50 protein-coding genes (2 of these 50 only partly in view) are annotated in these 57671 nt (G+C 60.0%); 27 read left to right on the top strand and 23 right to left on the bottom strand.

The window, feature by feature from the left end:
• From HBH25_RS11265 to ampE, 3 genes are all read left to right on the top strand, one after another.
• Positions 1-1505: the 3' portion of a DUF1631 domain-containing protein gene (locus tag HBH25_RS11265; protein WP_168084010.1), read on the top strand. 718 nt of this gene lie to the left of the window's left edge; 1505 of the gene's 2223 nt are visible here — the last part of the coding sequence; the start codon falls outside the window, past its left edge; it ends in the stop codon at positions 1503-1505.
• A gap of 72 nt (positions 1506-1577) precedes the next feature.
• A complete protein-coding gene (gene ampD / locus HBH25_RS11260; protein WP_168084009.1) occupies positions 1578-2159 on the top strand; it encodes a 1,6-anhydro-N-acetylmuramyl-L-alanine amidase AmpD in 582 nt (193 codons plus the stop codon).
• Entirely contained in the window at positions 2156-2992 is an 837-nt protein-coding gene (gene ampE, locus HBH25_RS11255; protein WP_168084008.1) for a regulatory signaling modulator protein AmpE, read from the top strand. The genes ampD and ampE overlap by 4 nt, the downstream gene beginning before the upstream one ends.
• A gap of 27 nt (positions 2993-3019) precedes the next feature.
• Here ampE and HBH25_RS11250 read toward each other — a convergent pair whose 3' ends face one another.
• Together HBH25_RS11250 and cra are read right to left on the bottom strand one after the other, a co-directional pair.
• Positions 3020-3811 carry a TatD family hydrolase gene (locus HBH25_RS11250; RefSeq protein WP_168084007.1) on the bottom strand — a complete coding sequence of 264 codons (792 nt, stop codon included), beginning with the start codon at positions 3809-3811 and terminating at the stop codon, positions 3020-3022.
• Entirely contained in the window at positions 3808-4809 is a 1002-nt protein-coding gene (gene cra / locus HBH25_RS11245) for a catabolite repressor/activator (protein ID WP_168084006.1), read from the bottom strand. Before cra ends, HBH25_RS11250 begins: the two co-directional genes overlap by 4 nt.
• 334 nt (positions 4810-5143) lie before the next feature.
• Between cra and ptsP the strand changes: the two genes are divergently transcribed.
• From ptsP to HBH25_RS11225, 4 genes are all read left to right on the top strand, one after another.
• Positions 5144-8008 carry a phosphoenolpyruvate--protein phosphotransferase gene (ptsP, locus tag HBH25_RS11240; protein ID WP_168084005.1) on the top strand — a complete coding sequence of 955 codons (2865 nt, stop codon included), beginning with the start codon at positions 5144-5146 and terminating at the stop codon, positions 8006-8008.
• Positions 8008-8964 (top strand): 1-phosphofructokinase, encoded by a 957-nt coding sequence (pfkB, locus tag HBH25_RS11235; protein ID WP_168084132.1) that lies wholly within the window; start codon positions 8008-8010, stop codon positions 8962-8964. Before ptsP ends, pfkB begins: the two co-directional genes overlap by 1 nt.
• Positions 8961-10691 carry a PTS fructose-like transporter subunit IIB gene (locus HBH25_RS11230; RefSeq protein WP_168084004.1) on the top strand — a complete coding sequence of 577 codons (1731 nt, stop codon included), beginning with the start codon at positions 8961-8963 and terminating at the stop codon, positions 10689-10691. Before pfkB ends, HBH25_RS11230 begins: the two co-directional genes overlap by 4 nt.
• An 821-nt stretch (positions 10692-11512) precedes the next feature.
• Positions 11513-13066: an alkaline phosphatase D family protein gene (locus tag HBH25_RS11225; RefSeq protein WP_168084003.1), complete on the top strand. Its 1554-nt coding sequence runs from the start codon at positions 11513-11515 to the stop codon at positions 13064-13066.
• A 5-nt stretch (positions 13067-13071) separates the two neighbouring features.
• Here HBH25_RS11225 and HBH25_RS11220 read toward each other — a convergent pair whose 3' ends face one another.
• On the bottom strand, positions 13072-15405 hold the full coding sequence (locus HBH25_RS11220; RefSeq protein WP_168084002.1) for a PepSY domain-containing protein: 2334 nt from the start codon (positions 15403-15405) through the stop codon (positions 13072-13074).
• A gap of 87 nt (positions 15406-15492) precedes the next feature.
• Positions 15493-17754, bottom strand: coding sequence for a TonB-dependent receptor (locus tag HBH25_RS11215; protein ID WP_168084001.1), 2262 nt, complete (start codon positions 17752-17754; stop codon positions 15493-15495).
• A 198-nt stretch (positions 17755-17952) separates the two neighbouring features.
• Between HBH25_RS11215 and HBH25_RS11210 the strand changes: the two genes are divergently transcribed.
• From HBH25_RS11210 to HBH25_RS11200, 3 genes are all read left to right on the top strand, one after another.
• Positions 17953-18633, top strand: a complete 681-nt coding sequence (locus tag HBH25_RS11210; RefSeq protein ID WP_168084000.1) for a Fe2+-dependent dioxygenase — start codon at positions 17953-17955, stop codon at positions 18631-18633.
• A complete protein-coding gene (locus tag HBH25_RS11205) occupies positions 18630-19385 on the top strand; it encodes a tetratricopeptide repeat protein (protein ID WP_168083999.1) in 756 nt (251 codons plus the stop codon). Before HBH25_RS11210 ends, HBH25_RS11205 begins: the two co-directional genes overlap by 4 nt.
• A 77-nt stretch (positions 19386-19462) precedes the next feature.
• The gene (locus tag HBH25_RS11200) at positions 19463-20029 is read left to right on the top strand and encodes a hypothetical protein (RefSeq protein ID WP_168083998.1); all 567 of its coding nucleotides are present in this window, start codon (positions 19463-19465) and stop codon (positions 20027-20029) included.
• Between the two features lie 55 nt (positions 20030-20084).
• Here the strand turns inward: HBH25_RS11200 and HBH25_RS11195 are convergent, their stop codons facing one another.
• The 5 genes from HBH25_RS11195 to HBH25_RS11175 form a co-directional block, all read right to left on the bottom strand.
• A complete protein-coding gene (locus HBH25_RS11195) occupies positions 20085-21248 on the bottom strand; it encodes a type III PLP-dependent enzyme (protein WP_168083997.1) in 1164 nt (387 codons plus the stop codon).
• Positions 21249-21616: 368 nt separating this feature from the next.
• Positions 21617-22774, bottom strand: coding sequence for an osmoprotectant ABC transporter ATP-binding protein OsmV (locus HBH25_RS11190; RefSeq protein WP_168083996.1), 1158 nt, complete (start codon positions 22772-22774; stop codon positions 21617-21619).
• Positions 22771-23424 carry an ABC transporter permease gene (locus HBH25_RS11185; RefSeq protein ID WP_168083995.1) on the bottom strand — a complete coding sequence of 218 codons (654 nt, stop codon included), beginning with the start codon at positions 23422-23424 and terminating at the stop codon, positions 22771-22773. The genes HBH25_RS11190 and HBH25_RS11185 overlap by 4 nt, the downstream gene beginning before the upstream one ends.
• Complete coding sequence (locus HBH25_RS11180; protein WP_168083994.1) at positions 23421-24329, bottom strand: glycine betaine ABC transporter substrate-binding protein; 909 nt, start codon at positions 24327-24329, stop codon at positions 23421-23423. The genes HBH25_RS11185 and HBH25_RS11180 overlap by 4 nt, the downstream gene beginning before the upstream one ends.
• Before the next feature lie 15 nt (positions 24330-24344).
• Positions 24345-25064 (bottom strand): ABC transporter permease, encoded by a 720-nt coding sequence (locus HBH25_RS11175; RefSeq protein ID WP_168083993.1) that lies wholly within the window; start codon positions 25062-25064, stop codon positions 24345-24347.
• Between the two features lie 409 nt (positions 25065-25473).
• Between HBH25_RS11175 and HBH25_RS11170 the strand changes: the two genes are divergently transcribed.
• From HBH25_RS11170 to HBH25_RS11150, 5 genes are all read left to right on the top strand, one after another.
• Positions 25474-25845, top strand: coding sequence for a type II toxin-antitoxin system RelE/ParE family toxin (locus HBH25_RS11170; protein WP_324616888.1), 372 nt, complete (start codon positions 25474-25476; stop codon positions 25843-25845).
• On the top strand, positions 25838-26170 hold the full coding sequence (locus tag HBH25_RS11165; protein WP_168083992.1) for a helix-turn-helix domain-containing protein: 333 nt from the start codon (positions 25838-25840) through the stop codon (positions 26168-26170). Before HBH25_RS11170 ends, HBH25_RS11165 begins: the two co-directional genes overlap by 8 nt.
• A gap of 142 nt (positions 26171-26312) precedes the next feature.
• Entirely contained in the window at positions 26313-27902 is a 1590-nt protein-coding gene (locus HBH25_RS11160) for a peptide chain release factor 3 (protein WP_168083991.1), read from the top strand.
• 57 nt (positions 27903-27959) lie between these two features.
• Positions 27960-28286, top strand: a complete 327-nt coding sequence (locus HBH25_RS11155; protein ID WP_168083990.1) for an EthD family reductase — start codon at positions 27960-27962, stop codon at positions 28284-28286.
• Positions 28287-28513: 227 nt separating this feature from the next.
• Positions 28514-29452, top strand: a complete 939-nt coding sequence (locus HBH25_RS11150) for a hypothetical protein (RefSeq protein WP_168083989.1) — start codon at positions 28514-28516, stop codon at positions 29450-29452.
• A gap of 645 nt (positions 29453-30097) precedes the next feature.
• On the opposite strand, the gene HBH25_RS11145 is transcribed toward HBH25_RS11150, so the two are convergent.
• From HBH25_RS11145 to HBH25_RS11105, 9 genes are all read right to left on the bottom strand, one after another.
• Complete coding sequence (locus tag HBH25_RS11145; RefSeq protein ID WP_168083988.1) at positions 30098-30940, bottom strand: MBL fold metallo-hydrolase; 843 nt, start codon at positions 30938-30940, stop codon at positions 30098-30100.
• 80 nt (positions 30941-31020) lie between these two features.
• Positions 31021-31992 (bottom strand): peptide ABC transporter ATP-binding protein, encoded by a 972-nt coding sequence (locus tag HBH25_RS11140; protein WP_168083987.1) that lies wholly within the window; start codon positions 31990-31992, stop codon positions 31021-31023.
• The gene (locus tag HBH25_RS11135; RefSeq protein ID WP_168083986.1) at positions 31992-32960 is read right to left on the bottom strand and encodes an ABC transporter ATP-binding protein; all 969 of its coding nucleotides are present in this window, start codon (positions 32958-32960) and stop codon (positions 31992-31994) included. The genes HBH25_RS11140 and HBH25_RS11135 overlap by 1 nt, the downstream gene beginning before the upstream one ends.
• 10 nt (positions 32961-32970) lie before the next feature.
• Positions 32971-33882 carry an ABC transporter permease subunit gene (locus HBH25_RS11130; protein WP_168083985.1) on the bottom strand — a complete coding sequence of 304 codons (912 nt, stop codon included), beginning with the start codon at positions 33880-33882 and terminating at the stop codon, positions 32971-32973.
• Positions 33883-33892: 10 nt separating this feature from the next.
• The gene (locus tag HBH25_RS11125; protein ID WP_168083984.1) at positions 33893-34903 is read right to left on the bottom strand and encodes an ABC transporter permease subunit; all 1011 of its coding nucleotides are present in this window, start codon (positions 34901-34903) and stop codon (positions 33893-33895) included.
• A 106-nt stretch (positions 34904-35009) separates the two neighbouring features.
• Positions 35010-36605: an ABC transporter substrate-binding protein gene (locus HBH25_RS11120; protein WP_168083983.1), complete on the bottom strand. Its 1596-nt coding sequence runs from the start codon at positions 36603-36605 to the stop codon at positions 35010-35012.
• A 75-nt stretch (positions 36606-36680) separates the two neighbouring features.
• Positions 36681-38063, bottom strand: coding sequence for an OprD family porin (locus HBH25_RS11115; RefSeq protein WP_168083982.1), 1383 nt, complete (start codon positions 38061-38063; stop codon positions 36681-36683).
• A gap of 299 nt (positions 38064-38362) precedes the next feature.
• Positions 38363-39964, bottom strand: a complete 1602-nt coding sequence (locus tag HBH25_RS11110; protein WP_168083981.1) for an ABC transporter substrate-binding protein — start codon at positions 39962-39964, stop codon at positions 38363-38365.
• Positions 39965-40233: 269 nt separating this feature from the next.
• Positions 40234-40935: an SIMPL domain-containing protein gene (locus HBH25_RS11105; protein ID WP_168083980.1), complete on the bottom strand. Its 702-nt coding sequence runs from the start codon at positions 40933-40935 to the stop codon at positions 40234-40236.
• A 217-nt stretch (positions 40936-41152) separates the two neighbouring features.
• Here HBH25_RS11105 and HBH25_RS11100 point away from each other — a divergent pair, with 217 nt between their 5' ends.
• The 6 genes from HBH25_RS11100 (at position 41153) to HBH25_RS11075 (ending at position 47762) form a co-directional block, all read left to right on the top strand.
• On the top strand, positions 41153-42415 hold the full coding sequence (locus tag HBH25_RS11100) for an ATP-binding protein (RefSeq protein WP_168083979.1): 1263 nt from the start codon (positions 41153-41155) through the stop codon (positions 42413-42415).
• Entirely contained in the window at positions 42408-42971 is a 564-nt protein-coding gene (locus HBH25_RS11095) for a response regulator transcription factor (RefSeq protein WP_168083978.1), read from the top strand. Before HBH25_RS11100 ends, HBH25_RS11095 begins: the two co-directional genes overlap by 8 nt.
• A gap of 74 nt (positions 42972-43045) precedes the next feature.
• The gene (locus HBH25_RS11090; RefSeq protein ID WP_168083977.1) at positions 43046-44779 is read left to right on the top strand and encodes an ABC transporter ATP-binding protein/permease; all 1734 of its coding nucleotides are present in this window, start codon (positions 43046-43048) and stop codon (positions 44777-44779) included.
• 60 nt (positions 44780-44839) lie between these two features.
• Positions 44840-45586, top strand: a complete 747-nt coding sequence (locus HBH25_RS11085; RefSeq protein ID WP_168083976.1) for a FadR/GntR family transcriptional regulator — start codon at positions 44840-44842, stop codon at positions 45584-45586.
• Between the two features lie 227 nt (positions 45587-45813).
• Entirely contained in the window at positions 45814-46725 is a 912-nt protein-coding gene (gene kdgD, locus HBH25_RS11080; RefSeq protein WP_168083975.1) for a 5-dehydro-4-deoxyglucarate dehydratase, read from the top strand.
• A gap of 95 nt (positions 46726-46820) precedes the next feature.
• The gene (locus HBH25_RS11075; RefSeq protein WP_168083974.1) at positions 46821-47762 is read left to right on the top strand and encodes an AEC family transporter; all 942 of its coding nucleotides are present in this window, start codon (positions 46821-46823) and stop codon (positions 47760-47762) included.
• Here the strand turns inward: HBH25_RS11075 and HBH25_RS11070 are convergent.
• The 5 genes from HBH25_RS11070 to gatC form a co-directional block, all read right to left on the bottom strand.
• On the bottom strand, positions 47759-48805 hold the full coding sequence (locus HBH25_RS11070; RefSeq protein ID WP_420708473.1) for a calcium/sodium antiporter: 1047 nt from the start codon (positions 48803-48805) through the stop codon (positions 47759-47761). The genes HBH25_RS11075 and HBH25_RS11070 overlap by 4 nt on opposite strands.
• Positions 48806-48848: 43 nt before the next feature.
• Positions 48849-49220 carry a septal ring lytic transglycosylase RlpA family protein gene (locus tag HBH25_RS11065; protein WP_168083973.1) on the bottom strand — a complete coding sequence of 124 codons (372 nt, stop codon included), beginning with the start codon at positions 49218-49220 and terminating at the stop codon, positions 48849-48851.
• A 65-nt stretch (positions 49221-49285) separates the two neighbouring features.
• Positions 49286-50731, bottom strand: a complete 1446-nt coding sequence (gatB, locus tag HBH25_RS11060) for an Asp-tRNA(Asn)/Glu-tRNA(Gln) amidotransferase subunit GatB (protein WP_168083972.1) — start codon at positions 50729-50731, stop codon at positions 49286-49288.
• Between the two features lie 12 nt (positions 50732-50743).
• On the bottom strand, positions 50744-52195 hold the full coding sequence (gene gatA / locus HBH25_RS11055; protein WP_168083971.1) for an Asp-tRNA(Asn)/Glu-tRNA(Gln) amidotransferase subunit GatA: 1452 nt from the start codon (positions 52193-52195) through the stop codon (positions 50744-50746).
• Positions 52196-52211: 16 nt separating this feature from the next.
• A complete protein-coding gene (gene gatC, locus HBH25_RS11050) occupies positions 52212-52499 on the bottom strand; it encodes an Asp-tRNA(Asn)/Glu-tRNA(Gln) amidotransferase subunit GatC (RefSeq protein ID WP_168083970.1) in 288 nt (95 codons plus the stop codon).
• A 202-nt stretch (positions 52500-52701) separates the two neighbouring features.
• Between gatC and mreB the strand changes: the two genes are divergently transcribed.
• The 6 genes from mreB to HBH25_RS11020 form a co-directional block, all read left to right on the top strand.
• Complete coding sequence (gene mreB, locus HBH25_RS11045; RefSeq protein WP_168083969.1) at positions 52702-53739, top strand: rod shape-determining protein MreB; 1038 nt, start codon at positions 52702-52704, stop codon at positions 53737-53739.
• 166 nt (positions 53740-53905) lie between these two features.
• The gene (gene mreC / locus HBH25_RS11040; RefSeq protein ID WP_229631893.1) at positions 53906-54997 is read left to right on the top strand and encodes a rod shape-determining protein MreC; all 1092 of its coding nucleotides are present in this window, start codon (positions 53906-53908) and stop codon (positions 54995-54997) included.
• Positions 54997-55485 carry a rod shape-determining protein MreD gene (gene mreD / locus HBH25_RS11035; RefSeq protein ID WP_168083968.1) on the top strand — a complete coding sequence of 163 codons (489 nt, stop codon included), beginning with the start codon at positions 54997-54999 and terminating at the stop codon, positions 55483-55485. The genes mreC and mreD overlap by 1 nt, the downstream gene beginning before the upstream one ends.
• Before the next feature lie 24 nt (positions 55486-55509).
• Entirely contained in the window at positions 55510-56112 is a 603-nt protein-coding gene (locus tag HBH25_RS11030) for a Maf family protein (protein ID WP_168083967.1), read from the top strand.
• A 69-nt stretch (positions 56113-56181) separates the two neighbouring features.
• Entirely contained in the window at positions 56182-57639 is a 1458-nt protein-coding gene (gene rng / locus HBH25_RS11025; protein WP_168083966.1) for a ribonuclease G, read from the top strand.
• Between the two features lie 31 nt (positions 57640-57670).
• Position 57671, top strand: a 1-nt sliver of a protein-coding gene (locus tag HBH25_RS11020; RefSeq protein ID WP_168083965.1) for a YhdP family protein. 3842 nt of this gene lie beyond the right edge of the window; just 1 of its 3843 coding nucleotides falls inside the window; its start codon straddles the right edge of the window (only 1 of its three bases is visible, at position 57671); its stop codon lies beyond the right edge, outside the window.

Here is a 57671-nt window from a genome sequence, read left to right as displayed (position 1 = left end):
CCACCGCCCGAAAGCGGGAGGAACTGAGCCAGAATGCTACGGCGCTGCAGCAACCTTCGGCCCAGGCGCCGCTGGATGAAAGCGTACGGGAAGTGTTTTCCGCCCTGCAGGAGTTGCTGCATACCGTACGGGGGACCGTTGCGCCTAAGCTGGAACACCCTGTCGAAGCCCAGCCTATCTCAACCAACGACCTGCTAAGGCTGTTGTCGCACTTGCAGCAATACGTGCCGACTCACCCTACCAGCCACGAAGACTATGACCTGCGTTACCAGCTTGAACAGCTGCTTACGCGCGTCAGCGTAAAAAGCGGCAAATTCCGTGTGGTCGGTGGCGTGGATGAAGATGTGATCAACCTGGTCGCCATGTTGTTCGAGTTCATCCTCGATGACCGTAACCTGCCAGATTCCCTGAAGGTATTGATCGGCCGGCTGCAAATCCCGATGTTGAAAATGGCCGTGCTGGACAAGAGCTTCTTCAGCCGGGGCACCCACCCCGCCCGCAGGCTGCTCAATGAAATCGCCAGCGCGGCCATGGGCTGGAGCAACCGTGGCGAGTCCGAGCGGGATGCGCTGCATGCACGTATCGAGCAGATCGTTCAGCGCTTGCTTAACGACTTCGTAGACGACCCTGCGCTGTTTTCAGAGTTGTTGGTGGACTTCCTGGCGTTTACAGGCGAAGAGCGCCGTCGCAGTGAGCTGCTGGAACAGCGTACCCGGGATGCGGAAGAGGGGCGTGCACGTGCGGAAATGGCGCGAGCCCAGGTGCAGCATGAGCTGAACCGCCGGTTAGTGGGCAAGACGTTGCCACAGGTTGTGGTGCGCCTGCTGGAAGAAGCGTGGAGCAAGTTTATGCTGCTGACCTGGCTTAAGCATGGGGCGCACTCGGACGAGTGGAGAGCCGGGCTGGAAACCATGGACCAGCTGATCTGGAGCGTGGCGCCTCACGATGATTCACAAAGCCGCCTGCGGCTACTTGAGTTGGTGCCAGGCTTGCTTAAGTCGCTACGAGAGGGGCTGACCAGCTCGGCCTTCGACCCGTTCGCCACCAGCCAGTTTTTCAGCCAGTTGGAGAGCCTCCATGTGCAGGCCTTCCAGCGCGAGTCCTTGGGCGCCAGCCTGCCAGACCCAGCCAACGACCCTGGCATGGTCCAGGTACTGGACGAAATTGTGCTGGCCGGCAGCGAACCGCCTTCAACACGTGAGGCTGCGCCGCGTCTGCCCGAAGGCGACCCCTCCCTTCAACAGGTCGACCGCCTGCGCCCTGGCATGTGGGTGGAGCTGGATGAAGACAGCGAAACTCGCCTGCGTTGCAAGCTCACGGCCATCATCGAAAGCACGGGCAAGTACGTATTCGTAAACCGTACTGGCATGAAGGTGCTGGAGAAGTCTCGCATGGGGTTGGCCGCAGAGTTTCAGCAAGGCAGCATTCGCATTCTGGATGACAACCTGCTGTTCGACCGTGCCCTGGATGCCGTGGTAGGTAAACTGCGTCAACTCAAGGCGTGATGTGTCGACGCTGCGCAGGCTGACGGAACAAGGCATACTGCGCGCTTGATCGACGCTTCACAAGGAACTCCTATGCACCTTGATGAGGTCCGCCTGGATCCCGTCTCCGGCTGGTGCCATGGCGTGCGCCATTGCCCTTCGCCCAACTTCAACACGCGCCCTGGTGATGACGTTTCACTGCTGGTGATCCATAACATCAGCCTGCCACCGGGCGAGTTCGGGACAGGCAAAGTGGTGGAATTCTTCCAGAACCGCCTGGACCCTGCCGAGCATCCCTATTTCCAGAGCATTTCCAGCCTAACGGTGTCTGCCCACTTCATGATCGAACGAGAAGGCGACATCATTCAGTTCGTGTCCTGCAGGGATCGCGCCTGGCATGCCGGGGTGTCGACGTTCGAGGGGCGGGCCGGCTGCAATGACTTTTCTATTGGCATCGAGCTTGAGGGAACGGACGACCTGCCCTATACAGAGGCGCAATACCGTAGCCTGGCCCGGCTGGCTGAACAGCTTCAAAGCCTGTATCCCGCCATCGCCCCCTCAACGGTTCAGGGGCATTGCCACATCGCTCCAGGCCGCAAAACCGACCCTGGGCCAGCCTTTGACTGGGACCGTTTCCGTTCCACCCTCGCACCCGGCAAGGAGGGCAATGCGTGAGTTTTCTGGTGCTGTTGGCCGTTGTATGGATCGAAAAATTTTCAGCCTGGCGCTTGCGCATTCAGCGCGACCGCTGGTTTTTGAACGCCTTGCACGCGCGTGAAACCCAAGCCGGGTTCTCAAGCCAGCCTTGGCTGCTGTTGGTTTTACTGATTGGCCTGCCTGTGATGGGAGTGGCCGTGGTGCTGTGGCTGCTGGCGACGGTCGCTTATGGCTGGCTGGCCCTGCCGGTGCACCTGCTGGTATTGCTGTACAGCCTGGGCAGGGGTGAACCCAAAGTGGCCATGGGGCCTTTGCGCGATGCCTGGCGCCGAGGGGATGCCTCGGCGGCAGCGCATGTGGCGGCAAGGGACCTAGGCGTCGCCGCAGACAGCCCTGGGGCGCTTATAGAGCAGGTGCAGGGGTGGCTGCTATGGCAGGCCTTCCAGAGCTTCTTTGCCGTTGTATTCTGGTACAGCCTGCTTGGCCCTGCGCTGGCCTTGGCGTATCGCTTGCTTGCCATTACTGCCGAGCACAGCCAGCACCCTGAGGTGAGGGAGCAGGCCCGTGTGCTTCGCCACGCTTTGAACTGGTTGCCTGCGCGCTTGCTGGGAGCCAGTTTCGCACTGGTGGGAAACTTCGTGGCGGTGTGCCGTTGGATGCTGCGTGAGCTGCTGGACTGGCACGGCAGTGCAGCACGTTTTGTTGCCCACACCGGGTGCCTCGCTGCGGACCTCTCGGCATCGGCTAGCGACACGGCGCCTGTGGCAGGCATCGATGCGCTGTGGGCCTTGCTGCAACGGGCGGCTGTGCTGTGGTATGCCCTATTCGCCGTGTGGGCGTTGCTGTATTAACGCGTGTAGCGTGGCCAAGGCCCGCGTTTACAGGGCGGTTTCGCTCCAACCAAACAGCTCAAAGGCATTGCGGCGGCTGGCCTCGGCCAGTACCTGAGGTGCCACGCCCATCAGCGCAGCCAGGGCCTGGCAGATGGCGGGCAGGTGCACCGGGCTATTACGCAGGCCGGGGTACATGCTGGGTGCCATGTCAGGCGAATCGGTTTCCAGCACCACACTCTCCAAGGGCAACTGCGGTATCACCTTGCGCAGCCGCAAAGCCTGTGGCCAGGTAGGGGCGCCGCCAAGGCCCAGCTTGAACCCCAGCTTGAGGTATTCCCGCGCCTCCTCCCAACTGCCTGCGAAGGCATGGATCACCCCGCGCCGGGGAACCTTGTAGCGCTTGAGGGTGGCAATCGCGGCCGCGTGGCTGTGGCGCACATGCAGCAGAACAGGCAGCGAAAAATCCACTGCCAGTTGTAGCTGCGCTTCGAACAGCCACTGCTGGCGCGTGCGGTCCAGGTGCTTGAGGTAGTAGTCCAGGCCAAATTCGCCCAAGGCGCACAGCCTGCTATTGCCGTTCAGGCGTTCCAGCCAGCTGCGCAGGTCATCTACGTGGGCCTGGGTATGCTCATCCAGGAACACCGGGTGTAGGCCCAAAGCCGCATACACGCGCTTGTCCTGCTCAGCCAGCTGCCATACCCGTGCCCAATTGGCGCGATGAACACCCAACACTACGGTTCGCTCCACACCGGCGGCTTGGGCAGCGTCCAACAAGGCGCTGCGGTCGGCGTCAAAGTCTGGAAAGTCCAGGTGTGTATGGGTGTCAATCAGCCTCACACCAGGTGCTCGTCGATGCGCTGCTTGAAGGTCCGAGGGATGGCATACACACCGGGTTGGTAGTGTTTTTCTTCCAAGGCTGTGAGGGCGATATCCAGCGCCCGACTCGCAATCAGCTCGTGCTGCTGGGCCATGGCATTGATGGGCAAGGGAAGAAAGTCCAGCAGCTGAGTATCGCCAAACGTGCCCAGGCGCAGGGTTCGGTCAGCAGCGGCACGGCTTTGCAATACGTCAAACACGCCTTGCAGCAGCACGTAGGAGGTGGTAACCAAGGCATCGGGCAGGCCACCCAGTTCAGCAATCAGTTCTTCCATCAGCCGCTGGCCCCACTCTCGGCTGAAGGCGGCGCCCTCACGCACCAGTACCGTGCCTGAGAAGTCTGCCAAGGCAGCCGCAAAGCCACCTGTTCGCGCCTTGCTGATGCTCAGTTCAGGCCGTGCGCCAATCAGCGCCATATGCCGGGGCGAAGGGGCCAGCAGGCTGGCCGTGAGCAACCGGGCCGCTTCCTGGTCATCGCTGACTACCGAGCAAAATAGATGAGGGTCCATTTGCCGGTCTATGGCAATGACCGGGGTGCCACGGCTCTGGATTTCGCGATAGCAGCTATCATTGCCAGGCAGGCAGCTGGCTACGAACAACGCATCGCAGCGCCGGGCGCGAAACAGTTGCTGCAACTGGCGTTCGCTGTCTGGCTCGTCGTCCGAGCTGGCAATCAACAGTTGGTAGCCGCGCGCCCGGGCTTGTTGCTCCAGGATCTTGGCAATGCGTGCATAGCTGGGGTTTTCAAGGTCGGGAAGAATAAACCCTAAGGTGCGCGTTCGCTGGCTGCGTAGGCCCGCTGCCTGGGGGTTGGGGGTGAAGCCATGGGCGTCCACCACAGCGCGTACCCGGGCAACAGTCGCGGGGCTGATACGCTGCTGCGTGGCCTTCCCATTGATGACGTAACTGGCGGTGGTGACCGAGACCCCGGCAAGCCGAGCGATATCGCTGAGTTTCAAACAAAGGTTCCTTGTATGACCCTAGGTACGGCATGCGCCCAAGTGGGCGGCAGGTGCATTGTCGCCTATCTGCCCTGCAGGCGCAGGCTCACTTTCTCACCCTTCGCCCGACGGCAGGCTTTCCCTTGTTGAACGAATTCGAGTAACGTTCGCGGTTGGATAGATTAAACGTTTCAGCTTGATGCACCACGAGAAAAACAGGCCCTTCTCCGGTCTCATATTCAATGGCAACCCAAGCGCACTGCCTGCGCTGCACTTCAGGATAGCTCTGGCGAGCTGAAACACTCACAACAATACCTGAGCGACCGCTTCAACGGCGCGATAAGGAGTCAGCATGCTCGAGCTCACCTCTGAGCAGATTTCCATGGGCCAGGCCGCTGCGGATAAGCCCGCTGCATTGCGCCTGATGGCTGATCGGCTGGTAGCCGATGGCTTGGTTGCCGAAGGTTATCTGCAAGGCCTGCAAGACCGCGAAGCCCAAGGGTCTACCTACCTGGGCCAGGGCATCGCAATTCCCCACGGCACGCCCGCAACCCGTGACCAGGTTTTTACCACCGGTGTGCGCCTGCTGCAGTTCCCCGAAGGGGTAGACTGGGGCGACGGCCAACGGGTGTACCTGGCCATCGGTATCGCGGCCAAGTCCGACGAGCACTTGCGGCTGCTGCAGTTACTCACCCGAGCCTTGGGTGAAACCGACCTGGGCGAAGCCCTGCGCCGGGCCAGCACGCCGGATGCCTTGCTCAAGTTGTTGCAAGGCGCGCCACAGGCCTTGGCGCTGGACGCCCAGATGGTCAGCCTCAGCCTGCCCGTGGACGACTTCGAAGAGCTGGTATGGCGGGGTGCACGCCTGTTGCGCCAAGCCGAATGCGTGGGTAGCGGTTTCGCTGGCCAATTGCAGCAGATGGCGCCACTCCCCCTAGGCGAAGGCCTATGGTGGTTGCACAGCGAGCAAGGTGTTGGCCGCCCTGGCCTGGCCTTTGTGACGCCGGAGCGGCCACTGACCTACCAGGACCAGGCTGTGAACGGCCTGTTCTGCCTGGCCAGCCTCGGCGAGGCCCATGAGGCCCTGTTGGAGCGCCTGTGTGCGCTGTTGATTGCCGGCCGTGGCGAGGAACTGTTCCATGCCGCGAACAGCCGGGCCGTGCTTGAGGTACTGGGCGGTGACATTCCGCCAGACTGGCCCAGTGCGCAGGTCACCCTAGCCAACGCTCACGGCCTGCATGCACGCCCAGCCAAGGAGCTGGCGCAACTGGCCAAAGGGTTTGATGGTGAAGTGCAGGTTCGCGTGCTGGGAAGTGGCGAGGCCCCGGTGTCCGCCAAAAGCCTTAGCCGTTTGCTCAGCCTGGGCGCGCGCCGAGGCCAGGTGCTGGAAGTGGCCGCCGAACCCACGATCGCTGAACAGGCGCTGCCCGCCTTGATCGCCGCCATCGAGCAGGGGCTTGGTGAAGAGGTGGAACCGCTGCCTCTGGTTACGCCCGAGCAACTGGCCAGCGTCCCCAGTACGCCTGTTCAGGTAGAGGCCCCCGCGGCCGGTACCACCTTGCGGGCTGTGGCAGCCGCCCCTGGCATTGCCATCGGCCCGGCCCATGTGGAAGGGCCCCAGCAGTTCGATTACCCCGCCAAAGGCGAGTCGGCAGCCGCTGAGCGGCAACACTTGGAAGCTGCCATTGGCGCTATCCGTATCGACATCCAGCAACTGGTGGAGCGCGGCGCGGCCCAGTCCATCCGCGATATCTTCATCACCCACCTGGAAATGCTGGACGACCCTGCATTGATCGATGAAGTGTCACTGCGCCTGCGCCAGGGTGACAGTGCTGCCGCGGCTTGGGTTGCCGTGATCGAGTCGGCCGCCCAGCGCCAGGAGGCCCTCCATGATGCCTTGCTGGCCGAGCGTGCAGCCGACCTGCGCGATATCGGCCGTCGTGTGCTGGCACAGCTTTGCGGTGTAGAAGCCAGCCGAGCGCCGGACGAGCCCTATGTGTTGGTGATGGATGAGGTGGGCCCTTCAGATGTGGCTCGGCTTGACCCGGCACGCGTGGCCGGCATTCTCACTGCACGAGGTGGTGCCACGGCCCACAGCGCTATCGTCGCCCGCGCCTTGGGCATTCCTGCTGTAGTCGGTGCTGGTGAAGCCGTGCTGCGCATAGCGTCGGGTACTGTGCTGCTGCTGGACGGGCAGCGCGGCCAGGCTACCGTAGCACCTACCCAGGAGGCCTTGGCGCGTGCGCGTACCGAGCGCGACCAACGCGCCGCACGCCTGGCCGCTGCCGCTGAGCGCCGCCATGAGCCTGCGGTAACGCTGGACGGCCATGCTGTGGAAGTATGCGCCAACATTGGCGAAGCAGCAGCCGTGGCCAAGGCCGTGGAGCAGGGGGCAGAAGGCGTCGGTTTGCTGCGCACCGAGCTGATTTTCATGGCCCACCCACAAGCGCCAGACCAAGCGACCCAGCGCGCTGAATACCAGCGGGTGCTCGACGGCCTCGAAGGCCGGCCACTGGTGGTTCGTACCCTGGACGTGGGCGGCGACAAGCCCCTGCCGTACTGGCCGATCGCGGCTGAAGAAAACCCCTTCCTGGGCGTGCGCGGCATTCGCTTGACCCTGCAACGGCCAGACGTGATGGAAACCCAATTGCGTGCGCTGCTCCAGGCCGGGCAAGGGCACCCCTTGCGCATCATGTTCCCCATGGTCGCGACCGTCGAGGAATGGCGCCTGGGCCGTGACATGGTCCAGCGCTTGCGCTTGGAGCATCCGGTAGATGACTTGCAAGTGGGCATCATGATCGAGGTGCCGTCTGCAGCGTTGCTGGCGCCGGTGCTGGCCGCTGAAGTGGACTTTTTCAGCATCGGCACCAATGACCTGACCCAGTACACCCTGGCCATGGACCGTGGCCATCCCACGCTGTCGGCTCAGGCGGATGGCTTGCACCCGGCGGTATTGCAGTTGATCGACATCACCGTGCGTGCGGCCCATGCCCATGGCAAGTGGGTAGGGGTGTGTGGTGAGTTGGCGGCTGACCCTCTGGCCGTACCCGTGCTGGTAGGCCTGGGCGTAGATGAACTGAGTGTGTCGGCGCGCAGCATCGCCGAAGTGAAGGCCGGCGTGCGCGCCCTTACCCTGAGCAATGCCCAGGCCCTGGCCAGGCAGGCGCTGGTGTCGGCAAGCGCAGGCGATGTACGGGCTTTGGTGGAGAACGCATGATGGCAAGGATTCTGACAATTACCCTTAACCCGGCGCTGGACCTCACCGTTGAGTTGCCAAGCTTGCGCGTTGGCGAAGTCAACCGTGGCGAGGCGTTGCATGTGCATGCCGCAGGTAAAGGCCTCAACGTGGCGCAGGTGCTGGCAGACTTGGGCCATGAGCTGACCGTGAGCGGTTTTCTGGGCGACGCCAACAGCGACCGTTTCGAAACCCTGTTCCAGCAGCGTGGTTTTACCGATGCCTTCATCCGCATACCGGGAGAAACCCGTCGCAATATCAAGCTGGCCGAGCGCGATGGCCGTGTGACCGACGTGAACGGCACAGGCCCCGATGTACCGGAGCACTTGCAGGCGGCGCTGTTGGAAAAGCTCGCTAGCCTGGCCCCAGGCTTTGACGTGGCGGTCGTGGCTGGCAGCTTGCCCAAAGGGGTGAGCCCACAATGGTTCCAGACACTGCTCGAAACCCTCCGTAGTGTGGGCGTGCGTGTGGCGCTGGACAGCAGTGGAGCCGCCTTGCGTGCCGGCCTGGCCTGCCAGCCCTGGCTGGTCAAGCCCAATACCGAGGAGTTGGCGCAAGTGTTGGATGAGCCGGTCGAAGACCTGCAGAGCCAGGCCCGCGCGGCCCAGGCGCTACATGCTCGTGGCATCGAGCATGTGGTGATTTCCCAGGGGGCGCAGGGGGTGAGCTGGTTGACCCCAAGCCAGGGGCTGCATGCGCAGCCACCTACCGTGGCCGTCGCCAGTACCGTAGGGGCCGGCGACTCGCTGCTGGCTGGGATGGTACACGGCCTGCTGAGCGAAGCGTCACCAGAAAGCACCCTTCGTACCGCCACGGCCATTGCCGCCATGGCTGTAACCCAGATCGGCTTTGGCATCCCAGACCGCGCCGCGCTGGCCCAGCTTGAAAGCGGCGTGAGCGTACGCCCCCTGTCGACCTCCCAGGAGGTGTCGAAATGAAACTGGCCATTATCACGGCTTGCCCCAGTGGCAAGATCTCCAGCGTACTCAGTGCGCGCCTGCTCGATGGCGCAGCACAGCGCCGCGGCTGGAGCACGTGCGTAGAGATCCATGACCCGCAGCACCCGGAACGCCATCTGTCGCCGCTGAATATCGAAGAGGCGGATTGGGTATTGGTGGTCAATACCGGCCCGGTAGACCTCGCCCGGCTGCAAGGCAAACGCGTGTTCCAGAGCACACCTGCTGAAGCACTGGGTAACGTGGATGCGTTCCTGGACCGCGCCATGGCCGAAGCTCAGCCCTACGAGGCCAGCACTTCGGCTGCAGCGCCTGCTGCCAGCCAACAGCCACGGCTGGTGGCCATTACCGCTTGCCCAACGGGTGTGGCCCATACCTTTATGGCTGCTGAGGCCTTGCAACAGGCCGCGACCCAGCTGGGTTATGCCCTGAAGGTGGAAACCCAGGGTTCTGTTGGCGCACGCAACCCCCTGACGGCTGAGGACATTGCGGCAGCCGATGTGGTGTTGCTGGCGTGCGATATTGAGGTGGCCACCGAACGGTTCGCAGGCAAGCGGATCTTCCGCTGCGGCACCGGGATCGCGCTCAAGCAAGCCAAAGCCATGCTGGACAAGGCCCTGGCCGAGGGGCAGGTGGAAGGGGCTGCGGCAGAAGGAGGCGCCGCGCCAGCACGCCAGGAAAAGCGGGGTGTGTACAAGCACCTGCTCACGGGGGTGTCCTTCATGCTGCCCATGGTGGTTGCAGGGGGCCTGCTGATCGCGTTGTCGTTTGTGTTCGGTATCGAAGCGTTCAAGCAGCCGGGCACACTACCGGCCGCGCTCAAGCAAATCGGTGATGCAGCCTTTACCTTGATGGTGCCCTTGCTGGCGGGGTACATCGCCTGGTCTATCGCTGACCGACCGGGCCTGGCGCCCGGCATGATCGGCGGGCTATTGGCAAGCACCCTGGGGGCCGGGTTCATTGGTGGCATTCTGGCGGGGTTTATCGCCGGTTATGGCGCCAAGGGCATCAGCAAAGCTGCGCGCTTACCGGCCAGTATCGAGTCGCTCAAGCCCATCCTGATCATCCCTTTGCTGGCCAGCTTGTTTACCGGGTTGGTGATGATCTACGTGGTAGGCGGCCCTGTGGCTGGCATGCTGCACGCACTCACGGACTTCCTTAACAGCATGGGCACCACCAACGCAGTACTGTTGGGGATTCTGCTGGGCGGCATGATGTGTGTGGACCTCGGTGGGCCGATCAACAAGGCGGCCTATGCATTCTCCGTTGGGTTGCTGGCAGGCCAGACCACAGGGCCCATGGCTGCGACCATGGCCGCTGGCATGGTGCCCCCAATCGGCCTGGGCCTTGCCAGCCTGCTGGCACGGCGCAAGTTTGCCCAAACCGAACGCGAAGCGGGCAAGGCCGCTGTGATCCTGGGGCTGTGCTTTATCTCCGAAGGTGCCATCCCGTTCGCGGCCAAGGACCCACTGCGTGTGATTCCGGCGTCCATGGTGGGCGGCGCGTTGACAGGGGCTCTGTCCATGTACTTTGGCTGCAAGCTGGTAGCGCCCCACGGTGGGCTGTTTGTGCTGCTGATCCCTAACGCGATCAACCATGCCTTGCTTTACCTGATCGCCATCCTCGCGGGTAGCCTAGTCACTGCCTTGGTGTATGCCGTGCTGAAAAAGGCCGAGTCTGCGCAACTGGTGGTACCTGAAGCGGCCTGAGAAAACGCCCGGCCTGGCACTCAAAACAGGCCGTCCGTTCGCCCGCTGCGCTAGCGCTCCGCAAGCTCCTACACGGTGGCATGCAGGCTGCTGCCGTCCGTGTAGGAGCGGGTGACCACCCGCGAAGGGGCCAGGCCAGGCACTCAAAAGGCCCCTCTGTTCGCCCGCTGTGCAAGCGCCTACACGGTGGTATACAGGCTGCTGCCGTGCGTGTAGGAGCGGGTGACCACCCGCGAAGAGGCCAGACCAGGCACTCAAAAAAATCCCTCCGTCCGCCCGCTGCGCAAGCGCCTACACGGTGGCATACAGGCTGCTGCCGTCGCGTAGGAGCGGGTGACCACCCGCGAAGGGGCCAGGCCAGGCACTCAAAAAAATCCCTCTGTTCGCCCGCTGTGCAAGCGCCTACACGGTGGCATACAGGCTGCTGCCGTCGTGTAGGAGCGGGTGACCACCCGCGAAGTGGCCAGGCCAGGTACTCAAAAGGCCCCTCTGTTCGCCCGCTGTGCAAGCGCCTACACGGTGGTATACAGGCTGCTGCCGTCCGTGTAGGAGCGGGTGACCACCCGCGAAGGGGCCAGGCCAGGCACTCAAAAGGCCCCCTCTGTTCGCCCGCTGCGCAAGCGCCTACACGGTGGTATACAGGCAGCTGCCGTCCGTGTAGGAGCGGGTGACCACCTGCGAAGTGGCCAGGGCAGGCACTCAAAAAGATCTCTCTGTTCGCCCGCTGCACAAGCGCTGTGCCTGCGCCCACAAGGGCCGTACATGTTGCTGTCATCTTGATGTAGTTGATTAGCCCTTCACTCACGCTGAAGGAGCTGTTCATGAGCCAATTCCCCATTGCCCGCCGCCGTTTGCTCCAGAGCGTTGGCGCAGGCCTGTTGATGCCTGGCCTGGCGCCTGCAGTGCTGGCATCGGTGAAGGATCGCCCTCAGCTGACCGACGGCGTACAGGCCGGTGACCCGTTCGGAGACCGGGCCATGGTATGGAGCCGCTGTGATCGGCCTGCAAAGCTGGTGGTGGAATGGGACACACAAAGCATGTTCGCTCAGCCACGGCGAGTAACGTCTGCACTGGTCACCGCCGCCAGCGATTTCACCGGTAGGGTAGAGCTTACCGGCCTGCCCGCCGGCCAAGCCATTTTCTACCGTGCCTGGTTCGAAGACGGCAACACCGGTGTAGCCAGTGAGCCCTGGTTTGGGCACCTGCGCAGCGTGCCAGCCCAGGCACGGGACATCCGGTTCGTGTGGAGTGGGGACACCGTAGGCCAGGGCTTCGGCATCAACCCAGACATCGGCGGTATGCGCATCTACGAAGCCATGCGCCTGCGCCTGCCGGATTTCTTTATCCACAGTGGTGACACCATCTATGCCGATGGCGTTGTACCTGCCCAGCTCACCACCGAAAACGGACGGGTGTGGCGCAACCTCACCACGGAGGCCAAAAGTAAGGTGGCTGAAACCCTTGGGGACTATCGAGGCAACTACCGCTACAACCTGATGGATGAGAACGTACGCCGCTTCAACGCTGAGGTGCCGCAGATCTGGCAATGGGACGACCATGAGGTGACCAATAACTGGTCCCCTAGCAAGCAGTTGGACGAGCGCTACCATACCCGGGACATCCAGCAACTGGTGGCGCCAGCTCGCCAGGCCTGGCTGGAGTATTCGCCCATGCGCCCGCAGGCCGGCGACACGGGCCGGCGTGTCTACCGTCGTATTCCGTATGGGCCTACCTTGGATATCTTCGTGCTGGACATGCGCAGCTACCGGGATGGCAATGATGCCAACCTGAGCGACAAGATGGACGCCAACAGCGCTTTCATGGGGCGTGCGCAGCTGGATTGGCTCAAGGCTGAGCTGGCGGCCTCAACGGCGCAGTGGAAGGTGATTGCAGCCGATATGCCCATCGGCCTGGGTGTTCCCGATGGCGAAGTCAGCCCTGGAGTAGGGCGCTGGGAAGCCATTGCCAATGGCGACAATGGGCCTGCCAAGGGGCGCGAACTGGAAGTGGCTGAACTGCTGGGGCACCTGCGCCAGCAGCAGGTGAAGAACACGGTGTGGCTCACGGCAGACGTGCACTATTGCGCCGCGCACCACTACCACCCCGACCGTGCCGCGTTTCAGGATTTCGACCCCTTCTGGGAATTCGTTGCCGGCCCGTTGAATGCCGGCAGTTTCGGCCCCAACCCGCTGGACATGACGTTCGGCCCGGAATTGGTTTTCCAGAAGGCGCCACCTGCACAGAACACATCACCCTTTGCTGGTTTTCAGTTTTTCGGTGAAGTGAACATCGAGGCCCGAAGCGGCGAGCTGACTGTTACCCTGCGCGATCTGGATGGCGTGGCGGTGTACGAAAAGAAGCTGGCGCCGGTGTAGGGCGTTCAATACACATCCCGGCGATAACGCCCGCTTGCTATCAACCGTTCTACCAGCGCATCGCCTGCCACCTGGCGCAGGGCGTCATCCACACCCTGCGCCATGCCCTCAAGGCTGCCGCATACATAAAGGGCGGCGCCCTCTGCCAGCCACTGCGTGAGCACAGGTGCCGCTTCGCGTATCACATCCTGCACATAGCGCTTTTCGGCCTGGTCTCGGGAAAAGGCCGTGTCCAGGCGTGCCAAGCCGCCCTCAGCCAGCCAGGCAGTTATTTCGCGTTCATAAAGGAAATCCGTTGCGCGGTTGCGTTCCCCAAAGATCAACCAGTTACGTACCTGCCCGGCAGCCATGCGTGCCTTGAGCAGGCTGAGCAAGCCCGCCAGGCCGCTGCCATTGCCGATCAGTATGAGTGGGCAGTCCCCCTCGGGCAGGTGGAAATTGCTGTTGCGCCGCAGGCGCGCCTCTACCGGCTCGCCCATTTCAGCCTGTGCAGTCAGCCAGCCCGAACACAAGCCTTGTGGATGTTGCCGTACCAGCAGCCGCAGGTAACCTTCGCTGGGCAACGAGGCAATGGAGTACGCACGAGGGCGTGTGGCCAGTGCCTGGCCAGGTGGCATGATTTCCAGCAGGTCACCTGCCTGCCATTGGCACCCGTCGGGAATGGCCAGGTCTACCGCAAACAGGGAAGCGCCTGCACTTCCAGGATTGAGCAGGCGACGGTGGGCCAGTGGCCATGGCTGCAGCGGGGCAGGGCCAGCCTGCCCTGAACCTGCAACGCCAATGGAGGCCAGCGCACGGTCCCAATGCTGGAGGTCTCCGGCATTGGCATTGTCGACTTCCACGGGTGGAAACAACGGCTGTGCGCCTTGGCTGTCGAGCCAGCTGGACAGTCGCCGCCCGAAGCCGCAGAAGTGGGTATAGCTGCGGTCCCCCAATGCCAGCAAGGCATAGTGCAGCTGGGGCAGTGGCCATTGCCGGGCTGCCAGTTGCTTCTCGAACAGCCGGGCTGTGTCTGGCGCTTCGCCGTCGCCAAAGGTGCTGACCACGAACACGGCTTGCCGCGCGCCTTTCAAGTCGCTCTCGCTAACAGCGCTCAGGTTGACCACGCGTGCGCCCTGGCCGCTGGCCTGGAGCTGTGCTGCGGTGTGCCAGGCCAGTTGTTCGGCAAGGCCGCTTTGGCTGGCAAACGCCACCAGCCAGCCTTCAGCGGTGCCGTCCACACCCTGCTGGCTGAGGCGAATATGGCGCTGCTTGCGGCGGCGGTCCAGGTACAGGCACCAGCCCGTGATAAAGAACAGCGGCATGCACACGCTGGCGGCTGCCATCAGTACCCGGCCTGGCAACCCGAAAAAGCTGCCGGTATGAACGGCATAGTTGCTGACGAACAACTGCTCACCCAGTGGCTTGTCCGCGTAGCGTTCATGGGAGAGTACGGCACCGGTCACCGGGTTGAGCTCCAATGCGTTAAGCGCACGGTCATGGGGGGAACTGTCCAGCAGGTAGAACGCTGTGGCGGGTTGGCGAGGCTGCGCTGGCAGGCGAAGGGTAAAGCTGCTCATGTGGGGGCCGGCGGCGTTCTGTACGGCCTGCCACAACGCCGCCCAATCGGCCTGTGGAACGGCATCCTTTGATTTGCCACGGCGTTCTCCACCGCGGGGCTTTGGGGTATTGCCGGTCAGTATGTTCGAGGCTCCCTCGCGATACCAATCGTAGGACCACATCAGGCCTGTGCAGGCGGCGATCAGGTAGAACACTAGGCACCACGTACCTGCCACTGCATGCAGGTCCCAGTGAAAGGCACGGCCCTTTCTGGCCCAATCCAGGGTTAGCCAAGTGCGCCAGTTAAAGGCATTTCTGGGCCAGCGCAGGTATATCCCTGACAGGCAAAAGAACAGCAACATCAGGGTGCAGGCCCCGGTGATCTGCTTGCCTGTTTCGCCTATGGCCAGAAAACGGTGCAGTTGCAATACGAAATTGAAGACGTTCTGCCCTGTGACCTGCCCACGCAGCTCCCCGGTGTAGGGGTCGAAATAACGCATGGGGCCGCGTCGCTCGCCTGCTGGCGGTGCGTAATACACCCGCGATGCCTCATTGGTGTTGGCCATCACCCACAGGTTGCTGACCTTGCCCAGCCCCTGGGCTTCCAGGCGAGTGACCAGCTGTGAAGGGGGCAGCATGCCTGCCGGCTGCACCTCTACCCTGAGCGTAGTGGGGTTCAACGCCAGCAGAATTTCTTCCTGGAAGGCATACAGCGCGCCGGTAATGCCCATCAGCGAAAGCACAAGGCCGGCTGTGATTCCGAACAGCCAGTGAAGCTGGAAAATGGTTTTCTTGAACACGTGGCTTGCCTGTTGACAGGGCTGATGGAGTGGGCAGACAGCAAAAACCCCGCCAGGCGATGCAGGCGGGGTGGGTTATCAGGCGATTTAGAAGTGCACGTTGGTACTTAACAGCACGGTCCGCCCAGGTGCCTGGTTGGCAAAGTGGGTGGTGAAGGCTTTGTCGTAGTAGGTTTTGTCCGTGAGGTTTTGCACATTCAATTGGAAATCCACGTTCTTGTTCAGCTTGTAAGACGCCATGGCATCGTAACGGGTATAGGCAGGGACATACACGGTGTTGGCTGGGTCACCGTAGACCTTGTCCACATAAAAAGCGCCGCCTCCAACAGTAAGTTTGGGCATCAATGCATAGGTAGTCCACAGGCTGAAGCTGTTTTTAGGCGTGTTTGGCATAGCGTTACCAGAGGCTTGCGGTGCGCCGGCGGCAATGGTGCCATTGCGACCAGGCAAACCGGCGTCCACCAATTCACTGTCCAGGTAGCTGTAGCCAGCGAATACCTGCCACTTATCAGTCACCTTACCGCTGGCTGATAATTCGACGCCGTCTACGCGCGATTTACCCGCGTTGCGGTAGGTGTTCCTGTCTACGAGAATGCGTGTGTTGTCTTTTTCAGTACGGAAAATGGCAGCAGCCAGTGACACACGCTCATGGAACAGATCCCACTTGGTACCGATTTCGTAGTTCTTGGTGGTTTCCGGCTCCAGGGCGCTGGAAACCGTACCAGAGGTCAATGGGTTGCCTTCAGAGCCATCCCCTACCAAGCCGCCAGGAGGCGTGGCTGAGGTTGCGAAAGACGCATAGACACTTCCGTTTTCGACCGGTTTGTAAGTAAGGCCAGCCTGCCAGTTCCAGAAGTTCGTATCACTGCTGGCGTGCGTAGTGGCCGAATGGGCGGTGGTATCAAAGCTGTCGTAGCGCACGCCTAGGTTCAGCAACCACTGCGGGTCCAGCTCAAGGGTGTCGAAGGCATAAAGTGAGCGGGTGTTGGCGGCGGTTTTGGTCCCCGCGTAGTTGCGCGCAACCGTACCCCCATACGTGTCGTTAGGGTTCGGGTTGGCCAGCGACGTGCAGTTGCCTGAAACCGTGTTGCCATTGCCAGTAGGCCCGCAATTGGAAAGCCCGCTAGTGCTGTTGCTGTAGTTGCTCACACGCGTTTTTTCACGCGTGATTTCCAAGCCGGTTGAATAAGTATGCTTGAGCCCCAGCGCACGAAACTCGCCGAACAGATCAGTCTGGTTGGTGGTGGTTTCGGTGACCGAGACGCGGCTGTTCGCACGCCGCCAGACTGTCCCGTATTGGCTGAGGTTGCGCTTGCTGTCATCAGGCTGGGTAAGGATATAGTCCTGGCCTGTGCTGCCATGGCGCAACGTATTTTTGAGCGTCATGGCTTCGCTGAAATCGTGCTCGAACACAAGGGTGCTGATATCGGCGCGCGTCTTTCGGAAGTCCCGATCTTTCAGCCCGTAGAAGTTGTTGCTGTCTCCGCCATTGTCTGGCTTGTCATGTACATGCGCTGTAGCGGCAGGAGACGAATAGCCGTAAGGGATGCCTGAATCTGGCAGGTCATCGCTTTCCATATGATAGTGGCTGAGGTTCAGCCGGTTCTCGGTGCCCAGCCCAAAGGTTACAGAGGGCGCTACACCCCAACGGTCGTAATTGATCGAGTCTCGCCCAGCTACATTTTGCTCATGGCTCATAAGGTTGAGACGAAACGCGGCGGTATCCAAGAACCTGCGGTTTACATCCAGGGTATAGCGGCGGGTCTGGTCGGAACCATAAACGAAGCCCCCATCAAGGAAATCGTAGGCTTTGGGCTGTTTGCTGACCAAGTTCAGGCTGCCCCCTGCACTACCCCGCCCGCCCATGGCCGAGTTCGGCCCTTTGCTGACCTCGATCGATTCGATGTCGAAGATTTCCCGGCTTTGCGCGCCCGTGTCGCGTACGCCGTCGATATAGGTATCGCCCTGGGCATCGAAGCCACGGATGATCGGGCGGTCGCCTTGCGGGTTACCGCCTTCCCCGGCACCGAACGTAATGCCGGGTACGGTACGCAAGGCATCCTGCAATGTAAGGGCCGCGGTGTCCTTGAGTACCTGCTGAGGGATGACTGTTATCGAGCGGGGCGTATCCCGTAGGGGAGCGGTGTATTTAGGCGAGGCCGCCTGGTCCGTCTGGTAGGCGTCATTCAGGGCCTTCTCGTTGACCTCCGTGACCCCAAGGGTAACCGTTTTATCATCCGCATCTGCGGCTTGAGCCAACTGGCCTGCTGACACAGCACTGATCGCAACGCCCACGGCCGACGCCAACAGCCGCGATGAAGGTGGTGAATGGTTGAATTTGCCTGACATGAAGGTCCCTCCCCGGATTCAAGGCGGCGGAATATAGGACAAATGCTTATTTGTATCAATTGAGAAATATTATTATTTGTGTCGCAGGGTTCAAGCCTTGCACCCTTTGAAACCCTAAAGGGTCCTGTAACAAACCAGTGCTTGCCCTGCGCAACTGGGAATCAATATCATTGCGCCCCCTTGATTGGAGGTGCTTCCATGCTCATTCACATTCCTGCCCTGTTCTCTTTGGGCGAGGCCGCCCGCATTTGTGAGGCACTGGCTGAAACAGAATGGGCTGACGGCAGGCTTACAGCGGGTTACCAGTCCGCAAAAGCCAAGCACAACCTTCAGTTGCCTGAGGAGCATCCATTGGCGCGGGAAATCGGTGCTGCCGTGCTTGAACGGTTGTGGGCGAATCCAGTGTTTCTTTCGGCTGCGTTGCCCCATAAAGTGTTTCCCCCTTTGATCAACTGTTACCAACAGGGTGGCAGTTTCGATTTCCATATCGACAACGCTGTGCGCCAACCGCGTGGGGGTGGTGAGCGGCTGCGTACAGACCTGTCCTCCACCGTGTTTTTCAGCGACCCGGCCAGCTATGAGGGCGGTGAGCTGGAGATTCAGGACACGTTCGGCAATCAAGCGGTCAAGCTGGCGGCGGGTGACATGGTGCTGTATCCCGGTACTAGCGTGCACCGGGTACGGCCGGTTACACGCGGTACCCGCTTTGCGGCATTTTTCTGGACCCAAAGCCTGGTGCGTGAGGATGCCCAACGCGCTTTGCTGTTCGAGATGGACGAAGCCATTCAGGCGTTGACGGTGGACATGCCCGATCACCCTGGCTTACTGCGCTTGACCGGCACTTACCACAACTTACTGCGTCGCTGGGTAGACGTATGAGCAGTTGGCCCTTGCACCGAGCCTCCTTGCTTAATGTGGATGAACTGAATACCCAGCTCGCAGGCACACCTGCCCAGGCGGCTCAGGCGATCATTGCAGCAGCCCGTTCAGGCGCTACACAGGCCCAGGCATTACTGGGGCAGATCCTTCTGGACGGCCGGGGCATCGAGCAAGACCCGCTATTGGCACGGCGCTGGTTTGCCATTGCGGCCCAAAGGGGGCACCTCATGGCCCGTAACCTTTTAGGCCGCTGCCATGAGCATGGCTGGGGTGGCAAAGCCGACCTTGGTCTGGCAGCGGTGCACTACCGCCAATGTGCCGAAGCAGGCCTGGATTGGGGGATGTACAACCTGGCCAATCTGCTGGCTACAGGGCGCGGCGTGCGCCAGCACGTGCAAGGGGCCATCGCTTGGTACAAACGGGCGGCAGAGCTAGGGCATGCCAAATCGATGAACTTGTACGGGCGTTACCTCGAAGAGGGCATAGCCATTCCTCAGAACCTGCCGGCTGCCCATGCCTGGTACCAACGTGCCGCTGAAGCCGGCGATTTTCGTGGTCAGTTCAGCCATGGCAGCGTGCTGTTCGCTGCAGGCAGGGCCGAAGAAGGCCTGGCCTGGCTTGAAAAGGCCAGGGTAAACGGGCACGAGGGTTTTCGAGAAGCAATGGCGCAAGCCTTGAGCGCCGCGCCATCTGCTCAATTGCGCGCTTTGGCATCACAGTGGCGAAGCGGCCACGGCAAAGCGGTGGCCTAGGTGCCAGGAAGCCTTTGAGCCTGCACATGGCATAACGTGTGGCCAATAGTCGGTGCTCCAACCAATGGAGTACCTTCATGAAGTACCGTCAGGACCTTTCATTCATTGCCACACTCAGCTCTACCACTGAAGGCTTTGAAGGGCAGATCGACTCTGTGGAATACCGCTCGGGGGCCGTTACCTATACCCGTGGTGACTGGCTTACGCTGACCACTGTTCCCGACCTGGACCCTCAGCGATTCTGGTTCGGCTGTTATGAGGACGACAACCAGCTGCGTTTTGAAATCAGAACCTTTACCCCCGACAAGAGCCTTGCGCTTCATTACAAAGGCTTGGCGCTCAGCCACAACCACTATGTAGGGCTGTATACGCTCAAGCCAAGTGAGCGGACGGTATGGCAGGTACGGGCATCGGGGGGTGTGTTCGACACACCTATGCTTGGCATGCACCATGATATTACTCTTACCACAACAGGCCACCGCCCTCTCGGCCCTTCACAGCCTGGCAAAGCCAGAAACCCGATCGAAAACTGTTATGTGCGGGTGGTAACGCGGCCATTCCGTCTAGCGTTGAACATAGAACGCAACCATGTCCCGTTCTTTGACAGTTTTGCCAGCAACGCCTTGCCCGACCTCTATCGGTAGCAAATGAAAACGGGGCTTTCAGCAAGCCCCGTTTTTGATATGCAGCCCTCAGTTCTTACAGGTAGAAGGCCTTGAGCGGCGGGAAGCCGTTGAACTCAACCGCGCTGTAGCTGGTGGTGTACGCACCCGTAGACAACCAGTACAGGCGATCACCAATGGCCAGGTTCAGTGGCAGGCCATACTTGTAGTGTTCATACATGATGTCAGCGCTGTCGCAGGTTGGGCCGGCAATCACCACCTCTTCCATCTCGCCTTTTTTCTCGGTCCAGATCGGGAATTTAATGGACTCGTCCATGGTTTCGATCAGGCCGCTGAACTTGCCCACGTCGGTGTAGACCCAACGCTCCACAGCCGTACGAGACTTGCGCGCTACCAATACCACTTCGCTGACCAGGATACCGGCATTGGCAATCAACGAACGGCCAGGCTCCAGAATGATCTCCGGCAGGTCATCACCGAAGTCTTCCTTGAGGAAACGAATGATTTCCTCGGCATAGGTTTCCAGGCTATTGGTGCGGGTAATGTAGTTGGCCGGGAAGCCACCGCCCATGTTGATCAGTTTCAGCTCGATGCCATCTTCTTCCTTCAAGCGCTCGAAAATGACCTTTACCTTGGCAATGGCGGCGTCCCAGACGCTGATATCACGCTGCTGCGAACCCACATGGAAGGAAATACCATAGGGCACCAAGCCCAGGTCACGAGCAAGGATCAGTAGGTCCATGGCCATGTCGGTTTGGCAACCAAACTTGCGTGACAGTGGCCAGTCGGCTGTAGTAGAGCCTTCGGTCAGGATGCGGACATACACCTTCGAACCCGGCGCTGCCTTGGCAATGTTGCGCAGGTCTGCTTCCGAGTCCGTGGCGTACAGGCGCACACCTTTGTCGTAGAAGTAACGAATGTCCTTGGACTTTTTGATGGTGTTGCCGTAGCTGATGCGCTCTGGCCCCACACCGCGGTCCATGACTTTGTCCAGCTCGTAGATAGAGGCGATGTCGAAGCTGGAGCCCTTGTCACGCAGCAGGTCGATGATCTCGACGGCTGGGTTGGCCTTGACGGCGTAATACACCTTGGCAAATTCGAAACCGGCGCGCAGGTCGTCGTAAGCCTTGTCGATAATAGCGGTATCGATCAGTACGAACGGGGTTTCCTGGGTGTCGGCAAAAGCCTTCATTTTCTGGAAGGTTTCGCGCGGGTAGTAATCTTCGACCTTGATCGGCATGCGGGAACTCCTTGAGGAGGCGTGAATGAAAGTGGCTGAACTGAACGCCCTCCGTATCCCCACTCTGGTTCGCTTATGTCCCAAGGCGTGCTACCAACCCCTTAGGCCGCATGGATCGTTTCCAGCATGGACGTTCGGCGCGCACTGTAGGACGTAGGGAAAACGAGATCAACTAAAAATGTCGTGTTTAAATAAATTAAACGTCGCATTTAAATAAATTAAACAGCGTTTGACGTACCTATGTTTAACGACTGATATGACCGCTTGATGTGGCTTATGTCAGCAGCAAAAGGGGACTGAGCCTGTTCCCGGGCTGCGCCCAGTCCCACAAAAGAACACCTGTCGCCTTGGCCTGTGTGTACGAGCAGCTATACCACAGCCTGTTCGGCCGGCGACACAATGCTGGTTTTCATGCCGCGGGAACGACCGGAGCTTAGGTAAGCTGCAATCGATTCCTGGGTCACTTCACCTTGGAACACCTGCTCGGCATTCATCACCGGTAACCAGGACCGGTTGAATTCATACATGCGAGACAGCAGTATCCGGCAGTTCTCCTCCGAGGCAGCGGTCGCTGTGAAGGGGCGCAGGAACGCTGCACAGTCGCCCTGCTGGCGATAGAGTTCCCGGCGGCGTACATAGCCCAGGCCTCGATTCTCCCCATCGGTCACCACTACATAGCGGCGGTCGTGCTCGTCCATCAGCTCCAGCGCTTCGGCAACGGAGGTTTCCGGGCTTACCGACGGTGCGTTGTCTGCGGCGTCTTCGGCTTTAACCAGCAGCAACCGCTTGAGGGTGCTGTCCTGGCCCACGAAATTGCTGACGAAGTCGTCCACCGGGTGGGCGAGGAGGGTATCAGGGTGGTCAAGCTGCAGCAGTTTGCCCCCTCGGAAAATCGCGATCTTGTCGCCCAGCTTCAAGGCTTCGTCGATGTCGTGGCTAACCATGATCACGGTTTTGTTCAACGCCCGCTGCATCTCGAAGAACTCGTTCTGGATCATCTCCCGGTTGATCGGGTCCACCGCGCCAAAAGGTTCGTCCATCAACAGCAACGGGGCTTCAGCCGCCAGGGCGCGGATCACGCCGATACGCTGCTGTTGGCCGCCGGAAAGCTCACGCGGGTAGCGGTTCAGGTACTGCTTGGGTTCAAGCTTGATCATGCTCATCAATTCCCGCGCACGCTCACGGCAGCGGTTCTTGTCCCAACCCAGCAGGCGCGGCACCACGGTAATGTTTTCTTCGATGGTCATGTTGGGGAACAAGCCGATCTGCTGGATCACATAGCCGATCTTGCGTCGCAGGCTTACTTCGTCCAAGGCGCTGGTGTCTTCGCCATTGATCAGTACCTTGCCGGACGTGGGCTCGATCAAGCGGTTGATCATTTTCAGCGTGGTGCTTTTGCCGCACCCCGAAGGGCCCAGGAATACGCAAATTTCGCCTTCATTGACAGTCAGGCTTACGGCATCCACAGCACGGACGTCTTTGCCATTGCTGTTGAATGTTTTGGTCAGGTTCTGAAGTTCGATCATTTGAGCAGCCCTTTGGGTGTGAGCGAGCGTTGCAGCCATTGCAGCAGCAGGTCAGCGGCGATGGCGAGCAGGCTCACCAGCACCGCGCCCACTACCAGCATCGACATGTCGCTGCGGCTGATGGACGTCAGGATAAGAACACCAAGGCCGCCGGCCCCGATGGTGGCGGCGATAGTCATCACGCCGATGTTCATCACCACGGCTGTGCGCACGCCAGCCAGGATTACGGGTACCGCAATGGGCAGCTCCACCATGCGCAGGCGTTGGCCGAAGGTCATGCCAATGCCTTTGGCCGCTTCACGAATGCCTGGCTCAACGCTGGTCAGTGCCAGGTAGGTGTTGCGCAAAATGGGCAGCAACGAATAAAGGAACACTGCCGTAATGGCCGGCAACGGTCCTAAACCTTGGCCGAACTTGGAGTAGAACGGCAACAGCAGCCCGAACAGTGCGATGGATGGAATGGTGAGCAGTACCGTGGCCGCCCCTTGCAGAGGGCCTGCCAAGGCGGGGAAGCGTGTCATCAGAATGCCCAGTGGCACGCCGATCACGATGGCCAGGCTTACGGCAATGCCCACCAGCATCACGTGCTGGCCGGTAAGCTGCAGCACCTGCTGCCAGTCGATGTGCTGGAAGGTCGCGAGAAAATTCATTTCGCCTCCTTCAGTTCAGGGTGTTGTGCCAGGAAGGCGTCGGCTACGGCCCCTGGGTTCTCATGGTCTACGTCCACCTTGGCATTGAGCTGGCGCATGGTGGCGTTGTCCAGCAGCTCGGCCAACGGCTTGAGCAGGCTGGCCAGTTGCGGATGCTGGTCTAGGAAGGCTTTGCGTATCACAGGCGCTGCGGTGTAGTCGGGGAAGTAGTGAAGGTCGTCTTCGAGCACCTTCAGCTTGAAGGCATCCAGCCGGCCATCTGTGGTGTACACCAAGCCGGTGAACACTTGGCCGTTACGCAAGGCGGTGTACACCAGGCCGGCATCCATTTGCCGGATATCGCGACGGTCGAAGGTCAGGCCGTAGGTTTTGGTCAGCCCCACCAGCCCATCCGGGCGGTTAGCGAACTCTGTATCCAAGGCCAGTACATGGTCTTTGCCCTTTTCAGAGGCGACCAGGGCGTTCAACTGGCTGATGGTATTCACCTGCGGGTATTGCTGAGCCACCTTGTCTGGGAAAGCCAACGCGTAGGTATTGTTAAACTTCGAAGGCGCCAGCCATACCAGCCCTTTCTGCGCGTCCAACGCCTTTACCCGGGCGTATGTGGCATCACTGTCGAGCTTCTCATCGATATGGTTGTAGGACACCAGCGACACGCCTGTGTATTCCCACAGTAGATCGAGTTGGCCGCTTTCCTGGGCGCTACGGGCGATATTGCTGCCCAGGCCACCGGTAATTTCGGTGCGAAAGCCTTTGGTAGCCAAGTATTTGGAAGTTAGTGTCGCCAGCACGGTTTGTTCTGTGAACACCCGCGCGCCAATGCGCAGCAAAGGCGGTTCGCCTGCCGCATGGGCAACACTGGAGAGCAGCAGGGTTGCTGCCAGCAACCAGCCTGATGGTTTCATGTGCATGTCCTTTTATCAGCGGGCAGGGGCGAGGCCACGTTCCAGCCAGGTTCGGCTGATCACCAGCACCAGGCCGTCCAGTATCAATGCCAGCAAGGCGGTACAGGCTGCACCTAGTGCCAGCTGCGGCTGATTGTTCAAGGCAATGCCAGGGAAAATCAGGCTGCCCAGGCTGTTTGCGCCGATCAGGAACGACAAGGGTGCAGTCCCTACGTTGATGGCCAACGCCACGCGTACACCGCCTACGATAATGGGCACGGCATTGGGCAGCTCCACTTGCCACAGCACCTGGCGTGGGGTCATGCCGATACCGGTGGCAGCCTCTTTGAGCGAGCCAGGTACGTTCTTCAGGCCCTCATAGGTGTTGCGCACAATGGGCAAGAGGGAGGCGAGGAACAGCGCAAGAATGGCAGGCCCACTGCCAATACCCAGAATACCCAAGGCAATGGCCAGGACTGCCAAAGGCGGGACGGTGTTGCCGATGTTGAACACTTGCATAAGGCGTTCGGCGTGCCGGGCCATGGCGGGGCGGCTCAGCATTATTCCGGCGGGAATGCCAACCACCAGCGCCGCCAGCATGGACACCAACACAAGCATCAGGTGAGCTTGAAGGTAGAACACCAGGTCATCCTGGTAATGCAATACGGTATCGACGCCGATCCAGCGGATCAGCAGGGCCAGGACGGCGAGCACGGCGGCGCACCCTACCAGGCCCGTTCCATAGCGTGTGGCCATAGACGTCTCCTGTTTTATCAGTCTGCGCGCACGGTCAGAGCAAGGCCCTGAAGAAGGGCAGCGTTCAGGCGTGAGCGCGAAAAGCGGCTCGGTCGAAGCGACCTTGAAACAGGTGTTCGGCGAACCATGAGCACGACCTCGTCAGGTCGCAAAAGCCAGGTGATTCAGCCACGTAAGCGAGGCGTTAGCGTGGTAATGGACGGCTCCAGTGTTTTAAAGGTTCCCACATAAAAGGGACTATGGCCACCCGCCATGTGCCCGGCGGCTCGGCACGGCGTTCGAACTGAGCTATAATCTGTGCCCTTTTTTGATCAGCTCCCGGGGTGGTTTTCAACGACCCAGCAGGCTTTTGGCAGCGTCAGAAACCTGCTTGTGTGCTTGACGAAATAGTCACTTAAAGGTATATCTTGTGACGAAGTGGTTCATCGAATTCTGCGATGAGTTCGACGTGGATTTTGCCTCCATGGCAGAGGTCGTTCAGGATGAGCTGCTGGCTCAGCTCAAGGTACTTGAGCGCTTCGGGCCTGACCTGGGTAGGCCACACGTGGATACTTTAAAAGGGTCAAAGCATGCCAACATGAAGGAGCTACGTTTCAAGGCAGATAATGGCGTATGGCGCATAGCGTTTGCATTCGATCCCGATCGCAAAGCGGTTGTCCTGATAGGGGGCGATAAGTCGGGCAGTAGTGAAAAAAGGTTTTATAAGGTCTTGATCAAAACCGCTGATGTACGGTTTGACCGGCACCTTGCGTCTTCGAAACAGGAGGTCAGTAATGGCTAAGTCGCTTGACCAAGTGATGGGCACGCTTTCGGCCACACGGCGCCAGAAGGTTGCGCAGCGGGCTGATGCGCTTATTCAGGAGCAGCTTACGTTGCAAGCGCTGCGTAAGGAGCTGAACCTGACGCAAGAGACCATGGCAGGCCTTCTGGACATGAAGCAGGCAAATGTCTCAAAAGTCGAAAAGCGCACGGACATGCTGATCTCTACGCTGCGTAATTATGTGGAAGCGCTTGGCGGAACCTTGGAGCTGGTAGCACATTTACCCGGCCGCAGCCCGGTAAAGCTGGAAGGCTTTCGTGATTTGAACACGGACTGCAATAGCTGATCTGGTGTTGCGCCTACCTCCCGCATGCCGTGTGCAGGCTGCGCTGTATTACAATGCATGTCTTCTGGATTGGCAGCATGAAGCCGGTCAAAGGTATTTTTAGCTGTGCGTACTCATATGCGCGCAATCGAGATTTTAAGCGATGTCTGATAGCAAGATTGTCAACGAAGTCAATGCACGCCGCACCTTCGCAATTATTTCCCACCCCGACGCCGGTAAAACCACCATCACTGAAAAGCTGTTGCTGATGGGCAAGGCGATTGCGGTGGCCGGTACGGTGAAGTCGCGTAAATCCGACCGCCATGCAACATCCGACTGGATGGAAATGGAAAAGCAACGGGGTATTTCCATCACCACGTCCGTGATGCAGTTCCCTTACCGCGAGCACATGATCAACCTGCTCGACACCCCCGGCCACGAAGACTTCTCTGAAGACACCTACCGTACCCTTACGGCGGTGGACTCGGCCCTGATGGTGCTGGACGGCGGTAAAGGCGTTGAACCACGCACCATTGCCCTGATGGACGTGTGCCGTCTGCGGGACACGCCTATTGTCAGCTTCATCAACAAGCTGGACCGTGACATCCGCGACCCCATCGAGCTGCTGGACGAGATCGAGGCCGTGCTGAAAATCAAGGCCGCGCCTATCACCTGGCCCATCGGTTGCTATCGGGATTTCAAGGGCGTGTACCACCTGGAAGGCGACTACATCATCGTCTACACCCCAGGCCATGGCCATGAGCGCACAGAGGTGAAGATCATCCAGCAGCTGGATTCGGACGAAGCCCGTGCCCACCTGGGTGACGAGTACGACCGTTTCGTGGATCAGCTGGAACTGGTGCAGGGCGCCTGCCACCCGTTCGACCAGGACGAGTTCATGAACGGCCAGCTCACACCGGTGTTCTTCGGTACAGCCCTTGGCAACTTCGGTGTGGACCACGTTTTGGATGCGGTGGTCGATTGGGCCCCGTGCCCATTGGCGCGTGTGGCGCATGAGCGCACTGTGGAGCCTGTGGAAGAAAAATTCACCGGTTTCGTGTTCAAGATCCAGGCGAACATGGACCCCAAGCACCGCGACCGTATTGCCTTCATGCGCATCTGCTCGGGCCGTTACGACCAAGGCATGAAAATGCGCCACGTGCGTACCGGCAAAGACATGCGGGTAGGCGACGCGCTGACCTTCTTCTCCTCCGAGCGCGAGCAACTGGTGGAAGCCTTTGCAGGCGATATCATTGGGCTGCACAACCACGGCACCATTCAGATCGGCGACACCTTTAGCGAAGGTGAGAGCCTGGGCTTCACAGGTATCCCGCACTTCGCACCAGAGCTGTTCCGGCGCGTTCGCCTTAAAGACCCGCTCAAGTCCAAGCAACTGCGCCAGGGTTTGCAGCAGTTGGCAGAGGAGGGCGCTACCCAGGTGTTCTTCCCACAGCGCAGCAACGACATCATTCTCGGTGCGGTGGGTGTGCTGCAGTTCGACGTGGTCGCCAGCCGGCTCAAGGAGGAATACAAAGTGGAATGTGCCTACGAGCCCATCACCGTGTGGTCGGCCCGCTGGATTGCCTGCGATGACAAAAAGAAGCTGGAAGACTTCGAAGTCAAGGCTATGGAGAACCTGGCCATCGATGGCGGCGGCCACCTGACCTACCTGGCGCCTACGCGGGTGAACCTGTCGGTGATGGAAGAGCGTTGGCCTGATGTGAAATTCCGCGCCACACGCGAGCATCATTGACCTGTGGCGCATTAGGCCTATGCTGGGGCGCTTCTTCTTTTTGAAAAGGCCCCCAGCATGATCAAGGTTTCCGTGCTTTACCCTTACGCTGCCAACGCCACCTTCGATTACGACTACTACCTTAATAAGCACATGACGCTGGTAAGCGATCGGCTGGGCGCAAGCCTGCTGTCTTACAGCGTGGACAAAGGTGTAGCGGGTGGAGAGCCTGATAGCACCCCTCCCTACATCACCCATTGCACGTTGTACTTCGATTCGCTGGAAGCACTGAGTGCGGGCATGGGTTCCCATGGGCAGGAACTGAGTGCCGATGTCCCCAATTTCACCAACCTCACCCCCATTACTCAGGTAAGTGAAGTGTTGGTAGATACGCGTTCCGCTTGAAAGCGCGGTGGCCCACTACGGGTACTTTGTAGCTACCTAAACGTTGCCAGATGTTGCATAACGCCAGAGTGCCGACAAAGCGATCTGGCATTTTGCATGAGGCCTTTTAATAGCATTCCAGCCTATATCTATGTTTTTAAACAGGTTTCCTAATTTTGGAGGCTGGCACGCACAGTGCAATAGATTAAGGCGACGGACTTATTGCTAACTAAAAAAGGCCTCACCAAATGATCACCACTGCCGACTACACATCCGCCGTCTCTGACGGACCAAACCGCTCTGGCGTCTCCTGGGGTGCCATCTTCGCCGGTGCTGCTGGTGCTGCAGCGCTTACCTTGATTCTCGTTGTTGCAGGCGCAGGCCTGGGCTTCTCCGCGACCTCACCGTGGGCAGACCAGGGCGCAAGCGCCAAGGCGATCGGTATTTCCAGCATCCTGTGGCTGCTGGTGACGGCCATTCTGGCCTCTGGCCTGGGTGGTTACATCGCGGGTCGCCTGCGGGTTAAGTGGGCCAATCTGCATGGGGATGAGGTCTACTTCCGTGATACCGCCCATGGTTTCCTGTCGTGGGCTGTTGCCACGCTGGTGAGCACCGCTTTGATCGTGGGTACCGCTGGCAATATCGCGGGTGCAGGCGCTCAAGCCGGTGCAAGCGTTGCGTCGGGCGCAGCGAGCATGGTGGGTAGTGCAGCCGGCGGTGCCGCTGCAAACGCCAATGGCGGTAACCCCATGGATTATTTCACCGATACCCTGTTCCGCAGCAACGGCCCAGCGTCGGTGAGCAATGATGCAGTGAATGGCGTGGCCAACCGCATCTTGTCCAAGGCTATGGCCGGCGACGGCAGCCTGAACGCTGATGACCGTACCTACCTTGCTCAACTGGTCGCACAGCGTACCAACCTGAGCCAGGCAGAAGCCGAAGCCCGTGTAGACCAAGTGTATGCGCAAGCCCGCAAGGCTGTTGATGACGCCAAGCTGGCTGCTAGACAAGCTGCCGATGCTGCTGCCAAAGCCGCTGCCTGGGCTGCCCTGTGGACCTTCGTGACCCTGCTGTGCGGTGCATTCGCGGCAAGCCTGGCTGCACTGGCCGGTGGCCGTCAGCGCGATAACGCTCGCTGGATCGAAGAGCGTCACGCTACCCAGACCACTACTGTGCCTGTTCGTTGATTCGAGCGGTTACTGAACCCAAACTAGGAGAAACATTATGCGCTCCATTCTGCTGTGGTTCCTTGGCATCCCAATCCCGATCATTATCCTGATCGCGCTGTTTGTGCACTGAGTCGCGAAGCTTAAAAAACGCCGTAGCCCTGAGGTTACGGCGTTTTTTTATTTAGGGTTCAAGCGTATTCGCAAGCTGATGCCTGGTAAGCGGATGTCGAACACACCTACCGAACTCCAGTATTTAGGTCGATAGTGTCCGGGTATTTTTAAGCGGACGCGATCACCCTTATTGCCAGGATTTCCGTGCGCCAACGCAGCGCTTAACCCAAACCGTTCAAAGCCCAGGTCGTCCAGGAATGCCTGCAACCTGAAGCGATGATTTCCAGCGTAGCCATCCATCACTGCATCAATGCCAACGTGATCCGCAAGTGGCTACTGATTTACCGGCATCAAACTCTTGCAACCTTGCCGGCTTTCGTTCCAGTAAAAGCGGTACCAAGACAAGCAACGGAAAAGATGGTGATTATCTGTAAACGCCCAGGTAACAGACCTTACTCAGGTTTTTGCTGTTATTGCCTCAAGGCTGAGTATTACTAGCGTTATGCTTGTTGAGATCGAACTTTTTCCACATAAAAAACCAGTTGTATGCGCCTATACAGCGCTCGGAAGAGACGCTCGAGCATGCTCTAATTCTTTCGCATCATGGCTGCAAAATATGCTTATACGCTTGTCAGTCAGTGACAGCGTACGCAAGCGGTTCTGGTTCTCTATGCGCTGCGCGTGATCGTAATCCATCATCCGCTGGTAAAAGCGTAGCCCTGGGGTGCAGTGGCGTTGTGTAGCACCAATTTCTCCTCGATAAAAATAAGCATCGCCGGCGTGTAAGAGCCAATTCTCAGAGGTACGTACTGCCACACCTGCATGGCCGGGCGTATGACCAGCCAGTGGAACCAAGAGGATATCGGTATTGCTTGTCCCTGCCATTGCACGAACAGCGTCAAAGCCATTCCAGTGTTCACCTTGCGGGGCGTAGAACGCCCAGTTCTTCACATTGCCCCATTGCTGTGCCCTGAAACGTCGGACGTCACGCCAGCCTGCAGCCGTTTGAGCGGCGTCCATTTCCTTTTGCAGTACATGTACCGTGGCGCCAGGAAAGTCATCAAGGCCGCCAGCATGATCAAAATCGAGATGGGTAAGCACGATATGCCGCACATCTTCAGGCGCAAAGCCTAGCTGCCGTACCTGTTCCAGCGCGGTATAACGCCGTTCCAGCTGAATGTTGTTGAAATAGCGGAAAAACGTACTGAGGCGCCGTCCGGGATGGGCCACATCGCCTGTGCCAAAGCCGGTGTCGACAAGCACGAGCCCATCAGTGTCGGTTTCAATCAACAAACAGTGGCAAACAAGGCAGGCGGTAAGCCCGCGGCTGAAGCCATCGAACAATGCGCCCCCCAAGGGGCACATGCAGCCGCAGTTCAAGTGATGGACGCGCATGGCAGTCTCCGTTCTGGAACGATATACGGACGACTGCCACGGACGTACAGCTGATCCCTTGCGGCGATCAGCGGAGCGGGTTACTTCAAAAATTGCTCGGCATAGTGGCAAGCCACCTGGCGAGTGCCGACCGGGCGGAAGGCTGGCACATCCGTCACGCATTTCTCCGTGGCATACGGGCAACGCTTGTGGAAAGCGCAGCCGGATGGCGGATTGAGCGGGTTCGGCAGCTCGCCTGCGATCTTGATGCGAGGCTTGTCCGAGTTGGGCTTGATAGTAGGTGTCGCCGACAGCAAGGCCTGGGTGTAGGGGTGCAGCGGGTTATGGTACAGGTCCTCCTTGGGGCCCATTTCTGCTGGCCGGCCCAGGTACATCACCAGCACGTCATCGGCCACATGGCGCACGACCGCCAGGTTGTGGGAAATGAACACGTAGGCGGTCTGGTACTGCTGCTGCAGGTCCATGAACAGGTTGAGCACCTGGGCCTGGATAGACACGTCCAACGCTGAGGTAGGTTCGTCTGCCACCAATACCTTGGGCTGGAGCATCATCGCCCGCGCCAAGGCGATCCGCTGGCGCTGACCACCGGAGAACATGTGGGGGTAGCGCTGGTAATGCTCCGGGCGAAGCCCCACCTGCTGCATCATCGCCTGCACTTTTTCACGGCGCTCGGCCTTGGACAAGCTGGTGTTGATCAGCAGCGGCTCACCCAACTGGTCACCGATTTTCTGGCGAGGGTTCAAGGAGGCATAAGGGCTCTGGAACACCATCTGCACGTCACGGCGCAGTTGCTTGCGCTGCTCTTTGGTCGCGCCTGCCACTTCCTGGCCGGCAATTTTCAACGAGCCGGAGCTAGGCTCCTCGATCAGGGTGAGCTGGCGCGCCAAGGTGGACTTGCCGCAACCGGATTCACCCACCACCGCCAGGGTTTTCCCGGCTTCAAGTTCAAATGACACGCCGTTGAGGGCGCGCACGGTGGCATGGGGTTTGAACACCCCCTGGGAGACGTCATAGTGGCGAGTAAGCTCGCGAGCGGTAAGGACGACGCTCATTACGCCACCTCCTGGTTACGCGGATAGAAGCAACGGGCCAGGCTCTGAGCCTTGGGGTCCAGAGCAGGGCGTTGTACCCGGCAGTTCTCTTGAACGTAGGGGCAGCGGGGGGACAGCAGGCAACCCTGCGGGCGGTCGTAACGGCCTGGCACGATGCCAGGGAGTGTCGACAGCCGTTCGGCCCCTTCGCTGTGCTCCGGGATCGCCGCCAACAGCGCTTCGCTGTAGGGGTGAGCAGGCGCGTCGAACAACTGGGGTACATGCCCCACCTCTACAGCTTGCCCGGCGTACATTACACACACGCGCTGGGCGGTTTCAGCGACCACGGCCAAGTCATGGGTGATCAGGATCAGGCCCATGTCCTGGTCCTTCTGCAGCGCCAGTAGCAGCTCCATGATCTGCGCCTGAATAGTCACGTCCAGGGCGGTAGTAGGTTCGTCGGCAATCAGCAGCTTAGGTTCGGCTGCGATGGCCATGGCAATTGCCACGCGCTGGCTCATGCCGCCAGACAGTTGGTGCGGGTAGGCATCCAGGCGGCTGGCCGCAGCAGGAATCTCTACCTTTTGCAGCAGCTCCAGTGCCCGAGCACGGGCCGCCCGGCCCGAGAGGCCCAAGTGGGCGCGCAGCACTTCTTCAATCTGAAACCCTACGGTGTAGCTAGGGTTCAAGGCGGTCATCGGGTCCTGGAAAATCATGGCCAGGTCCTTGCCCACGACTTGGCGGCGCTGGCGCTTGCTCAACTTGAGCATGTCGTGGCCGTCGAAGCGCAGGGCGTCGGCGCTTACAATGCCAGGGGCTTCCACCAGGCCCATCAGGGCCATCATGGTGACGGATTTACCCGACCCGGACTCGCCCACGATGGCCAATACCTGCCCGCGGTCCACGGTCAGGTCCAGGCCGTCTACCACAGGCACTGCACTGGCGTCGCCGAAGCGTACGCTCAGGTTCTTGATTTCGAGCAATGACATGGAGGCTTCCTCAAATCGCGTTCTTGAGTTTCGGGTCCAGCGCATCGCGCAGGCCGTCGCCCATCAGGTTGATTGCCAGCACGCTGAGCAGAATGGTCAAGCCGGGAAGGCTCACCACCCACCAGGCGCGCTCGATGTAGTCCCGTGCCGAAGCGAGCATGGTGCCCCACTCAGGCGTAGGCGGTTGCACGCCCAGGCCCAGGAAGCCCAGCGCGGCGGCGTCGAGAATGGCTGAGGAGAAGCTTAAGGTGGCTTGTACGATCAAGGGCGCCAGGCAGTTGGGCAGCACGGTCACGAACATCAGGCGTGGCAGGCTGGCACCGGCCAGCTTGGCGGCGGTGACGTAGTCGCGGTTCAACTCGCCCATGACTGCAGCGCGGGTAAGGCGAACGTAGGAGGGCAGCGAGACCACGGCGATGGCAATCACCGTGTTGATCAGGCCGGCACCCAGGATAGCCACGATGGCCACAGCCAGCAGCAGCGAGGGAAGGGCCAGCATGATGTCCATCAGGCGCATGATCGAGGGCCCAAGGATGCGTGGGAAGAACCCAGCCACCAGGCCCATCAGGATGCCGGGAATCAGCGACATCACCACCGACGACAAGCCGATCAGCAGCGACAGGCGCGCACCGTGAATCAAGCGCGACAACAGGTCCCGGCCCAGTTCATCGGTGCCCAGCAGGTAACGTGCCTGGCCACCGTCGGCCCACGACGGTGGGGTGAGCAGTGCGTCACGGAACTGCTCGCTCGGGTCGAAAGGGGCGACCCAAGGGGCGAACAGGGCGCAGAACACCACCAGGATCATGAACATCAGGCCGGCGACGGCGCCTTTGTTACGGGCGAAGGCCTTCCAGAATTCCTTGAAGGGCGAGGGGTACAGCAGGCTTTGATCCGCTGCCACGGGTTGAACTTGAGTAGTCATGGTGAAGATCTCAGCGCTGGTGACGGATGCGTGGGTTGGCCAGGCCGTAGAGAATATCCACGACGAAGTTGACCAGAATGATCAGGCAGGCAATCAACAGAATGCCGTTCTGCACCACGGGGTAGTCACGGGCGCCAATGGCTTCGATCAGCCACTTGCCCACGCCCGGCCAGGAGAAGATGGTCTCGGTCAGTACCGCGCCCGCCAGCAATGTGCCCACTTGCAGCCCGAACACGGTCAGTACAGGGATCAAAGCATTGCGCAGGCCGTGTACGAACACCACACGGGCAGGCGATAGGCCCTTGGCCCGTGCGGTACGAATGTAATCCTCGCGCAGCACTTCCAGCATGGAGGAGCGCGTCATGCGCGCGATCACCGCCAAGGGAATCGTCCCCAGCACGATGGCGGGCAGAATGAGGTGCCGCAGGGCATCCATCCAGGCGCCTTCGTCATCGGTGAACAGGGTGTCGATCAGCATGAAGCCGGTTTTCGGCGGAATGTCATACAGCAGGTCGATCCGCCCGGACACAGGCGTCCAGCCCAGGCTGACCGAGAAGAACATGATGAGGATCAGGCCCCACCAGAAAATCGGCATCGAATACCCGGCGAGGGAAATGCCCATTACGCCATGGTCGAACAGTGAGCCTCGTCGCAGTGCGGCGATCACCCCGGCCAGCAAGCCCAGGATGCCGGCGAAGATCAGCGCAGCGATGGACAGCTCCAGGGTAGCGGGGAACAGGGAAGTGAATTCGGTCCACACGCTTTCACGCGTGCGCAAGGACTGCCCCAGGTCACCATGGGCCAGTTGGGCTATGTAGTTACCGTATTGCACGTACAGCGGCTTGTTCAGCCCCAGCCGTTCCATGGCCTCGGCGTGCATCTGGGGATCGACGCGGCGTTCTCCCATCATCACTTCCACCGGGTCTCCGGGGATAAGGCGTATCAACGCGAACGTCAGCAGGGTGATGCCGAAGAAGGTGGGGATCAGCAATCCCACTCGGCGGGCAATAAAGCTCAACATTTCAGGGTCATACCTCATCGGCCAGTACGGCCGAGGCGCCAGGAGGGTACCCCTGGCGCCTCGGAGCCCGCCGCTGGCCTGGATAGGGCCGCGGCAGGTCAGTTTTTTACTTCACCTGGGTAGTGGCAAAGTTGTTATTGGTCATCGGGCTGATATGGAAGCCTTCGACCGAGTTACGCAATGCCACGAACAGCTTTGGATACGCCAGGCTGATCCAGGGTTGGTCCTTGTGGAAAATCTCCTGGGCCTGCTCATACAGCGCAGCCCGTTTGGCCGGTTCCGTCTCGGCCCTTGCTTGGACAATCAGCTTGTCGAACGCCGCACTGCACCAGCGTGCCGCGTTTTCCCCACTCTTGGCTGCATCGCAGCTCAGGTTGGGCGTTACGAAGTTGTCCGGGTCGCCGTTGTCGCCAGCCCAGCCATAGAACACCAAGTCATGCTCGCCCATCTTGGCGCGCTTGACCATTTCGCCCCATTCCATGATGCGAATGTCGGCTTTCAGGCCTACCTTGGCCAGGTCCGCTTGCAGCAGCTGTGCCGACAGCGCCGGGTTGGGGTTGGTCACGCCGCCACCGTTGCGGGTGAACACCGTGAGCGTAGTGCCTTCGGGCACACCGGCTTCCTTGAGCAGCGCCCGTGCCTTGTCCAGGTCTGGCGCGGGGTTGGTGATTTTAGAGTTGAAACCTAGCAGCGTCGATGGGTAAGGGCCGGTACCAATGGTCGCATTGCCCTCGCCGAACAGCGTCTTCACCAGGTTGTTCTTGTCCAGTGCCAGTGAAATGGCTTCCCGCACCCGCACGTCGCTAAGGTATTTATGCGAGGTGTTCATGGCCAGGTAGCTCACCACCAAGGCTTCAAGCTCATCCACACGCACATTGGGGTCGGCCTTCAGGGCCTTGATGTCGTCTGGCTTGGGGTATACCGCTACTTGGCACTCATTGGCCTTGAGCTTCTGCAAACGCACGTTGCTGTCTACGGTAATGGCGAACACCAGCGGGTCGGCTGGCGGCTTGCCTTTGTAATAGCCCGGGTTGGCCTTATACCGGATTTGTGCGTCCTTGTTGTAGCGGGTAAGGATGAACGGTCCCGTACCAACCGGCTTGGTGTTCAGGTCGCCGGTCTTGCCCGCCTTGAGCAATTGGTCGGCGTATTCGGCCGAATAGATCGAGCTGAAGCCCATGGCCAGGTCCCGCAGGAAAGGCGCTTCAGGGTGGTTCAGTTCGAATGCCACAGTGGCATCGTCCACCTTGCTCACGTTCTTGAGCAGGTCCTTGAACCCCATGGCTTCGAAATAGGGGTAGCCCATAGGCGACTTTTCATGCCACGGGTGCTTGGGGTCCAGTTGGCGCTGGAAGCTCCACACCACATCGTCAGCCGTGAGTGTGCGCGTAGGCTTGAAGTAGTCTGTGGTCTGGAATTTCACGCCTTGGCGCAGGTGGAAGGTGTAGGTCTTGCCGTCTTCAGAGATGTCCCAGCGCTCGGCCAGCCCTGGCTCGATGTCGGTGCTGCCAGGTGTGAAGTCCACCAGGCGGTTGAACACCGTTTCCGAAGCCGCATCCGCTGTGGTAGCTGCGGTGTATTGAACGATGTCGAAGCCTTCAGGGCTGGCTTCAGTGCAGACCACCAGGGGTTTGGCAGAGGCCAGTGCCGTAAGGCCTAGCAATGCCGCGCCGATGGCCATGCGCAAAGGGGTGCGCTTCATGGGAAACCTCTCGCTATCAGATGCAACATAGCCCGCCAGGCCAGGGTGTACCTCGCCAGGCGGGCTTGCTGTGGTTTACAGGATGTTGAAGGGGACAGTGGTAACTAGGCGCAGTTCGTTAAGGCTGCCGTCAACCTGGTTTTCGCTTGCACGGTGAGTGGTGTAGGTGGCGCGTATGGTAGTGGCTTTCAGCGGCCCGCTCTGTACAGCGTATGACGTGCCTACACCATATTCATAATGATGCTCATCGGCCATGCTTTGAACCCCATCGTACCCACCACCTTTGTATTTGCGGCCGTCGATATCCCAGCCGCGAGCGGTGTAGATGTTGAACTTGAGGCCTGGCACGCCATACTCGGCCATGTTCAAGCCATAGGCGACCTGGAAGGACTTCTCGTTCGGACCGTTGAAGTCCGACAGCAGGGAGTTGGCCAGGAAGATGCCGTTGGTTTCGTGCAGGTAGTCGAAGTATTCGTTACCGTCCACTTCCTGGTAGGCCAAGGTAAGGCTATGGGCGCCATGGGTACCCGTGAAGCTCAAGCTGTAGGTGTTGTTGTCGATGTCACCCAGCTTGCTGGCGCCTTCGTCTTTGGTTTTGTAGTAGTTAAGGCTGGTGGTCAGCGCAAGCACATCGGCATCGCCCAGTTCATGGGTCAGGCCAAAGTAGTACTGGTTCCACAAGTCCTCGACTCGCGTGGCGTACAGGCTGGCTTCTACGCTCTTGAAGGGCTTGTAGACGGCGCCAAGCGTACTCACGTGGTCGGCCGTGACGGAGCGGTCGCCGTATTCACTGACGAACTTGGTAAGGCTCTGCTCGGTTCGTGGTGATACGCGGTCGAAGGTCCCGGCGTCGAAGGTCAGGTTTTCGAGCTCCGCGCTGTGCAGGCTCAGCCCTTCAAAGCTGGAAGGCAGGGCGCGGTTACCGATGGTCGCGACCATGGGGGTGTTGAGGGTCTGGCGGCCGGCGGTCAGTACGGTATTAGAGTAGCGGGCCTTGATGTTACCCAAGCCCAATTTGCTCCACTGGTCGACCGCATCACCATCGTGATCGGCCAAAGTACGGTTGCTGCCACCTGCAATGCGGGCACGCCCCTGTTCCAAGGCAATTTCGTTGTACAGCGCGCCTTCCACAGCAAAGCCAACGGTGCCTTGGGTAAAGCCGGAGGTGTAGTTGACGATGGTGCCTTGGGTCCAGGTGTCACGGCGAGTAGTGCGCTCGGTGGAACCATCACCCTTCTGGAAGTTGATACCCCCCCCGCGCTTGAACTGCTCCTTGGCGAAGAAGTTACGGGTAGTGCCAGACAACGACTGACCTTCCACAAAACCGGTGGCTTCGCTTTGGGCATTGGTGCTTTTCACAGTGATAGGCACAAATTCCTGGCTCGCCGGTTCAGCCATGGCCACGGTGCTGAGGCTGCCGATTGCAATGGCGAGCAATGTGCGCTGGGTAGTTTTCATAACAGTGGTAGCTCCTGACTTCTTTGTTTCCGGTGGCGGTGCCCCGGTCATTTCTTTTTGTGTTGCGTTAAGGGGTACTGCAGTGCTTAAACCTGGCAAGCCTTAGCGTTGTGCGGACGTTATGGCAGGCAGGGGTTCCCTTTCCCAAGGCGCCGTCAGCTGGCCCTGCCTGATAAGGGCAGGCAGGCCGGCGGCCCAAGGGTAAGGGGATCACGGAGGCGCTAAATACGCTGTATCCGAAGGTGTTGTACGAGCGTTCAGCCGGCTACGCCAAACTTCGGCGTAGCCATGGCTGACACTTAGTCTTTGATACCCACGCCATAGAAGGAGTTAAGGCCGAACGGGCTGATCTTGAAATCCTGCACGTTGGCGCGCATGGGTTGGTACACCGTGGAGTGCGCGATGGGAGTCAGCGGCAATTGCTGTTTCAGGAACTGCTGTGCCTGTTTGTACAGCTCGGTGCGCTTGCTTTGATCAACAGTCGCCTTGGCGCCCTTGATCAGCTTCTCGTAGTCCTGGTTACAGAACTTGCCGAAGTTGTTGCCATTGAGGGCGTCACAGCTGAACAGCGTGCCCAGCCAGTTGTCCGGGTCACCGTTGTCACCGCTCCAGCCAATGAGCATGGCATCGGTTTCACCGGCCTTGGCGCGCTTGATGTACTCGCCCCATTCGTAGCTGACGATCTTGGCCTTGATACCGATCTTGGCCCAGTCCTGTTGAAGCAACTCGGCCATCAACTTGGCATTGGGGTTGTAAGGGCGCTGTACCGGCATCGCCCACAGCTGGATTTCAGTGCCCTCGGCAACGCCCGCTTCCTTGAGCAGGGCTTTGGCCTTTTCTGGGTCGAAGCCTGCATCTTTGATGCTGGTGTCGTAGGACCACTGGGTCGGCGGCATGGCGTTTACAGCCAATTGCCCTGCGCCCTGGTAAACGGCTTCCAGAATGTGCTTCTTGTCGACTGCCATGTCCAGCGCCTGGCGAACCTTGAGGTTGTCCAGTGGCTTGTGGGTCACGTTGTAGGAGATATAGCCCAGGTTGAAGCCCGCCTGATGGGGCATCTGCAGGTTCTTGTCTTCTTCCAATGGCTTGATGTCTGCCGGGCGAGGGTAGGCGGTGACCTGGCACTCGTTCTTCTTCAGCTTCTGCATGCGCACCGAGGCATCGGTGGTAATGGCGAAGATCAGGTTGTCGATGCGAACGTCATCCGGCTTCCAATACTCCTTGTTGCCCTTGTAGCGGATCTGCGCATCTTTCTGATAGCGGCTGAACACAAACGGCCCGGTACCAATCGGCTGCTGGTTGATGTTTTCCGGTTTGCCTTCCTTGAGCAGCTTGTCGGCGTACTCGGCAGACTGGATGGATGCGAAGCTCATGGCCAGGTTCTGGATGAAGGCGGCATCCACGTCTTTCAAGGTAAAGCGAACGGTAGCGTCATCTAGCTTTTCAAGCTTGGTGATGTTCGCGTCCATACCCATGTCTGTGAAGTACGGGAATTCAGTAGGGTAGGCCTTGCGGAACGGCATGTCCTTGTCGAGCATGCGGTTGAAGGTGAACAGCACGTCGTCGGCGTTGAAATTGCGAGTGGGCTTGAAGTAGTCGGTGGTGTGGAACTTCACGCCTTGGCGCAGGTGGAAGGTGTAGGTCAGGTTGTCTGGAGAGACATCCCAGCTGGTTGCCAGCCCTGGTTCTACCTGGGTGCCGCCACGCTGGAACTGCGTGAGGCGGTTGAACATGGTTTCAGCCGAAGCGTCGAAATCCGTACCGGTCGTGTATTGGCCTGGATCGAAGCCTGCGGGGCTCCCTTCCGAACAGAACACCAGGTTCGAAGCGGCTTGGCTCAGCGGCGTAACGGCAAGCAGGCCTGCACCGACCAGGAACGGAATGACTGCGTGTTTGAGCATGGGGGCCTCATTGTTGTCTTTTTTTCGAAAAGAGGGAGGGCCTTATGGGCCGTCCTGCCGATACTTATGCAGGGGCCATACCTAATGCAATGCTTGGGGGTAAGAGTCTTCCGAAAATGCGGTACGGACGTACTGTAATGTCGCATAGATGTAAGTTTTAGGCGAAATGATGCGTCAGCTGATCAAATAATCCGCCGTTTCGCCGTTACCGAGTGCAGCCTTTCTACGCTTTGCACTGATATGGTGCAAAGCGTAGGGCGGGTTGAACCTTATTGCACCTGCAATTCAACCGTGCCGTCGGCACTGACTGTTACCTCGGTGGTACCTGCCTCTACATCAGGTGTCACCGCATCGCTGCGGGCTGCTTTCATCAGCATGGGCGCGCGCAAGTAAGGTTGGGATGCACCACTGCTGTTCAGCGTTAGGTTGACGACCTTGTAGCTCTGCGCACCCATGGCCTGGCGCGCAATATCTGCGCGTGCCTTGAAGGCTGCAATAGCGTCCTTGATCAGTGCGTCTTCACTTTGCTGGCGAGTGGCGGTGGCGATGCTGAAATCCATGCTGGCCAGCTTCAGGCTTTTTTGCAGCTCACCGGTCAGGCTGGCCAGTGCGGGGAAGTCCTGACTTTCCAGGCGCAGCTCTGCGCGCTCACGCCACGCCACGATCGCCTGACCCTTGTCGTCATACACTGGGCTGCTGTTGCGGCTGCCTTGGCGCACGGTTACGCCTTTGGCTTCCCGTGCCTTGGCCAACGCTTCGTTAAGGCTTTTGGTCACTGTTTCAGCCAGGCGGGTAGGGTCAGTGTCCTGGGCTTCGCTGAATAGAGTCACGCTCATCAGGTCGCGAGCAACTTCCTTGGTCGCTTCAGCGTGCAGGGAAACCTGGTTGTAGCGCGGCTCGTCTGCCAGGGCGGGCACTGACAGGGCAGCCAGGCAGAACGCCAAGGCAGAACGGCGGAGGGTAAGGGGCATGAGGTGTTCCTTCCTTGTGTGTATCGTTGTTCTAGGACTTGGCCAGGCACGTGCGGTTCCGATGCCGGTGCAATGCTGCTTGCGCTACACACACATACACACACGGCAGGAGGGCAGTGCGTGGGCAGGAGCATCGGTCACGAACCTTCGCTGCCGGTTTGAATCAACGCCGTTATACTGCAACCCTCCTTGCCAACGCATTTTTGCCGGATATGCCATGCCCGTTGTAGCTCCGCCCTTGTCCGCTACTCGCCAGAACCTCTGGCGCCTGACATTCGTGCGCATTCTGGTGCTGGGCGCCCAGGCCGGCTCGGTCGGCTTTGCCTACCTCACCCACCTGCTGCCATTGCCGTGGGGGCCGCTAAGCGCCACCCTGTGCTGTTCGCTGGTGCTGTGTGCATTGACCGCACTGCGCCTTCGCAGTCGCCTGCCTGTCACGGAGCTGGAATACGCCCTGCAACTGGCATGCGACCTCTTGATTCACAGCGTGCTGCTGTATTACGCCGGGGGTAGCACCAACCCGTTCGTGTCCTACTACCTGGTGCCACTGACCATTGCCGCCGTCACACTACCGTGGTTGTACTCGCTGTTGCTCTCCGGCTTGGCCCTGGCCAGTTACACCGTGCTGCTGGTGCGGTTCGTTCCGCTGGAAACCTACCTCGCTGCCCGGGAGAACATGCAAATCTATGGCATGTGGCTCAGTTTTGCCCTGGCGGCAGCGGTGATCACGTTTTTCGCGGCGCGCATGGCCGAAGAGCTGCGCCGCCAGCAGGAATGGCGCGCTCAGCGCCGCGAGGAGGGCTTGCGGGATCAGCAACTGCTGGCGGTCGCTACGCAGGCTGCCGGTGCAGCCCATGAGCTGGGTACACCCTTGGCAACCATGAGCGTGCTGCTCAAGGAAATGCGCCAGGACCACAACGACCCAGCTTTGCAGGACGATCTTCAGGTACTTCAGGACCAGGTGCAGCTGTGCAAGCAGACCTTGCAGCAACTGGTGCGTGCTGCCGAAGCCAATCGGCGGCAGGACGTGGTCGAACTGGAGGTTACAGCGTGGCTGGATGAGGCCTTGGACCGTTGGCACCTGATGCGCCCGGAAGCCACGTATCGGCTGCAGCGCCTGGGGCAGGGCAGCATCCCGCGGGTGTCGCCCCCCGCCGACCTAACTCAGGCGTTGCTCAACCTGCTCAACAACGCTGCAGATGCTTGCCCGAACGGGCTTGAAGTGCGCCTGGAGTGGGACGATGAAAACATCTTCATTCGAATTCGCGACCACGGGCCGGGCGTACCTCTGGCCATAGCTGAACAAATCGGTAAACCTTTCTTCACCACCAAGGGCAAAGGCTTCGGCCTTGGCCTGTTCTTGAGCAAGGCCAGCGTCACACGCGCCGGTGGCTCGGTAAGGCTCTACAGTCACGAAGACGGGGGCACGCTTACCGAGCTGCGCCTGCCGCGCGACGCACGAGGAGATACACATGACTGATCAACCCCAGGCTGCAGAGGGCGAGGAACTGCCTCATCTGCTGTTGGTAGACGACGACGCTACCTTTACGCGCGTGATGGCACGCGCCATGGGCCGCCGTGGCTTCAGGGTAAGCACTGCAGGCTCGGCCGAAGAAGGGCTGACGCTGGCCCAGCAGGACCTTCCGGATTACGCCGTGCTGGACCTGAAAATGGAAGGCGATTCCGGGCTGGTGCTATTGCCCCAGTTGCTGGAGCTGGATGCAGAAATGCGTGTGGTAATCCTCACGGGGTATTCCAGCATTGCGACCGCCGTCGAAGCCATTAAGCGCGGTGCCTGCAACTACCTGTGCAAACCCGCCGATGCAGATGATGTGCTGGCTGCGCTGCTGACCGAACATGCGGACCTTGACACCTTGGTGCCAGAAAATCCGATGTCCGTAGACCGCTTGCAGTGGGAGCACATTCAGCGTGTGCTGGCTGAACACGAAGGCAACATTTCGGCCACGGCACGGGCGCTGGGCATGCACCGGCGTACGCTGCAGAGAAAGCTGCAGAAGCGACCTGTCAGGCGCTGAACCCCCAGACTTTTTTATGCCTTGCCCGCACATGCCTAAGTGGGCTGGCGGGCACCTGATGCGCTGAGCACACCATGACCGAAAACGCTGAATACACCACAGTGAACGATGCTGTACGCGGGCATTTTCTGCGCCGCGTCTGGAACATGATCACGCCTTACTGGCGCAGTGAAGAAAAAGGCAAGGCCTGGCTGCTGCTGGGTGCGGTAATAGTGCTGTCGCTGTTCAGTGTCGGCATTTCGGTGCTGTTAAATAGTTGGAACCGCGATTTTTACAATTCACTGCAAAATAAAGACCTAGAGGCGTTCAAGCACCTTATTCTTTATTTTTCTGGCATCGCGGCCATCGCTATTCTAAGTGCGGTATACCGCCAGTACCTTACTCAGATGCTTACTATTCGCTGGCGCCGCTGGCTCACTGAGCAGCATTTTTCCCGCTGGTTGGGCAGCAAGAATTTCTATCATTTGGAAACCGGCGCCCACACGGACAACCCTGACCAGCGCATCAGCGAAGACATCAACAGCTTTACGTCTACTACGCTATCCCTTGGCTTGGGGTTAATGAGCAATCTGGTAAGCCTGGCATCCTTTTCAATCATTTTGTGGAATGTATCCGGCAGCATAGAAATCGCGGGGCTTGCCATTCCTGGCTATATGTTCTGGACGGCCCTGCTGTACGCTTTTATCGGAAGCTGGTTAACTCACCTTATTGGCCGTCGCCTGATTCCTTTGAATAATCGCCAACAACGCTTTGAAGCCGACATGCGTTATTCACTGGTGCGTATAAGAGAAAATGCCGAGAGCATTGCCTTGTACAATGGCGAGCCCAATGAGCAAGCACGTTTGATCGACCGCTTTGGACGTGTATGGAGCAACTTCTGGTCTTTGATGAAGGTACAGAAGCGCTTGACCTTCTTTACGAGCGGCTACGGCCAAATCGCTATAATTTTTCCCTTCGTTGTAGCAGCGCCTCGTTATTTCTCGGGCCAAATCAGCCTAGGTGAATTGATGCAGATAAATTCTGCATTTCGCAATGTACAAGACAGTTTGAGCTGGTTTATTGAGGCCTATTCCTCCCTGGCCGAATGGCGAGCCACGTGTGACCGTCTGCTAAGTTTTCAGAAGGCTATGGATGAAAACGAGAGGCGCCCTACGTGTATCGAGGTTCATCGTGAGGGCAATGGCTTAGAGGTAGCCAACGTTACGTTAGGGCTGGCCGATGGCCGTACCCTGATCGACAAGGCTGACCTGGCTATTACCCCCGCCGAGCGCGTAATGCTGAGCGGCCGCTCTGGCAGCGGTAAGAGTACCCTGTTGCGTGCAATGGGCGGCTTGTGGCCACAAGGCAGCGGGGCCATTCATATGCCAGCGGAGCGTTCACTGTTCCTGCCCCAGAAACCCTACCTGCCCATCGGTACCTTACGTGAAGCGTTGAGCTACCCCTTGGCGGGCGATGCCTACGCTGATGAGGCGTATCGCGAAGCGCTTGAGGGCTGTCGCCTCGGCCATCTGGCCACGCGTCTTGATGAGCCCAACCATTGGCAGCGCCTGTTATCCCCCGGCGAGCAGCAGCGCCTGTCGTTTGCCAGGGCGCTGCTGTACAAACCTCAGTGGTTGTTCCTGGATGAGGCCACATCAGCCATGGACGAGGAGGATGAGGCCGCGCTCTACCAAGGGCTTATCGATACACTGCCTGGCCTGGGCATTTTAAGCGTGGGCCATCGCAGCAGCCTGCAGCGCTTCCACCCGCGCCTGGTGCGCATTGAAAAGGGGTATTTGCAGGCGCAAGAGGTACACAGCCTAGTGTGATCGTCCAAGGGGCTTTTGCGCTATGATGGCGGCTGATCAACCCCGAGACTGGCTTTATCTATGGATAATCAGAGCGCCCCACCACGCGCCCGCAAAAAACCCCGCAGCCTCGCTCAGGAACTGGTAGCCATCCTGAGCGAGCGCATCCGTAATGGCCAGCTCAAGCGCGGCGATAAATTGCCCACCGAGTCGGCAATCATGGAGGAGCAGGGCGTTAGCCGCACGGTGGTCCGCGAAGCCATTTCCCGTTTGCAGGCGGCCGGTCAGGTTGAAACCCGTCATGGCATCGGTACCTTTGTGCTGGATACCCCAAGCCCCAGCGGGTTCCGTATCGACCCGGCGACCATCGTCACCTTGCGTGACGTGCTAGCAGTGCTTGAGTTGCGTATCAGCCTTGAGGTGGAGTCCGCCGGCCTGGCGGCCCACCGCCGTAGCGAGGAGCAGCTCACTGCCATGCGTGCAGCGCTGGACGCCCTTAATGAAAGCGCTGCCCACGCAACCGATGCGGTGGCATCGGACTTCCAGTTCCACCTGCAAATCGCATTGGCCACGGGTAACCGGTACTTTACGGACATCATGACCCACCTGGGCACCAGCATCATTCCACGCACGCGGCTGAATTCTGCGCGGCTGGCCCATGACGACCAGCAGCACTACATGACGCGCCTGAGCCGCGAGCATGAAGAGATTTTCGATGCCATCGCTCGCCAGGATGCCGACGCTGCCCGCGCAGCCATGCGCCTGCACCTTACCAATAGCCGCGAGCGCTTGCGCCAGGCTCACGAAGAAGCCGCCAGGCCAGCGTAAGCCAGGCGCTACCCATGGTGGGACCGGTCGTAGCCGAAGGCGGAGGCCGGGAACCTGCCGCGCCGCATGGCTAATCGGATTCAAACGATCCTTTTCGTCCCTATAGCACTGTCTCCCAACGAATCTACAGACAACCCCTTGCTGCTTTTTCTTACTAGTTGTACGATGACTTACAACATCGGCCAACGCCGGTTTTCGTTCTACAGCGCACCAGGGTGTTCACTACAATGACTCCACAAGAACTCAAGTCCATCCTTTCTGCCGGCCTGCTGTCCTTCCCGGTTACCGATTTCAATGCTCAGGGCGATTTCAATCGCGCGGGCTACATCAAGCGCCTGGAGTGGCTTGCCCCGTACGGCGCCAGCGCCTTGTTCGCTGCTGGCGGTACCGGTGAGTTCTTCTCCCTGGCGGCCAGTGAATACTCCGAAGTCATCAAAACCGCAGTCGATACCTGCGCAACCAGCGTGCCGATTCTTGCAGGTGTTGGCGGTGCTACCCGCCAAGCCATTGAATACGCACAGGAAGCCGAGCGCCTGGGCGCCAAGGGCCTGTTGTTGCTACCTCACTACCTCACCGAAGCATCGCAGGACGGCGTAGCCGCCCATGTGGAAGCGGTGTGCAAGTCTGTAAACATTGGCGTTATCGTCTACAACCGCAATGTGTGCCGCCTGAATGCACCGCAGTTGGAAAAACTGGCCGAGCGTTGCCCTAACCTGATCGGCTACAAGGATGGCCTGGGTGATATTGAGCTGATGGTCAGCATTCGCCGTCGCTTGGGTGATCGCTTCAGCTACCTGGGCGGCCTGCCCACTGCAGAAGTGTACGCGGCTGCCTATAAGGCACTGGGCGTGCCGGTCTACTCCTCGGCAGTGTTCAACTTCGTGCCTAAGCTGGCCATGGACTTCTACCACGCCATTGCGGCAGATGACCATGTAGCCGTGGGCAAAATGATCGATGACTTCTTCCTGCCTTACCTGGATATCCGTAACCGCAAAGCCGGCTATGCGGTCAGTATTGTCAAGGCAGGCGCCAAGATCGCTGGCTACGATGCCGGCCCAGTGCGTACACCGCTCACTGACCTCACTGGCGAAGAATACGAAATGCTCGCGGCCCTGATGGACAAGCTGGGCCCGCAATAACGTGTAACGCCCTTGACGAAAAACGCGCTTCGGCGCGTTTTTTCGTTCCAGTGACTTATCATGTGATTACCGACCGCTAACGGACCGCCTCCCGCATGCTTGGCATTTTCCTTGAAACACTGAACATCACCGCCCCGGTGTTCGCGATGCTGTTCATGGGGTTGCTGCTCAAGCGCGTGCACTGGATCGACGACGGGTTCATTAAGGTCGCGTCTGAGCTGGTGTTCAACGTCACCATGCCGTGCCTGCTGTTCCTGGGCATCATCCACGCCAATTTAAATGAAGCGCTGCAGCTGGGCGTGCTGGCCTATTTCGCGGTAGCGACCGCGGTCAGTTTTGCGCTTATCTGGCTGTGGGCGCGCTGGCATTGCCCGGTGGAGGACCGTGGCATCTACGTTCAAGGCGCGTTCCGGGGCAACAACGGCATCATTGGCCTGGCCCTGGCGGCCAGTATGTACGGAGATTACGGCATTGCGGTGGGTTCGATCCTGGCAGCAGTGCTGATCGTGCTCTATAACAGCCTGTCATCCGTGGTGCTGGCCTATTACAGCCCTACCATGAAATCCGACCCGCTCAGCCTTGCGGTAGGGATCGTTCGCAACCCGCTTATTCTCGGCGTACTGGCAGCGGTACCCTTCGCGATCTGGAGCATTCCGCTACCTGGTTGGCTGGACAAGTCGGCCGGGTATCTCGCCAATATGACCTTGCCACTGGCGCTGATCTGCATCGGTGGCACCCTTTCACTCTCTGCCTTGCGCGCAGGCAGCCGAATGGCGATCAGTGCCAGCCTGGTGAAGATGGTTGCGTTGCCCCTCGTGGCTACGCTGGGTGCCTGGCTATGCGGTTTCCGTGGTGCAGACCTGGGCATCCTCTTCCTTTACTTCGGGGCGCCTACCGCCTCGGTCAGCTATGTGATGGCGAGGGCGGCCAACGGCAACTATCGGTTGGCGGCGACCATCGTGGTGATCACGACCATTGCTGCCATCCTCACCACTAACATTGGTATCTTCTTATTGCATTGGGGTGGCTGGATTTAACGCACACGGCTGCGGCGCCGATACCGCCACGCGCCCGCACAGACCAGTATCACCAACGCCGGTAGCAGGTACACCAGCACTAGCCGCTCCAGGCGAGTCGCCAGGGGCATGCCCGTGCTGAACGCTATGAGGTGCAGGCCATACACGCCGTACAGCGCCAGCAACAGCAGGCCTTCCAGCCGGGTCAACCGGTAACCCAGGCGGAACAGCGGCCAGGTGAGCAGGGCGGCGCCCAGCAATGCCGGCAAGTCGAATGACAGGCTGTTGGGCGACACGGACACCCCGCCAGGGCTGGCAAGCACAGTGATAGCAAGTACGCCCGTGAGGTTGTACAAGCTGCTTCCAATCACATTGCCGACTGCCAGCTCGCGCTCGCCTCGCCAGGCAGCCAATAGCGATATCATCAGCGGTGGCAGCGAGGCACACACGGCGACCACGGTAAGCCCCATCACCCGCTCGGACAGGCCGAGTTCATTGGCAAAGGCAACGGCGGCGCCCTGTAGCCACTGGCCCCCCAGGGTCAGCAGCGCGATGCCAGCGGCCAGGCGAACCACTGTGGCGGTCGTTGACCGTTCATGTTTGAGGGCCAAGGGCACCGGCCGCTTGCCTTGTCGAAGTTGCCAGCCTGCCACGCCCAGGTAGAACACCCACCCTGCCAGCAGGACCATCGCCTCCCATGTGCCCAGGTGCTGGTCCAGGGATACGCCATAGAGCAGCGCTGCAGCGCCAATCACCAAAGGTACATCCACACGTACCACGGGCAAAGACACCCGAAGTGGCACAACCAACGCACACACCCCCAGCGTTACCAGCAGGTTGAACAGCGTACCGCCCACCAGGCTGCCCAAGGCGATATCCGGTGCGCCAGCGTCGACAGCCCCTAAGCTGATGGCCAGCTGTGGCGCGCTGCTGCCCAGTGCCATCAACAGCAGGCCCGCCATCAAGGGGCGAACACCGGCCCGGGCTGCCAATCGAAGGGCATTGCGCACCATCAGTTCGGCACCCACTATCAGCATCGATACGCCCGCTGCAAATTGCAGCAGGCTCAAGGGTGGCAGGGCAGCGAGCTCGGCGATAGGGCCTCCGTCAGTCCAGGCGTTCGATACGCACGCGAGCAGTGCCGGAGGCAGTCATGCCCAGCTGTTGCGCAGCATTGCGAGACAGGTCGATGATTCGGTTGCGTGCGTGAGGCCCCCGATCGTTGATACGCACCACCACCGTGCGATCATTGCTCAGGTTGGTCACCTGTACTTCGGTGCCGAAGGGCAGGCTACGGTGAGCAGCGGTCAGGCTGTTCTGATCGAAGCGCTCACCACTGGCCGTGCGTTTGCCCTGGTGCCGAGCGCCGTAGTAGGAGGCCACACCTTCCTGGCCCTGCCCTCGCTCCAACGGAGTGTTATCACTGGCGCAACCGGCCAGCAATAGCAGGCCAGCGGTTAAGAACATCAGGCGCCGCATGGGTTGGTCCTTATGCGATAGCGGTCCTGGCCGCCTGTAAAGCAGCGGCCAGTTTGGCGGCACGTTTAGCCCTCAAGTTTGCGCTTGAGCAGTTCGTTCACCTGTTGCGGGTTGGCCTTGCCTTTTGAAGCCTTCATCGCCTGGCCCACAAAGAACCCGAACATCTTGCCACGCTTGGCTTCGTCGGCGGCGCGGTATTGGCCTACCTGCTCAGCGTTGGCCGCCAGCATGTCGTCCAGCACCTTTTCGATGGCGCCACTGTCGGTGACCTGCTTCAAGCCGCGGGTTTCGATGACCTGGTCCGCCGTACCCTCGCCATTGGCCATGGCTTCGAAGACCACCTTGGCGAGCTTTCCGGAAATGGTGTTGTCCCGGATGCGCACCAGCATGCCGCCCAAGTGTTCGGCGCTGACCGGCGATTGCTCGATGTCCAGGCCCTGCTTGTTGAGCAGGCTGCCCAGCTCCACCATCACCCAGTTGGCAGCCAGCTTGGCATCACCGCATAGCGCAACCACCTGCTCGAAGTAATCGGCTTGTTCGCGGCTGGACGCCAGTACGGTAGCGTCGTACGCGGACAGGCCATACTGGCTCTGGAAACGCTCACGCTTTTGGGGGGGCAGTTCAGGCAAGGACGCACGTACGGCCTCCAGGAAGGCTGGCGCGATTTCCACGGGTAGCAGGTCTGGGTCCGGGAAGTAGCGGTAGTCGTTCGCTTCTTCCTTGCTACGCATGGAGCGGGTTTCGTCCTTGTTCGGATCGTACAGGCGTGTTTCCTGGATCACCCGGCCGCCGTCCTCGATCAGCTCGATCTGGCGTTGCACTTCGCTATTGATGGCACGTTCGATGAAGCGGAACGAGTTGACGTTCTTGATCTCGCAACGGGTGCCGAACTCCGCCTGCCCTTTGGGGCGAATGGACACGTTGCAGTCGCAGCGCAACGAGCCTTCGGCCATGTTGCCGTCGCAAATACCCAGGTAACGCACCAGGGCGTGCATGGCTTTCACGTAGGCCACGGCCTCTTTGGCAGAGCGCATTTCCGGTTCGGAAACGATCTCCAGCAGCGGGGTGCCGGCCCGGTTCAAGTCGATACCGGAGGACCCCGCAAAGTCTTCGTGCAGGCTCTTGCCGGCATCTTCTTCCAGGTGTGCACGGGTCACGCCGATGCGCTTGACGGTGCCGTCTTCCAGCGTGATGTCCAAGTGGCCCTTGCCCACGATGGGATGGTCCATCTGGCTGATCTGGTAGCCCTTGGGCAGGTCGGGGTAGAAATAGTTTTTGCGGGCAAACACGTTCTGCGGGCGGATGTCGGCTTCAATGGCCAGGCCGAACATCACGGCCATGCGCACGGCTTCCTCGTTCAGTACGGGCAATACGCCAGGCATGCCCAGGTCTACCAGGCTGGCTTGGGTGTTGGGGTCGGCACCAAAGGTGGTGGCGCTGCCCGAAAAAATCTTCGATTGGGTCGAGAGCTGGGTATGAATCTCCAGCCCGATCACGACTTCCCATTGCATGTGTGGAGCTCCTCAGAAGCCTTCGGGCGACTGGAGATGCCAGTCGGTGATCTGCTGATAACGGTGTGCGATGTTCAGCAGCCGCCCTTCCTGGAAATACGGGGCCAGCAGTTGCGCGCCCACCGGCAGGCCATCGGCAAAGCCAACGGGCATGGACAGGCCTGGCAGGCCGGCCAGGTTGGCCGTAATGGTGTACACATCCTCAAGGTAGGCGGCGACCGGGTCGCTGCCTTTGGCGCCGAGCTTCCAGGCCGGGTTTGGCGTGGTAGGCCCGACGATCACGTCCACGTCCTGGAAGGCGGCCATGAAGTCGTTCTTGATCAAGCGGCGAATGCGCTGAGCCTTGAGGTAGTAGGCGTCGTAGTAACCTGCGGAGAGCGCATAGGCGCCGACCATGATCCGGCGCTGTACTTCCGGGCCGAAGCCCTCGCCACGAGAACGTTTGTACAGGTCGGTCAGGTCCACAGGGCTTTCACAGCGGTAGCCGAAGCGTACGCCGTCGAATCGGGACAGGTTGGACGAGGCCTCCGCGGGTGCGATCACGTAGTAGGCGGGCACAGCATGCTGCATGGTAGGCAGGCTGACCTCCTTGATCACGGCCCCCAGCTTTTCCAGTTCCCGAATGCTGGCCTGTACGCGCTCACCAATGCGAGGGTCCAGGCCGGCGCCGAAGTACTCCTTGGGTACGCCGATGCGCAGGCCTTCCAGGGAGTCGTTCAGCGTGGCGGTGTAGTCCGGCACGGGTTCGTCAATGCTGGTGGAGTCCTTCGGATCGAACCCAGCCATGCCCTGCAGCAGCAGGGCGCAGTCCTCGGCGGTACGCGCCAGCGGGCCGGCCTGGTCCAGGCTGGAGGCATAGGCGATCATGCCCCAGCGCGACACGCGCCCGTAGGTAGGCTTGAGCCCGGTGAGGTTGGTGAAGGCCGCCGGCTGGCGAATGGAACCGCCTGTATCGGTGCCGGTGGTGGCCGGTAGCAGGCGCGCTGCCACGGCGGCTGCCGAGCCCCCGGAAGACCCCCCGGGGACATGCTCCAACTGCCAGGGGTTTTTCACCGGGCCGTAATAGCTGTTTTCGTTCGCCGACCCCATGGCGAACTCATCCATGTTGGTCTTGCCCAGGGTCACGGCGCCCGCCGCTGCCAGTTTTTCTACCACGGTGGCATCGTAGGGGGCTTCGAAGTTGTCGAGCATGCGCGAAGCGCAGCTGGTGCGAATGCCGCGTGTACAGAACAGGTCCTTGTGGGCGATAGGTGCGCCCAGCAATGGGCTGTTATCGCCATTGGCGCGCCGTACGTCGGCGGCGCGCGCCTGTTCCAGCGCGAGCGCTTCTGTCACGGTGATGAAGGCATTGAGCTGTGGGTCCAGTGCCTGAATACGGGCGAGGAGGGTGCGGGTCAGCTCTTCGGAGGAGAATTGCTTGGCGGCAAGGCCGCGGGCGATCTCGGCCAGGGTCAATTGATGCATGGCAGGCGGTTTTCCCTTACTCGATGACTTTCGGTACCAGGTACAGGCCGCTGTCTACGGCCGGTGCAATGGCCTGGTAGGCGTCGCGCTGGTTGTGTTCGGTAACCCTGTCGATGCGCAGGCGCTGGCTGGCTTCCAGGGGGTGGGCCAGTGGCGCGATACCCTGGGTATCGACGGCTTGCATCTGGTCTGCAAGCCCCAGGATGCGGTTCAGGGCCTCAAGGGTGCTGGAAAGATCGGCCTCGCGCAGCCCGAGGCGGGCCAGGTGGGCGATCTTTTCCACGTCGGAGCGTTCGAGCGCCATGGGGGATCTCCAGTAAAGACAGGCGGAAAGTGTCCGCCCGACAGGGGGCAAAGCTACGAAAATGCTGGCACAGAGCTGCGATCGTGGGGCCGTGTGCCCGGAAAAACAGCCAATTTAACATATTGGCGCCTTGCCCAAAATCCCTACCGTTGTTAGAGTTTGCCGCACTTTTTTACCCACGCGTTGCCAGGGTCACTTCTCCATGTTCAAGAAACTGCGTGGCATGTTTTCCAGCGATCTGTCCATCGACCTGGGAACGGCCAACACCCTTATCTACGTGCGTGAGCGCGGTATCGTCCTGAATGAGCCCTCGGTGGTTGCCATCCGTACCCACGGAAACCAGAAGAGCGTTGTGGCCGTCGGGACCGAAGCCAAGCGCATGCTCGGCCGTACCCCGGGTAATATTGCAGCCATTCGTCCGATGAAGGACGGCGTTATCGCCGACTTCAGCGTTTGCGAAAAAATGCTTCAGTACTTCATCAACAAGGTTCACGAGAACAGCTTTCTGCAGCCCAGCCCTCGTGTATTGATCTGCGTGCCGTGCAAGTCCACCCAGGTGGAGCGCCGTGCCATTCGCGAGTCGGCACTGGGCGCTGGTGCCCGTGAAGTGTTCCTGATCGAGGAACCCATGGCTGCGGCCATCGGTGCCGGCCTGCCGGTCGAGGAGGCCCGCGGGTCCATGGTGGTCGACATCGGTGGTGGTACTACCGAAATCGCTTTGATCTCCCTGAACGGGGTGGTGTACGCAGAGTCCGTCCGTGTCGGCGGCGACCGCTTTGACGAAGCCATCGTGACCTACGTGCGTCGCAACTACGGCAGCCTTATTGGCGAGTCCACTGCTGAGCGTATCAAGCAGGAAATCGGCACCGCTTACCCAGGCGGCGAAGTGCGCGAAGTCGATGTTCGCGGCCGTAACCTGGCTGAAGGCGTTCCACGTGCCTTTACGCTGAACTCCAGTGAGGTGCTCGAAGCCTTGCAGGAGTCGCTGGCCACCATCGTCCAGGCCGTTAAAAGCGCCCTGGAGCAGTCTCCACCCGAGCTGGCCTCCGACATTGCGGAGCGCGGCCTGGTGCTGACCGGCGGCGGTGCGTTGCTGCGGGACCTGGACAAACTGCTGGCTCAGGAAACCGGCCTGCCGGTGATCGTGGCTGAAGACCCGCTTACGTGCGTGGCACGTGGCGGTGGCCGTGCACTGGAAATGATGGACAAGCACACCATGGACCTGCTCTCCAGCGAATGAGCCAGGGCGGCGCCTGGTGCCGTGGAGCAATGCCTGTTGGTGTTGCCGCGGCCTCGGGCGCTCGCGTGTTTTCCGTTTTTATCGCGGCGCCGTTCCATGACTGATCTTTCGTCCTACTGCCCGGGAGGAACAGCCCATTAAACCGCTGTTCTCCAAGGGGCCTTCGCTGATTGTCCGCCTGCTGGTGCTCACCGTCCTCTCGGTGGCGCTGATGGTAGTGGACGCGCGCTTCATGCTGCTCAAGCCGGTCCGTAGCCAGATGTCGCTGCTGTTGATGCAGGCCTACTGGGTCACTGACCTGCCTCAGCGGCTCTATCAGGGTGTCGCCAGCCAGTTTGGCAGCCGCACCGAGCTGATTGCCGAAAACGAAAAGCTCAAGACCGAAGCCTTGCTGCTTCAAGGGCGTTTGCAGAAGCTGGCCGCCCTCACCGAGCAGAATGTGCGGCTGCGTGAGCTATTGAATTCGTCCACGCTGGTGAACGAAAAGGTTGAAGTCGCTGAGCTGATCGGCGTAGATCCCAACCCCTTTACCCATCGCATCCTGATCAACAAGGGTGAACGTGACGGTGTGTCTCTGGGCCAGCCCGTTCTAGATGCACGGGGCCTCATGGGGCAGGTGGTCGAACTGATGCCCTACACTTCGCGCGTGCTGTTGCTGACCGACAGCACTCACAGCATTCCTGTGCAAGTGAACCGCAATGGGTTGAGGGCGATCGCAAGCGGCACAGGAAACCCCGAGCGGCTTGAGTTGCGCCATGTGGCCGACACTGCCGATATCAAGGAAGGGGACCTACTGGTCAGCTCCGGGCTGGGGCAGCGCTTTCCAGCGGGCTACCCGGTTGCCATGGTGAAGGAGGTGATCCACGATTCCGGGCAGCCTTTCGCGATTGTTCGTGCCGTACCTACCGCCGCCCTGAACCGCAGCCGCTACGTGCTGTTGGTGTTCTCGGACAGCCGCACGCCAGAGCAGCGTGCGGCAGAGGCTGCCCAGGCCGAGGAGGGCGGTGCGGTAGCCACCCCGGCGGCCGCGCCAGCCGGCTCGGCACCTGCGGCGGCTACGCCTGCGCCTTCAACCCCTGCTGGCACGGCTCAGCCCACGCATTCGGGGGCGCACCCTGCAACCAGTACGCCTGCCACCACCGTACCTGCCACCTCTACCCATCCAGCAAGTACCCCGGCGGCTACCCAGCCTCACGGCACATCCTCTACCGCGCGGCCGGCCCACACCGCACCTACCACGCCTGAAGGAGCGCATTGATGGTCAATACCCGGCGCAACCACGGCTGGATCGTCTGGCTGACCTTCGCCATCGGCCTGCTGCTGAGCGTGTCGCCGCTTCCACAGTTCATGGAAGTGTTACGCCCGTTATGGCTGGCGCTGTTGCTGGCGTTCTGGTGCTTGAACGTGCCAGCCAAGGTTGGCATGACCACGGCCTGGATACTCGGGCTGGCCGAAGACGTGCTCTACGGCACCTTGCTTGGCCAGAATGCCCTTATCCTCAGCCTTACCACCTTTCTGGTGCTGTCCCTGCAGCAACGCATGCGCATGTTCCCCATGTGGCAGCAGAGCCTGGTGATTTTCGTGGTGCTAGGCGTGATGCAACTGGTGCAGCTCTGGCTGAGTGCCCTTACCGGTAATCGCCAGCCCACCCTGGCGCTGGTGCTGCCAGCGGTGACCAGCGCCCTGTTGTGGCCTTGGGTCAGTTACGGCCTGCGCGGCCTGCGGCGCCGCTTCAACATCCACTGACCCGCGTTTCACGGAGCCGTACCCATGACCGACCTGTGCCTGGCTTCCGGCTCCCCCCGCCGCCGCGAACTGCTCGCGCAAATTGGCGTGCCTTTCACTACGGTACAGGCGAGCATTGATGAAACGCCTCTGCCCGAAGAAGCCCCTGATGCCTACGTACAGCGCCTGGCGGCTGCCAAGGCCTCTGCTGGCCTGGCCAAGGCGCCATCGGGCACTGTGGTACTGGGCGCAGACACGGCCGTAGTGTGCGAAGGTCAAATCTTCGGCAAGCCCGTCAGCGCCGAGCAGGCTGCCCACATGCTGGCCGCCCTGAGTGGTCGCACGCATCACGTGCTCACGGCCATAGCTTTGTGCACCGAGACACGCACTGAAGTGTGCTGCGTCAGCACCCAGGTACGCTTCCGGCACATTTCTCATCACGAAATCCAAGCCTACTGGGCCAGTGGCGAGCCTGTGGACAAAGCCGGTGGCTACGCTATCCAGGGGCTGGGTGCCGTGTTCGTAGAGGCTATAGAGGGCAGCTATTCCGCCGTGGTTGGGCTGCCGCTGTGCGAAACGGCCGCACTGCTGGCGCGCTTCGGCGTTGCCTGCTGGCAGCCGGCCTCCGTACCAGGTTTCGTAGGGTGAGCGTACGCTGGCGTCGCGCTGCGTCGCCAGTCCGGGCATCATGGGCCACTGTTCTGACGAGAGCCTGTCATGAGTGAAGAAATCCTCATCAACATCACGCCGATGGAATCCCGGGTAGCGGTGGTGGAAAACGGTGTGCTGCAGGAAGTGCATGTGGAGCGCACTCAGCGCCGTGGCATTGTCGGGAACATCTACAAAGGCAAGGTGGTACGGGTGCTGCCCGGCATGCAGGCAGCGTTCATCGATATTGGCCTGGAGCGTGCCGCCTTTATTCATGCCTCAGAAATTTCACTGCGCGAAGGCTCTGCGGTGGAAGCTATCAGTGCATTGGTTCATGAAGGGCAGAGCCTAGTGGTTCAAGTCACCAAGGACCCCATCGGCTCCAAGGGTGCGCGGCTGACCACCCAGCTGTCCATTCCCTCCCGCTACCTGGTGTACATGCCGCGTACCAGCCATGTGGGTATCTCGCTGAAAATCGAAGAAGAAGCTGAACGTGACCGCCTCAAGCAGGTAGTAAGCGATTGCGTGGCGAAGGAAGGCATTCAGGAAAGCGGCGGCTTCATACTGCGCACGGCGGCCGAAGGCGCACGCGCTGAAGAAATCCTGATGGACATCCGTTACCTGCGCCGCCTCTGGGAGCAGATCGCTACCCAGATCAAAACCGTAGGGGCGCCCACCGTCATCTATGAAGACCTGGGCCTTGCCCTGCGCACTCTGCGTGACTTGGTAAACCCCAAGATCGAGAAAATTCGCATCGACTCGCGGGAGACCTTTCAAAAAACCACGCAGTTCGTCGAAGAGCTGATGCCCGAGATCGCTGATCGCCTGGAACACTACCCCGGCGAGCGGCCCATTTTCGACCTGTATGCAGTGGAAGACGAGATACAGCGCGCGCTAGACCGCAAGGTGCCGCTCAAGTCCGGTGGCTACCTTGTGGTAGACCCGGCGGAAGCCATGACCACCATCGACGTGAACACCGGCGCATTCGTGGGGCACCGCAACCTTGAGGAAACCATCTTCAAGACCAATTTAGAGGCGGCTACCGCTATTGCACGGCAGCTAAGGCTGCGCAACATTGGCGGCATCATCATCATCGATTTCATTGACATGGAGGATGAGGATCACCAGCGCCAAGTACTGCGCACTTTGGAAAAGCAGCTGGAGCGCGACCACGCCAAGACCAATATCATTGGTATTACCGAGCTGGGCCTGGTGCAAATGACCCGTAAGCGCACCCGGGAGAGCCTTGAACAGGTGCTGTGCGAACCCTGTGCCTGCTGCCAGGGCCGGGGAAAGTTGAAAACCCCGGAAACCGTCTGCTACGAAATCTTTCGGGAAATACTGCGCGAGGCGCGGGCCTACGAGGCAGAGGGCTACCGTGTATTGGCCAACCAGAAGGTGGTCGATCGGTTGCTGGATGAAGAGTCCGGTAACGTCGCGGAACTGGAAGCCTTCATTGGCCGCACCATTCGTTTCCAGGTCGAGAGCATGTACTCGCAGGAACAATACGATGTGGTGCTGCTCTGAGTCATTGGCGTAACGGTACAAGGCCCTTCGAA

This window comes from Pseudomonas quercus, from assembly GCF_012033695.1.
Taxonomy (GTDB): Bacteria; Pseudomonadota; Gammaproteobacteria; order Pseudomonadales; family Pseudomonadaceae; genus Aquipseudomonas; species Aquipseudomonas quercus.
This window is presented reverse-complemented; position numbering and strand designations above follow the sequence as displayed.

Coding starts and splice junctions, on each gene's coding strand:
- ampD (WP_168084009.1), top strand. CDS start 1,578: ATGCACCTTGATGAGGTCCGCCTGGATCCCGTCTCCGGCTGGTGCCAT.
- ptsP (WP_168084005.1), top strand. CDS start 5,144: ATGCTCGAGCTCACCTCTGAGCAGATTTCCATGGGCCAGGCCGCTGCG.
- pfkB (WP_168084132.1), top strand. CDS start 8,008: ATGGCAAGGATTCTGACAATTACCCTTAACCCGGCGCTGGACCTCACC.
- HBH25_RS11230 (WP_168084004.1), top strand. CDS start 8,961: ATGAAACTGGCCATTATCACGGCTTGCCCCAGTGGCAAGATCTCCAGC.
- HBH25_RS11225 (WP_168084003.1), top strand. CDS start 11,513: ATGAGCCAATTCCCCATTGCCCGCCGCCGTTTGCTCCAGAGCGTTGGC.
- HBH25_RS11215 (WP_168084001.1), bottom strand. CDS start 17,754: ATGTCAGGCAAATTCAACCATTCACCACCTTCATCGCGGCTGTTGGCG.
- HBH25_RS11210 (WP_168084000.1), top strand. CDS start 17,953: ATGCTCATTCACATTCCTGCCCTGTTCTCTTTGGGCGAGGCCGCCCGC.
- HBH25_RS11205 (WP_168083999.1), top strand. CDS start 18,630: ATGAGCAGTTGGCCCTTGCACCGAGCCTCCTTGCTTAATGTGGATGAA.
- HBH25_RS11200 (WP_168083998.1), top strand. CDS start 19,463: ATGAAGTACCGTCAGGACCTTTCATTCATTGCCACACTCAGCTCTACC.
- HBH25_RS11195 (WP_168083997.1), bottom strand. CDS start 21,248: ATGCCGATCAAGGTCGAAGATTACTACCCGCGCGAAACCTTCCAGAAA.
- HBH25_RS11190 (WP_168083996.1), bottom strand. CDS start 22,774: ATGATCGAACTTCAGAACCTGACCAAAACATTCAACAGCAATGGCAAA.
- HBH25_RS11185 (WP_168083995.1), bottom strand. CDS start 23,424: ATGAATTTTCTCGCGACCTTCCAGCACATCGACTGGCAGCAGGTGCTG.
- HBH25_RS11180 (WP_168083994.1), bottom strand. CDS start 24,329: ATGAAACCATCAGGCTGGTTGCTGGCAGCAACCCTGCTGCTCTCCAGT.
- HBH25_RS11175 (WP_168083993.1), bottom strand. CDS start 25,064: ATGGCCACACGCTATGGAACGGGCCTGGTAGGGTGCGCCGCCGTGCTC.
- HBH25_RS11165 (WP_168083992.1), top strand. CDS start 25,838: ATGGCTAAGTCGCTTGACCAAGTGATGGGCACGCTTTCGGCCACACGG.
- HBH25_RS11160 (WP_168083991.1), top strand. CDS start 26,313: ATGTCTGATAGCAAGATTGTCAACGAAGTCAATGCACGCCGCACCTTC.
- HBH25_RS11155 (WP_168083990.1), top strand. CDS start 27,960: ATGATCAAGGTTTCCGTGCTTTACCCTTACGCTGCCAACGCCACCTTC.
- HBH25_RS11150 (WP_168083989.1), top strand. CDS start 28,514: ATGATCACCACTGCCGACTACACATCCGCCGTCTCTGACGGACCAAAC.
- HBH25_RS11145 (WP_168083988.1), bottom strand. CDS start 30,940: ATGCGCGTCCATCACTTGAACTGCGGCTGCATGTGCCCCTTGGGGGGC.
- HBH25_RS11140 (WP_168083987.1), bottom strand. CDS start 31,992: ATGAGCGTCGTCCTTACCGCTCGCGAGCTTACTCGCCACTATGACGTC.
- HBH25_RS11135 (WP_168083986.1), bottom strand. CDS start 32,960: ATGTCATTGCTCGAAATCAAGAACCTGAGCGTACGCTTCGGCGACGCC.
- HBH25_RS11130 (WP_168083985.1), bottom strand. CDS start 33,882: ATGACTACTCAAGTTCAACCCGTGGCAGCGGATCAAAGCCTGCTGTAC.
- HBH25_RS11125 (WP_168083984.1), bottom strand. CDS start 34,903: ATGTTGAGCTTTATTGCCCGCCGAGTGGGATTGCTGATCCCCACCTTC.
- HBH25_RS11120 (WP_168083983.1), bottom strand. CDS start 36,605: ATGAAGCGCACCCCTTTGCGCATGGCCATCGGCGCGGCATTGCTAGGC.
- HBH25_RS11115 (WP_168083982.1), bottom strand. CDS start 38,063: ATGAAAACTACCCAGCGCACATTGCTCGCCATTGCAATCGGCAGCCTC.
- HBH25_RS11110 (WP_168083981.1), bottom strand. CDS start 39,964: ATGCTCAAACACGCAGTCATTCCGTTCCTGGTCGGTGCAGGCCTGCTT.
- HBH25_RS11105 (WP_168083980.1), bottom strand. CDS start 40,935: ATGCCCCTTACCCTCCGCCGTTCTGCCTTGGCGTTCTGCCTGGCTGCC.
- HBH25_RS11100 (WP_168083979.1), top strand. CDS start 41,153: ATGCCCGTTGTAGCTCCGCCCTTGTCCGCTACTCGCCAGAACCTCTGG.
- HBH25_RS11095 (WP_168083978.1), top strand. CDS start 42,408: ATGACTGATCAACCCCAGGCTGCAGAGGGCGAGGAACTGCCTCATCTG.
- HBH25_RS11090 (WP_168083977.1), top strand. CDS start 43,046: ATGACCGAAAACGCTGAATACACCACAGTGAACGATGCTGTACGCGGG.
- HBH25_RS11085 (WP_168083976.1), top strand. CDS start 44,840: ATGGATAATCAGAGCGCCCCACCACGCGCCCGCAAAAAACCCCGCAGC.
- kdgD (WP_168083975.1), top strand. CDS start 45,814: ATGACTCCACAAGAACTCAAGTCCATCCTTTCTGCCGGCCTGCTGTCC.
- HBH25_RS11075 (WP_168083974.1), top strand. CDS start 46,821: ATGCTTGGCATTTTCCTTGAAACACTGAACATCACCGCCCCGGTGTTC.
- HBH25_RS11065 (WP_168083973.1), bottom strand. CDS start 49,220: ATGCGGCGCCTGATGTTCTTAACCGCTGGCCTGCTATTGCTGGCCGGT.
- gatB (WP_168083972.1), bottom strand. CDS start 50,731: ATGCAATGGGAAGTCGTGATCGGGCTGGAGATTCATACCCAGCTCTCG.
- gatA (WP_168083971.1), bottom strand. CDS start 52,195: ATGCATCAATTGACCCTGGCCGAGATCGCCCGCGGCCTTGCCGCCAAG.
- gatC (WP_168083970.1), bottom strand. CDS start 52,499: ATGGCGCTCGAACGCTCCGACGTGGAAAAGATCGCCCACCTGGCCCGC.
- mreB (WP_168083969.1), top strand. CDS start 52,702: ATGTTCAAGAAACTGCGTGGCATGTTTTCCAGCGATCTGTCCATCGAC.
- mreD (WP_168083968.1), top strand. CDS start 54,997: ATGGTCAATACCCGGCGCAACCACGGCTGGATCGTCTGGCTGACCTTC.
- HBH25_RS11030 (WP_168083967.1), top strand. CDS start 55,510: ATGACCGACCTGTGCCTGGCTTCCGGCTCCCCCCGCCGCCGCGAACTG.
- rng (WP_168083966.1), top strand. CDS start 56,182: ATGAGTGAAGAAATCCTCATCAACATCACGCCGATGGAATCCCGGGTA.